The sequence below is a fragment of the Granulicella sp. L56 genome, assembly GCF_009765835.1.
Lineage (GTDB): Bacteria > Acidobacteriota > Terriglobia > Terriglobales > Acidobacteriaceae > Edaphobacter.
In genome coordinates, this window is record NZ_LMUS01000006.1 from 288358 (window position 1) to 346028 (window position 57671).

The following is a 57671-nucleotide window of genomic DNA, read 5'->3' on the forward strand; positions in this document are numbered from 1 at the left end:
TGCCCGAACTGATATAGGCCCAATCGCTTCCCGTCGCAGGAATTCCGGCAATCGCAGACGCCGTGTCATGACACGCCGGTGCAATCAGTACGGTATCTCGGAACGCAGGCAGTTCCGTCAGCGGTCCGCTCAGTTTGCCGACCTCTGTTCCCGGAGGAACGATCTTAGGTGCGCTGGCAAGATCGAGTTGCGCTGCACTGAAGATCTCGCGGCACCACTGCCTGCGGTACAGCTCTACCATGCCGGTATGCGTGGCGTTCGTATGTTCGGCCACACGCGCCCCGCCCCAGCGAGCGAGGATGTACTCCGGCAAATTCAGCCACTGGCTCCCCTCAGGAAGCCCCTGCAACGTATCCGCGTGGAGCTGATAGAGCGTGTTGATCCGCAGCAGTTGAACACCAGTCAGCTCGCGCAACTTCTCTGGGCTGATCCTGCGATGCAGGGATCGCTCCGCCTTCAAGGTGCGCTCATCGCGATAACAGAAAGGGTCAGCCAGCGGCTTTCCTTCGGCATCGAGCCGGACGTAATCAACCGCCCATCCATCAACGGCAATCGAGCGCACGCCTTCGGTTGCGATCGCGGCACACTTGCGCAGGCCTTCGTCGAGACCGGCTTCGATCATCGCGAAGTCCCAGTGCAGACCGCCGTCGACTTCGCGCGGAGCGTTCGCAAACCGGTGCACCAGCGAGATCGCAGCAGCGCCGTCAAGCCATCTCAGCAGCGAGACCCGGCAGCTCTCCGCTCCCAGATCTACTGCAATCGATGCCCGTGTGTCGGCGGGGCGCAATGCCATGTCACCTGTCCAGTGGCGGGCACGCTTCATCGCAAATAGGCCTCGGTCAAGCCTCCATCAACGGGAATAAGATGGCCCGTTGTGCAGCGTGCCAGTGGCCCGGCGAGGAACATGATCGCCTGCGCGCAGTCCTTCGGGTCGATGGGCTGATGCGTCAGAGTGCGCGTGGCATAGAACTTCGCCAGCTCATTGCGCAGACCGTCATCCGTATCCTTCTCGTCAAACGGCAGCTTGTACTTTTTGAGCGACGCAATCACTCGGTCGCGCGGGAACATGGTCGAGCCCTTGACTACCGTGGCAGGCGAAATCCCATTCACCCGCACCTTCGGCGAGAGCGAGACTGCAAGCTCCCGGATCAAGTGGCTCAATGCCGCCTTGCTGACGTCGTATGCCTCACTGCCACGTTTAGCGACGACCGCATTGGCCGAGCTTGTCAGCACCACACTGGCATCGATTCCCTGCTCTGCAAACAGCTTCGCCGCCTCATCAGTCAACAAATAGTTCGCCGTAACGTTAACCTCGAGCGTCAGCGCCCACTGCGCATCTGTGATGATTCCATCAGGTGACGACGGGAACAACGCGGCAGTATTGATGAGGATATCAACACCGCCAAACTGCTTGACCGCCGCATCCAGCGCGGCTTTGATGGCTTTGCGGTCGCGAATGTCGATACTCACCCAGCTCACAGCTTCCTTGCCAGCGATCGCCTTCGTCTCTTCAGCAACTGCTTCAGCGCCCTTCACATCACGGTCGGCGATCACGACATGCGCACCACGCTCCGCGGCCAGCAAAGCGACCTCGCGGCCAATGCCGCTGCCGCCGCCAACGATGAGAGCCACGCGGCGGCTCAGTTCCTTCTCCGCGGGCTGACGGCGAATCTTCGCCTCTTCGAGCTTCCAGTACTCAATGCGGAAGGCCTCGCTCGGCGGCAGCGCAACGTAGTTCGAGTATGTGGTGAACTGGTCCGCCGAAGCCGCTGGACCCGCCTGCGGAACATCCTTGCAATCAACTCCCACACCCAGCGCTCCTGCGCCCTGCATCACGCCAATCGCGTTAATGTAGAACTCGCCGGTAATGCGCGACTCGGTCTTGTTCTTGCCGAAGCTGAACATGCCCACGCCCGGCACCAGCACTACCGTTGGGCTGGCATCACGCAGCGCGGGAGAATCCTTCAGCGCGTGCTTCTTGTAATACTCCGCATACTCCGCGCGATAGGTCTCGAGCGCCGTCTCCACTAGCTCTTTGAGTTCTGCAGGATCACCCGCCGGATTCCACTTGATGAACATCGGGCGAATCTTTGTACGAATAAAGTGGTCAGGGCAGCTCGTACCTAGGTGCGCCAGCTTCTCTGCCTGCGCCGAGTTCGCGAACTCCAGCACCTGCGACAGATCCGAGTAGCTTCCAATCCAGCGCTGCTTGCGCGAGACAACGCCACGCAGATGAGGCATGATCTGCAGTGCAATCTCTGCCCGATCTTCGCGGCTCTTCACCTGGCCACCACCGAAGTGCTTGTGTCCCGCCGTCGCAGCGTGTCGCTCGATAAACTGGCCAAGCTGGTCGATGATCGTAATCGTATTCAGATAGCTTTCGCGCTGCGTATTGCCCCACGTAAACAGACCGTGCCCACCGAGCACCACGCCGTCGCACCCAGGCGTGTCTTCGACGATCTTGCGCAGCATCATTCCAAGCTCAAACCCGGGGCGCTGCCATGGCAGCCATGCCAGCTTATGTCCAAACTCCTTGTTGAACTCGTCCACCTTGATCTTCCCGTTCGCCGAGGCCGCCAGCGCGATCCCCCAGTCCGGGTGCAGATGGTCCACATGCGGAAACGGCAGAAAGCCATGCAGCGGCGTATCGATCGAAGCCGCAACAGGATTGTTGCCGAACGTACACAGCGGATACATGTCCACCATCTCGTCTTCCAAATCGACGCCGCGATAGGCTTTTTCCAACGCGAGCAGTCTATCGAGATACAGCGTCGCAAATCCGGTCCGCTTAATGCTTCCCAGATCGCCGCCGCTGCCCTTCACCCAAAGGACCTGCTTCGTCTTGCCGTCCAACGAATCAATCTGCTCCAGCTTCGAGCTGGTATTGCCCCCACCAAAGTTAGTAATCCGCAAGTCCGATCCCAGCAGGTTCGATCGATAACGCAGGAGCTCCGGCCCATCCAGCTTCGCCGCTATTGCATTATCCCAACGATCTTCAAGAAACCGCAGACCATTCTTTGCCGCCATTGTATTGACCTCTTTATTAGATCTAAATCCTCACTATCATTTCACACAAAACACCAATACAGCAACTATTTCATATGTGAAAAATTCAAATAGAATTTTCGTTGGCCTGTCGTTGCTGAAAATAAAATCGGCGCTGCTTAGGGCCTCTTATTCCAGCATCTTCTGCGTCACCATCTTGTGTGCGACGTAGTTGTAGGGGGGCACCGTCTGGCCTCGCAGCAGTTGTAGCCCCAGGTGAACCAGGCTTGGCCCATACGAGCTCGCCTCATGCGACACCGAGCCAATCAAGGGCGACTTGTCCTTGCGCATCTCCGCAATCGCCTCGGCGATGCAATCCTGACCGACCACCACAACGTGCTTGTCCCGCTTCAACTCCCTCACCGCATCGACTGCGCCCAACGCGCTTGAATCTGTCGCGGCCGCAACCAGAATGTGCTTGTCCTTGGGATGCCGCTGCAAAAAGTCGGTAACCAGCTTCCTGCTGCGCTCCCTCATTCCCCGCGCATCCATCCGAACAAATAGCTCTACGGGTAGATCGGAGATCCCATTGCGAACACCCTCGAAGGCGCCCGTAATTCTGCTCTGCACCAGCGGGCCGGCCTCTGCCAGGTCCAGCCCCAGCACCCACTCCACCTTGCCCTCCCAGTTCGCTACCGCATGGGCCGCCAGCGTCTCCCCGGCCTCAATACCGACGCGGTAGTTGTCCACACCGAAATACGTCGCATGAGGATGAGGAATATCGATGGCGATCAGCGGAATATTTGCTCCGGCGATCTTATCGCCGATCATAGGAGCAACCTCCTGCTCCACCTGGAACTCGATCACCAGATCGACCTTGCTGCGCACGAACTCCTCTGCATTCTTCAATGCGGTGGCCGCGTCGTAACAATTGTCCAGAATCATCAGGTCCACTCCCACCGAGGCGGCCGCATCCTTCAGGCTCTCCGTTACCTCGTTTGAGAACGGCATGTCCGCGCTCTGCCCGGCAAACCCGAACCGCATCTTTTTAGGCCGAGTCACCTGCCGGTACAGCCCGTCGGGAGACTGCGATAGATATCCGCGATGCACAAACGTCTTTAGAATCCGGTAGACCGTCGTCTTCGAGATTCGCGTCTTGCGATGAATCGCCTCCAGCGTCATCGGCTGGTTCTCTTCCTGTAAAAGCTCAAGTATGTCCAGCGCTTTCGACAGCACAGGAATCAGATAAAGTCTCTTCGTCGTTTTGCGCACAGGCATACTCTCCCTCTGAGGAGCGATCACTCAGCCGCTCCATTATGCGACAAACAGACGAAGTTTCGTTAATGAAATCAACAGCCTGCAAGGAATCCTCATCGCAAAATAAACTCTCCTCTTGACAATCTAGTGGAGCAGCAATATACCTCTAGACAATCAAGAGGAGCGATTGATGACCGGCAAACCCAGCGACCTTATCCAGGGAACCCTCGAAATGCTGATTCTCAAAACGCTTGCGCTGGAGCCGATGCACGGCTACGGCGTTGCCCTTCGCATCGAGCAGATCAGCAACGGGGTCTTCCGCGTCAATCCTGGCTCACTCTTTCCTGCCCTCAGCCGACTCGAGCGCGCAGCCCGCATCAAGGCAGAGTGGCGTGCCACTGAGAACAACCGCCGCGCCAAGTATTACCTGCTCACCGACCAGGGCCGCAAAGCGCTCAAGGAAGAGACTCAGCAATGGAGTCGCCAACTAGCCGCCATCACCAGCATCCTCGGAGCCTGACGGAGCCATCATGCCAATCATGCGAAGTCTCATCAGTGGAATCCAGGCGCTCTTTCACAAAGAACAGAGAAGCCACGACATGGATGAAGAGCTCCAGGCTTTTCAGGAAGCCTCCATGCAGGAAAAGATTCGCCAAGGCATGAGCGATCGGCAAGCCCGACGCGCTGCCCGCGTTGAGATGGGCAGCACAGAGGCCGTGAAACACAGGGTCAGAGCCTCCGGATGGGAGTCCACCGTCGAAAGCATCTGGCAGGACATCCGCTTCAGCCTGCGGATGATGACCAAAAGCCCCGGCTTCACTGCCGTTGCCGTCCTGTCGCTTGCGCTTGGCATTGGGGGTAACACCGCCATCTTTACGCTCATCCATCAGGTTCTCCTCCGCGATCTCCCCGTGCAAAATCCTCAGCAACTCGTCAGCTTCGGTAATTCCGAGGGCGGAGGCGTCCTCGGCGGCATCGATCTCGGCAGCCATGGCATGTTTCCCTGGTACTTTGCCCGCCAACTCCAGGCGAACCCCGGCCCCTTCCAGGGCATCGCCGCTTACCTAAGTTTTTCTCAAAGAGTAAGCGTGCATATCTCTGCGACTAGCAAAGATACCTCCAACAACGCCGCTATCTTCGCTCCCGCTAATCTAGTCTCCGGTAACTATTTCAGCATCATCGGAGCGCAACCATTCCTCGGCCGCGCCATCACTCCGGCAGACGATGCAACTCCCGGCAGCGGTGCCGTCGTCGTCCTTAGTTACCACTTCTGGCAACAGTCTCTCTCCGGCGATCCCGCCGTTCTCGGCAAAACAATCACTATCAACAGCACTCCCTTCACCGTCATCGGCGTCATGCCGGAAGCCTTCCACGGGATCAAGCTTGATCTTGAGCCAACCGAGCTCTGGACACCGATCACGATGCAAACGGTAATCCAGCAAGGTCCCTCTCTACTAACTCCGCAAAATGGTGCCTACTTTCTGCATCTCTTCGGCCGCCTCAGCCCTGAAGCCGCAACAAACAAAGCCGCCCTTGCGCAAAGCCAGGCTTGGCTCGACCAGCAGATCCGCACCGGCATCCGCGCGAATGAAGGCGCCCCCATCTCGCCTGCGCGTCAACAGGAGATCAACCGTGCCACCGTTCCCCTCGTGTCTGCTGCCAACGGAGTCTCCTCCATCCGCAGCCAATATGGAGACTCGCTGCGAATTCTCATGGCTGTGGTGGGCTTAGTCCTTCTCATCGCCTGCGCCAACCTCGCCAACTTTCTTCTCGCCCGCGGCGCCTCTCGTCAGCGTGAAATCGCTACGCGCCTCGCGCTCGGCTCCAGCCACGCACGCATCATCCGGCAATGCCTCATCGAAACAGTGCTTCTCGCCCTCTCAGGCGGTCTTCTTGGATTGGGCATCGCCTTCGCCACCACTCGCGCTCTTATCGTCTTTTTCAGCCAGGGCAATCCCTACATCGCAATGAGCTCAAAACCGGATCTGACGGTTCTGCTCTTCACCCTCACAGTCTCTCTTGCGACTGGACTTCTTTTCGGGCTCGCTCCGGCCCTCAACGCCGCACGCACTGGCTCTACAACCACACTTAGCTCCAACACACGCACCGCGCAAAGCAGCGGAGGCAAAGCATCACGCTTCTGGCCCAAGACTCTCGTCACCGCCCAGGTTACGCTGTCGCTGCTTTTACTCGTCGGCGCTGGCCTCTTTCTTCGTACCCTTCGCAATCTGCAAAATCAGGACTACGGCTTCGAGCGCACCCACCTTCTTCTGGCAAGCTTCAACACTCAGCTTGCCGGCTACAAGCCCAGCCAAACTCCCGCTCTTTATCAGACCCTCCTTGAGCACCTCTCCGCTATTCCCGGTGTCCGCTCTGCGGCTCTCTCCGCCACACCGCCAATCAGCAGCGGAGCATGGAGTTCGACCATCGAACTCTCCGGATACACTCCGGCACCAAAAGAAGATATGGGTTCTATCCTTAACCGCGTCTCAGGCCGCTACTTCGAAACCGCAAACATTCCCATCATCGCCGGACGCCCAATCACTCCGACCGACTCTGCCAGCAGCCTCAAAGTCGCTGTCATTAATCAGGCGATTGCCAACCATTTCTTCCCCAAAGGGAACGCTATTGGCCGCTCACTCACCATCGACATCGACACAGTCAAAGGACCCTGGCGCATCGTAGGCATCGCCCGCGATACCAAAGTTCGCGGTCCCAGAAACACAGATCCTACGAGGATGACCTACATCCCCTTAGCTCAAATCGAACCCTTCGTACCCGCTCCAGTCGCTTCCTCCGCAGCTTCATCTGTCAGATCCGGCGGCCCCACACCAACCCCTCCCGAAGAGAATCAAGATCGTTTCGCCGGTACCATCCTCGTCCGCACTACGGGCGATCCGGCCAAAACCATCGCGAATCTCCGCGCCGCCGTAACAGCAACCGACCCCAACCTCGCGCTGTTCAACATCACCACCATTCACGATCAGGTCTCCACCTTCATGACTGACGATGAACTCATCTCTTCGCTCACCGCTATCTTCTCGCTACTCGCTCTGGTGCTTGCCAGTATCGGCCTCTACGGCGTGATGAGCTACAACGTCGTTCGCCGCACCAACGAGATCGGCATCCGCATCGCGCTCGGCTCGCAGCTCGGCGGCGTGCTCTGGATGATCATGAAAGAGTCGCTTCTCCTGCTCGCCATAGGAATCGCCATCGGGGTCCCCGTCACACTTGCCGCTGGCCGTACCATTCAATCGCAGCTCTTCGGCCTGAACGCCACTGACCCGCAGACTATCCTCGCAGCCATTCTGACAATCTCTGCAGTAACACTCATCGCAGCGTGGCTCCCAGCCCATCGCGCAACCAAGGTTAACCCCGTCGTGGCCCTGCGCTACGAGTAGGCAAAGAAAATGCGCCGCCCCCCGAACGATAGGGCGGCGCAATCTTCAGATAAAAACTCAGTGCCCGTTACGCGTAGCTGGAGACGCTGCGCGCATTCTTGCTGCCACGCTCGCGCGTCACCTTCTCCACATAGCCGCTCTCGGCCAGCGCCTTCAAAGGATCGGCAGGCAGACCACGTGTAACCCGCCACTCTCGAACCATGGGACGTACATCCTGCCAGAACGCCGTGCGGAAGCACTCTTCCGCTTCCACCAGACGACACGAATCCTGCAGCTCTGCCAGCTTCTCCTGATCGATCAGCGAAGCCTTCGCATAAAGCTCCTGCGCCGTAAGCACCGACTGCACCATCGCTTCGATCTTGCCCTTCAGGTTGTGGCTCTGGTCGATCATGAAGGATATCTCCGCACGCTCCGCCGGGCTGGCGCTCACAATCTCATGGAAGATGCGGAACAACTGGTAAGGATCGATCGAGCCCAGCGTCAGGTCGTCATCGGCATACTTGCGGTCATTGAAGTGGAACCCGCCAAGCTGCCCCAGTTGCAGCAACCACGCCACAATCTGCTCGATGTTCGTGCCCTGATAGTGGTGGCCCGTATCCACCAGCACTTTGGCCTGCGGTCCCGCATCGCGCGCCAGTTCCAGAGCCATGCCCCAGTCCGCGATGTCCGTATGATAGAAAGCAGGCTCAAACGGCTTGTACTCCACCAGCATTCGCTGGTCAGGGCCGAGCGCCGCGTGAGTCTTACCCAATACCTCTTGCATCCACTCGATGCGCCGCCGTACGCTCTGCGTCCCCGGATAATTCGAGCCGTCCGCAATCCACAACGAGACGTCCTTCGAGCCCAGCACCTTGCCGATCTCCACCGAATCGAGCAAATGCTGCAGCGCAATTCCACGAATCTCCGCACTAGGATTCGCAATCGATCCGAACTTGTATTCGGCATCTTGGAAAAGGTTTGGATTGATGCCACCCGACTTCACGCCATACTTCTTTTCCAGCGCCTGAATCGCCGGAACATCAGCCTTCCCGCCCGGCAGGTCCCACAGCACATGCAGCGCAACCGTCGGGCTTGCTCCCGTCAGCGCATTCACTTGCGAGGCATCGGCAAACTTCTCTTCCGTCGTCGTGGCCGCTCCACCCTGCACAAACTTTCCAAACCGTGTGCCGGTATTGGCGAACCCCCATGAAGGCACTTCGATCCGAAAGCTATCCAGAGCGCTACAAATTTTCTCTGCGTCACGTCCTGCCGTCCCTGCACCGTTCGTCGTCATTGCAAATTCCCCTCAATCCAGCAGTTTCTAAAGATAGAAATATACTCCCTATTGAAACACACAAAGATTGAACCATCCCCGCACCATTTGTCAAAAAGATTTTCAAATCTTTGTATCTCGTTAAAAAGTGCATAGCCTATGGAAAGATCGATATGGGCAACCACCGCGAACTGGTACGACATCCCCGCTCGAACAGAATGACGATATGGCCATCTCATCCTGAGCGTAGCCGAAGGAGGTTCTCCCCTTAGTGCTCATTTGGTCTTGCCGTTCGTTGTCTCTCAAACGGTACCCTCACCCTCCTGAGATCTACCTGTGGACGGACCTCTTATACGATCAGGATCACATCCAGATGCCTCGGTCCATGCACGCCCTTAATCCGAGTCATCTCAATATCTGCCGTAGCCGAAGGCCCCGAAAAAAAAGTCGTCGTCAACTTCGCTGTCTCGTGTAGACGGTCCATCGCCTGTGGTATCGTTTCGACCACATCGGCGGCATTCACAATGCAGAGGTGATAATCCGGCACCAACGTCACCGCGCGCCGTCCCTGCCCCGGCACATTCTGCAGGATCACTGTCCCGGTTACGGCAATCGCGACGGTCGAGCCAGTCATCACCCCATCGAAAGCATCCAGCGCCGTCGAGCTCATGCCGTCGTCCCTCACAAACTCAAAGCCCGCAGGAAGCCACTCTGCTGCAAGCCCAGCCGGAACCACCAACCGCCGCTTCCCTCGCGCTGCAAGCATCTTCGCGACAGCATCGGCCACGTCGCAATACCCCACGCGGACCACATGCGCGTCATAGTCCCGTAACCGGTCTTCAAGCAGTTCCAACAGCGACTTCGGCTCCAACACTGCGCTGCGTCGATACTCTCGCGCCACACGGCTCCACGCAGTTCCTGCAGTCTCGGTATCCGAAGTCCCACCTTTAGCCACACGAATACGCCGCAAAACCTCAGCCCGCGCCGTACCGGAGTTAGTAGCAACCATCATCTCAGTTCCCATTCGTCCTCCGCTTCTCCCACCAATCGCGGAAGGTCTCTTCCGGCATCTCCTGCAGGTCCCTTACCTGCGTCCAGCCGCCCAGCATCCCTGGCAGCCAGCCTATCCAGCCCACACCTCGCCCGTCCTTGCGCACCAGCGGAGTCTCCGCAATGCGCCCCAGCCGCTGCGCCGCCCGAAAACGTCGCTCGCTCTTGAAGATCATCGCCATGGCCTTCATGGCCCCAGCTTCGACATCGAACAAGCCCGCAATCCCCGCCGTATTCTGCTTCACCACCTTGTTCCGCAGATGAATCAGCACCTCGGGAATATTGATCTTCACCGGACACACTTCGTAGCAGGCCCCGCACAGCGACGATGCAAACGGAAGGCTCTGCGCATAGTGCATCTCCTGCAACTGCGGCGTCAGAATCGCGCCAATCGGTCCGGCATACACGCTCCCGTAAGCCTGTCCGCCCGTCTGCCGATAGACAGGGCAGGCATTCTGGCAAGCTCCGCAGCGAATGCAGTTCAGCGTCTGCCGGCCTTCCTTGTCCGCCAGAATCTCCGTCCGCGCATTGTCCATCAGCACTACATGAAATGCGCGCGGCCCATCGCCTTCCTTCACTCCGGTCCAGATCGAGTTGTACGGATTCATCCGCTCGCCGGTGGCCGAGCGTGGCAATAACTGCAACACCACCTCAAGGTCCTGAAACCGCGGTAGCACTTTATCGATTCCCACAATCGTAATCAGCGTCTCCGGCAGCGTCAGGCACATGCGTCCATTGCCCTCGCTTTCGACGATGCAAACCCCTCCTGTCTCCGCGATCAGGAAATTAGCGCCGCTCACTCCCGTCTTCACCCGCAAAAATTTCTCTCGCAAAAACATACGAGCGGCATCGGCCAAATCCTGCGGGGTCTCACCCAACTCCGGCAGATTCATTTTCCTCTGAAAGATCTCGCGAATCTGCTGCCGGTTCTTATGCAGCGCCGGAACCACAATATGCGAAGGCTGGTCTTCCCCTAGCTGAATAATCAACTCAGCCAGGTCGGTCTCATAGGCGTGAATCCCCGCCGCCGCCAGCGCATCATTCAGATGAATCTCTTCCGTAGTCATCGACTTGATCTTGATGACCTCATCCGAGCCGCTCGCCTTCACCAGCGCAGTAACAATTCTCTTCGCCTCTTCCGCATCGCGAGCCCAGTGCACGACACCACCCGCTCGCGTGCAGTTCTCCTCAAACTGCTCCAGGTAGAAATCCAGATGCTCCATAGTGTGCTGGCGAATCTGCCTGCCTGCCTCGCGCAACTGCTGCCAATCCGGCATCTCGCCCACGACGCGCGCTCGCTTGGACTGAATCACGTCTGTGGCATGGCGAACGTTCTTCCGCATCTGCGTGTCACCCAGCGCAGCCTTCGCTGCCATCGGGAATACAGGCGACGTCTTCGGATCTAACGCAACTCCGCTCACCGTGTCACCCCTTCATCCCCGGCCAATATCTCCGCCAGATGCACCGTCTTCACTCCGGTCCGCTGTCGATGCAGCGCTCCCTGAATATGCATCAGGCAGCTATTATCGCAAGCCGTACAAGCTTCCGCGCCCGTATTCAACACCGCCGTCGTCTTCTCCGAAAGCATCGCGCTCGAAACATCCGCATTCTTTATGGCAAACGTTCCGCCAAAGCCGCAGCACTGTTCCAGTCCTTCCAGCGGAACCAGATCGATTCCCCGCACCGCCTTCAGCAGACGCAGCGGCCCGTCTCCCAGCTCAAGATTCCGCAACCCGTGACAGCTCGCGTGATAGGTCACCCGGTGCGGATAATAGGCTCCCACATCCTCCAGCCCCAACCCCCGCGTCAAGAACTCCGAGAACTCGAACACCCGAGGCAACAGCTCTTCGACATCCGCAATCAGCTTCGCATCGCCAATCTCCGCGGCCATCTTCGGATAGTGGTCCTTCATCATCGCCACGCAGCTCGAAGACGGCACCACCACCGCCTCGGCCCCGCGAAACTGGTCGACAAACCGCTGCACCAGCGGCATGGCTTCTGCCTGATAGCCGGTGTTATAGTGCATCTGCCCGCAGCAGGTCTGCCCGGCAGGAAACTCAACCGTATGCCCCAGCCGTTCCAGCACCTTCACCACGGATTTGCCCGTCTCAGGAAACAGCGTGTCGTTGTAGCAGGTAATGAATAAGGAAACTCGCAGAGCCAAACCTCCAGCCGCACCGGCCAGCGCATTAAATTCAATAGAGAGTATATTTCCCCAACGCAAATCGCGTCAGGTAGGATAGTACCCGGCACAGCACCATCACTATCATTGCACCATCAACGAGGCCTGCGTGGGAACCAATCCGTTTATCGGCGTCATTTATCACTGGATCGGCGGCTTCGCCTCCGCCACCAACTTCATCCCCTTCCGCGCCATCAAGCGCTGGTCGTGGGAGATCTACTGGCTCATCCAGGGCTTTGCCGCCTGGATCGTCGCGCCCGTCGTCCTCGCCTACATCTTCGTGCCCAACCTCGCGGGCATCCTGCACACCGCCTACGCGACTCATCCATCCGATTGCCGCTACGCCTTCCTCTTCGGCGCACTCTGGGGAATCGGCGGCCTCACCTTCGGGCTTGCCATCCGCTACCTCGGCATTGCCCTCGGCTACGCCATCGCACTTGGCCTTTGCACCGCCTTCGGCACACTGATCCCACCGATCTACACCGGCCAGATCACCACCATCATGCACGAAGGTTCCGGCCAGATCATCCTTCTCGGTGTCGCCATCTGCCTCATCGCCGTAGCCGTCAACGGAGCCGCAGGCTGGTCGAAAGAGCAGGAGACCACCCCTGAGGAGAAGGCCGAAGCGGGCGAGTCCGACTTCTCCTTCGGCAAGGGCATCGCCGTCGCCATCTTCGCCGGCATCATGAGCAGCTTCTTCGCCTTCGGCCTCGCCGCCGGCAAGCCTATCGGCGACATCGCCAAGGTTCAGCTCCTCGCCAACCATCGCCTCGACCTCTGGCAGAATCTTCCCATCCTCATCGTCGTTCTCTGGGGAGGCTTCCTCACCAACTTCATCTGGTCCGCCATCCTCATCATCAAGAACAGCTCCATCAAGCAGTTCGTCGGCGCCCCCGGCAACAATCCTATGCGCGCCTCGCACTCCTCCGGCGACACGCTCGTTGACTTCGATCCGCTCGACGCCTCCACCTACGACCGCCTCGCCCCCAAAACCCTGGTCGCCAACTACCTCTTCGCCGCCATGGCCGGAGTCATCTGGTACTTCCAGTTCTTCTTCTACTCCATGGGCCAGACCAAGATGGGCAAATACGATTTCTCCAGTTGGACCCTGCACATGGCCTCGATCATCATCTTCGCCACGCTATGGGGCCTGGCCCTCAAAGAATGGCGAGGCACCAGCAACCGCACGAAGTGGCTGGTAGCCATTGGCCTCTTTCTCCTCGTCGGCTCAACGGTAGTCGTAGGCTACGGCAACTATCTCAAAGCTACGCAGGATGCAGTGACAGCCGCCATGCTCCACTAACAATCGTCTTCTCTCAACCAAATCGCAAAAACTCGGGTGCCCCATCCTTTGCAGCTTCACCGCAAGGGTGGGAAGTAGGCTTTTACTGAACCTACCGCCCAATACCCATCCGTGATACCGTCGCAAAAAGCAGCCATGCCCAACTGGAAAGCCATCCTGAGCTACGACGGAACTCCCTACCACGGCTGGCAGATCCAGCCCAACCTGCCCACCGTTCAGGGAACCCTCGCCCAGGCCATCCACCACATCACCGGAGAAACCGTTCTCCCCCAGGGTTCAGGCCGCACCGACGCCGGAGTCCACGCTCTCGCGCAAGTAGCCTCCTTCTCCCTCGAATCCCCCATTCCACCCGCCAACTTTCGACGAGCCCTCAATCACGCTTTGCCCCCCAGCATCCGCGTCCTCTCTATTGACCACACCCCATCCGACTTCCACGCCCGCCACCGCGCCATCGGCAAAACCTACGAGTACCGCATCCACCCCGCCGGCAGCATCTGCTCGCCGATGCTCGCCCCCTACGTCTGGCCCTGTCCCATCCCTCTCGACTTCGAGCAACTCCAGCAAGCAGCCGCCTATATTCTTGGCACCCACGACTTTACCTCTTTCGCCGCCGCAGACCCCGACCTCGCTACCCGCACCGCCGACCTATCTTCCGACCAGCCACAACACGCAACTGCCATCCGTACTATCCACCACTCCCACTGGCGCCAGCAAGAAGGCATCTTCATCTACCGGGTCACCGGAACCGGCTTCCTTCACCACATGGTGCGCAACCTCGTAGGCACCTTCGCCGAAGCAGGCACAGGCCGCATCTCTGCTCACGCCATCCCCGAAATCCTCGCAGCCTCTAACCGCTCCGCCGCCGGTCCCACCGCCCCCGCCGCCGGCCTCTTCCTCGTCGAAGTTGAATACGAATGATCCCCACAATGCACTGTCCACACATCTCCATCCAGCCATCAATCTGGGTGCCCCATGTCCCGAGTTTGGGACATGGGTTTCTCGGCCGCAACATCGTGTACGAATCACCAGCCAACTTGCGGAACGGGGCAGAAAGCCCGACCCCTACCCTGCAAAACCTCTAAAGTAGAGGTTAAATATTAATGTCAGCCGCCGCCCAACATCGCATCACCCGCCTCGCCACCCTCACCGCGGTCCATCGGGCCTTCCATTGGCTGCACCTCCACCAGCCTCAACTCCACCAATGGCAACTGGAGATGGTCCGCATCCCCGCGCCTCCCTTCGCCGAATCCGCGCGCGCCGCCTGGTTCCTCGACCGCTTCCACCATCTCGGCCTGACGAATATCCATCTCGATGAAGAGGGCAACGCCCTCGCCGAACTAGCCTCACCAGAAACTCCCCCCAACACCCCCTGCATCCTTCTCTCCGCCCACCTCGACACCGTCTTCCCCGCCGGAACCTCCTGCGAGCCCCGTCAGGCTAATGACAGCCCTCGCATCTACGCTCCCGGTGTCTGCGACAACGCGGCTGGACTCACAGCTCTGCTCGGCATCGCCGCCGCCCTTCGCTACGCCAACATCACGCCGCCAATCCCCATCCTCTTCGCCGCCAACGTAGGCGAAGAGGGCGAGGGCGACCTCCGCGGCATGCGCTATCTCTTCGAGCAAGGCCCCTACCGCCACCGCATCGCCGCAGCCCTCGCCCTCGAAGGCGGAGGCACCAACACCACCGTCACTCGTGCACTCGGCAGCACCCGTCTCAGCATCACCGTCACTGGCCCCGGTGGCCACTCCTGGGCCGATGCCGGAGCGCCCAACCCCATCCTCATCCTCAGCCGCATCCTCACCGCTATCGCCGAAATTGATCTCCCCACCGAGCCGTTAACCACCCTCAACGCAGGTCACATCTCTGGCGGAACCTCCATCAACTCCATCCCCGAGTCCGCCACAGTCCTGCTCGATCTACGATCCATCGATCCCAACCATTTACGCGCCGCCGAAGCCGCCGTCCGCAGAATCTGCGACAGCTTCCTGCCCGCATTAGCCACTGAGAGATCCACATCCTCGGCGACAAACATCACGATTCAAAACATTGGCAACCGGCCAGCCGCAACCCTGCCCGACGATTCCCCATTGCTCGAAACTCTTCGCGCCGTAGACCGCCACCTCACCCTCCGCACCGAACTACGGCTAGGTTCGACCGACGCCAACCTACCGCTATCGCTGGGCATTCCCGCGATGGCGGTAGGCACGGGAGGCAGCGGAGGAGGCATCCACACCTTGCAGGAGTGGTACGACCCAACCGGCCGCGAAACCGCCCTGCGCCGCATCCTCCTCACACTCCTCGATACCACCCAAGTCACCGCGGGAAGTCACCAACCCTAAGGCTGAACCCCTGTCTGGAAGCGCAGATCAGACAGGGCAAAGCCATACTGTGACCGCGCGTTCGCATCGCTGATGGCTGCCTGCGTCTGCTGCAACTGCGCCTGGCTAAGCTCCACTATGGAACTCAACCCCAGCTTGTACCGGGTCTGCGCCAGATTGAGCGCAAGATTCGCCTGCCGCTGGAACTCCTCGGTAACCGTCACGCGTTGCAGCGCAGTGTTCGCATTCAGCCATGCCGTCCGAACATCACGAACCACTTGGTCGCGAAGATCGCGTGTACGCTCGGCAGCAGCCTTTGCCTCCAGCGAAGCCTGTGAAGCCTCGGCCGAGTAGCGAAAGCCATTGAAGATAGGAACGCTCATATTGACGCCCACAGCACCATACCAGCTCGTAGGAAAGTACTGGCTGGAACCGACTGGAGTCTTACCCACCGTTCCCAGTGCACTGATCGTAGGCAAAAGCTGTTCATGCTGTGCCCGGCTGTACTTCCGTGCCGCCTGTTCGTTCCACTGCAGCGACTGTAGGTCAGGCCGGTTCTGAATAGCCGACGCAATCAGTGGAGCAACATCCGGCGGCAAAGCTGCCAGCGAATCCGTCCCTGCCACCAATTTGTAATTCGTAGGCCGGTCATAACCCAACACCGCGTCCAATGAGGCTTTCGCCGCATCGAAATTATTCTGAGCGTCCAATTGCAACAGCTTCGCCTGCGACAAATTCACCTGAGCAAAACTAAGGTCGAGATCCGACTTCAGCTTGGCCGAAGTCAGCGCACTTACCTGATCGACCAGCGTCTGCCTCGCCGAAACAGTCTGTTCAGCCACCTTCAAAGTAGCTTGCGCCTCAATCGCCTGATAGAACACCTGATCTGTCGCAAGAACAATATCCTCGCGATTAGCCTCGGCATCCGCCAGTCGAGCCTTCTCGTTCAGCCTCGCCGAAGCCACCAGGTTTTGTGTATGCCCGAAATCGGTAATCAATTGGTTTACTTGAACACCCATTCCAGCATGTTGCAGCAACCTCGAAGCAGTGAGGCTCCCCGCGGAGATGCGACTCGCCTCCTCTGCCTGAACCGCGGTCAGGTTTCCGCTGAGGTCCGGCAACTCACCCGAGCGAGTCTCCCTCACCACCTGATGCTGCACCTTGGCAAGCAACTGCCCAATATGAATGCGAGGATTGTTCGCCAGCGCAATCGTCTCAGCCTGTTTACGAGTCAGTAGAACCGGAGCGTCAGAAGTAGAGGCTGTCTGTGCTGCCTCAAGTACAGCATGGGTAGCTGACGGCGCATTCGGTAACCGAAGAGAGGACTGCACCTGTCCCCAGGTAATACAAGGAGCGAGCAACAGCAAAGTAAAAGTATGTAGCTTCAGAACCATGTTAGATCTCCTCCGGAGCTGCAGATTCTTCTTTGTGATGAATCAATAGATAAGCCGCCGGAACGAGAAACACAGTAACCACAACCGAAACCACAAGGCCGCCTAAAATCGCACGAGCCAGCGGAGCATACTGTTCACTGCCCGGCTCCAGTGCCAATGCCATAGGGATCAGCCCCAGGACTGTAGCCAGGGTCGTCATAAGAATGGGCCGTAGACGAGCCTTGCTTGCTTCAACGAGTGCCTGCCTAAGTGCCATACCTTTTGCACGCAAGGTTCCAGTAAATTCCACGATCAAAATGCTGTTCGACACTGCAATGCCGGTCATCATCACAGCGCCCATCAACGACATCACATTAACCGTTGTACCCGTCATCCACAGAAACACAAGCACACCTGTAATACCCGGTGGCACCGCCAGCAAGATAACAAAGGGATCGGAAAACGAAGTAAATTGCGCCATCAAAATCAGATAGACAAGCACAATCGCCAGAATCAGACCAATGCCAAAACTGGAAAAAGAAGATTGCATATCCTTGATGGCGCCGACTTCCTTTACAATCACGCCGTCCGACACCCTTGTCTTCGACAGAATTTTATTCACATCGGCATTGGCAACACTTAGGTCTTCCGTCTTCGGCATAACGTATATATCGATCAAGCGTCGAAGCTGATAGTGATCTACCTCTGTAGGAGTATTGATCTGTTTGATATCCGCAAGCGACTCCAGCGGCGTGGTCTTAGTGCCATCCGGGGAACGCAAAGGAATCTGCATAAAATCAGTGAGCGTCTTGATCTGATCTTCCGGATATTGAACCGTCAACATATAGCTATTGCCGCTCTTCGGATCGACCCAGAAACTCGGTGCAATCATACCGTCTGAGGTAAGTGCAGTGATCACATTATCGACAACGTCCTTCGGCGACACGCCAAGCAAAGCGGCGTGCTCGCGATTAATATTAAGCTCCAGCCCTGGATAGTCAAGGTCCTGTGGAACCAGAACATCATTGATAGAGCTTAGCTTCCGTAGCTTCGCAGCAGTTTCTTGAGCTAGTTGATAGTCATCTTGAAGGTTGCTTCCCGTGATCTGAATGTCGATCGGGGCTGGTTTACCTTGATTTACAACGGAATCGACCAAGCCGCCAGCTTGAAAGTAAGTTCCAACATCTGGAAAGTCCTTAGCTAACTTAGCTCGAACTCGATCCATATAAGCATAGCTTCCAATCTTATGGTCTTCTTTGAGGCTCACCTGGATAAATGCGGTATTCATTCCCGAATTCGAGGTGTAGATAGCTGAAAGATCGGGAGTAATACCAATATTTGAAACGATGATATTCAGATCGTGCGGAGTTACGATACTGCGTATGTCCTGTTCCATCTTGGCAAGATATTCATTCGTCAACTCAATTCGTGTTCCTGCTGGAACTTTCACATTAATGACGAATTGCCCAGGATCGGTTCGCGGAAAAAATGCCTTTCCCATCAATGGATAGATCGCAAGGCTGACGATAAAAATCAGCGAGCAGGCTCCCACAACAAGGCCCGGCTTTTTGAGGCACTTCCATACAGCACCCTCATACCACGCAAGAAGAGCATAAAACGCCCGATTGAATTGGAAGACAATAACGCTGAATGGGTTTCGTTTTCTCGGATTGTTCAATGCACTGTTTGGATCTGCCGAGGACTCCACTTCTTCGTAATCATCATGTGATCCATGCGCACCGTCGATACGGATAAACCGTGCGCAAAATAAAGGGACAACCGTCATCGCAACAATAAAGGATGCGAAAAGAGCAATTACCACCGCTAAAGCTAATGCAGTGAACAGATATTTGCTGACCCCATAGAGAAGCACGACGGGAAAGAAGACAATACAGGTACAAACCGTTCCTGCCAGAACAGCAAGTTGCACTTCTTTTCCACCTGCTTCGGCAGCGACAACAGGAGACTCTCCCATCTCCATATGCCGAAAAATATTTTCCAGAACCACAACGGAATTATCGATAAGTCGGGAAAGTGCAAGCGCAAGGCCGCCCAGCACCATCGTATTGATGGAACTCCCTCCCATATTAAGGATCAAAAACGTTGCCAGGCAGGAGATAGGAATAGAGAGCAAAACGGCAATCGTTGCTCGGAAATTTCCTAGAAATAATAGAATCATCAGTGCCGTGAGGACGAGACCAATCATGCCTTCATTGATCACGTTCTTCACGGCAATCTTTACGAATACAGATTGGTCAAAAACAACATCTGTCTTCAACTCCTTCGGCACATCAAGCAAATGGGCAACAGCCTGCTTCACACCATTCACAATGGTAATGGTGTTGGAATTGCCTCCTTGCTTCAGAACTGGAATATAGACAGACTTTTGACCGTCGACACGAACGATATTGGTCTGTAACTGCCCTGCATCTTTTGCCTGCCCAATGTCTCCCACCATCACGGAAGAATTACCAACTGTCTTCAATGGCAGGTCATTAATTTGATCGACGATAGGGACCTGACTATTCGCATAGATGTTGTAATCCTTAGGTCCAATGCGAACATCTCCAGCAGGAAGAATTAGATTAGACGCATTTAGAGACTTAACTACGTCCATAACGCTCATCTGATGTGCTTCGAGCTTTACCGGATCGACATATACCTGAATCTGTCGATAACGACCCCCATATGGCTGTGGAACCGACGCTCCCGGAACATTGGCAACCTGATTTCTTACACTAAACTGCGCTAAATCTTTAAGCTGAGTTTCATTGAGTCCTTGCCCTTTCAATGTAATCAGGCAGACAGGCATATTCGATGCGTCGAACTTGAGCACGACAGGTGGAAGCGTTCCCGGCGGAAGACGACGCAGGTTTGCCATGGCAAGGTTTGAGATGTTACTTACCGCAGCATTACCATCAACACCGGGTTGAAAATAAATCTTGATGAGACTTACACCGGGAAGAGATCGAGATTCAATATGATCAATTCCACTTCCAAGAGTAAAAAATCGTTCATAGCTATTCGTAATATCGGATTCGATCTGCTGTGGTGGCATACCCGAATAGAAAGTGGCTACTACAACAACAGGAATATTGACCTGCGGAAATAGGTCGACCGGCATACCTATCACCGTCGTAACACCTACAACAACTACGATCAGGCATATCATTAGAACAAAAAATGGATATTTAATTGCGAAGGATGACATTACTTATCCCCCGCTTCGTTCGGCATAGACACGGACTCGAATCTCGGACTTACCGTCTGCCCCACTTGATAGTTTGCCTGCGCAGATACAATCACCAATTCGCCTTCCTTAAGGCCACTCGTAATTTCAGCCCGGTCAGCCCCTTGCACCCCTAGTGTGACAACCTTCTTTTGGACACGATTGTCGTTATCCAACACTAAAACGTAAGATTGCGAATCTCCTTGAACCACGGCTTGAATTGGAACCGTCAGAACATGATTTCGTTGCTGAAGAGAGATGGCCGATTCCGCATACATACCTGGGCTAAGCTCAAGCGTAGGATTTGTAACATCGACCTCCGTCACCATTGTTCTCGTTGAAGGATCCAGCTCACGGGCAAATCGCACAATCTTTCCCATAAAGGATTTTCCCGTTGCCTGAACCTTGACCTGTACAGTTCCACCATCCTGAATATAGGGAACATCCGCCTCCGGGACCGGCATACGCAGCCGAAGCACGTCACTCTGTGCAAGCTGTACAACCGGCATCGCCTGTGTATTGGAGGCTGTTCCAGCCTGAATTAAAGACCCCGTATCGGCATACCGCTTTGTAACAACACCACTAAAGGGAGCGGTAACAACGGAGTAATCCGCCAGCGCCTGAACTCGCTGCTTGTCCGCGTTCGACACACCTAATTGCTCTTCTGTAGCCTCAAGCGCAGCCTTCGCAACATCGATGCTTGCCTCTGAATTCTGGTCTTTCGCAAGTGCATCGTCTAGCTCCTGTTCCGCAATCAGGCCGGGACGCTGATGCGATGCTTGAGCGAGCCGCATATAAGCATCGTGCAACGCAGCATGGCTTGATTCAGCGCCTGTAACCTCGCTCTTGGCCCGGGCAATCTCCGATTGACTATGCCTTACTTCGGCCTGAGCGCCCACCAACTGAGCATTGAGCTCAGGAACCTCTAATGTTGCAATTACCTGTCCAGTTCGTACACGGTCGCCGATATCTACATTGATGCGGCGGATATAGCCCGATACTTTTGCATGAAGATCTACTTGTTGATACGGCTGAAACTGCCCGGCAACCGTAAGAGTACTGGCCAGGTCTCTCCGTGTAACCCGAGCCACGGAGGCTCCGGCTATGGCCGGGGACGTTGTCTGAGAGCTTTTGCTTTTGCAACCAGTAGAGATGAAACACGCCAAAGTAATCAGCACGGAGGTCCCTGCCAAAGTCAGGGAAGTTCGCTTGCACATGTTGTAAACACCTGTATTAAAAGGAAAGCCGGCATAGGGAACATACAGTCCGCAGATTATCCGGTCAGAAATCTGCAACTGTGCTCTGAGCAACTTTGCTCAGACAGGCACTATTCGCTTGAAATTACTTGGAGGCCGAAAGAACAGGAGGGGGACGGAAGAAAAAGAAGGTTTGACTGGGAGGTTTAGGAAGCTGCGTTGGATGCTCGACGCTCTTTGGCAAGAACATTGGCTTCAAAGACCACAAGGCCGCCAGCATAACGCCCATCGCTATGGCAAACAGAGTTCGTACGCCAGGATGCACGATAGGATCGGCAGCCAGTTTTGCACTTTCAAACGTGGCTGGCCTCTCCCTTTGCGAGAGCAACTTTGCTGCAGACATGTGATTTGCAGAATTGTAGAGGGATACCTTATACCGAACACCCCACGAAAAGACAGCGAGGGCCAGCATCGCGATAGTGACTATCATCCAATGCGAACCGCGCCGTCTTGTCTGCTCAGCATTCATCGATTCGTATGATCGCGCAAATCTACGCAACTATCCATATCCTTATCCTTGGACTTACAAACAGAACTTTAGTATGGTGCAAAATTGCTTATTTCGCAAAAAAACGGATCTTTCCATACAGAAGAATCTAAGGTTATTAGCAGATCGTTCCCTCGACAATAATATTCGCTCATTGCATCGCCGCCGCTACTCCCATACACTCATTAAGTAATCCTTATAACTGGAACGGGCGGTTAGCTCAGTTGGTTAGAGCATCTCGTTTACACCGAGAGGGTCTGGGGTTCGAATCCCTAACCGCCCACCAATCCTTCCGTCTGCGATCAATCTCCCATGGCTTCCCGCCTTATCATCAACGCGGACGACTTCGGCCTGACGCTCGGCGTCAATCGCGCAATCGCAGAACTTCACCAGGCACACGTACTTACATCAGCCACACTGATGGCCACCGGCGCAGCTTTCGACGATGCTATCGCCATTGCCCGTGCCAATCCATCCCTTGGCGTCGGCTGTCACGTCGTTCTCACCGACGGCGAGCCCGTCTCTCCTCCCGACAGCATTCCCACTCTGCTGGGCGCGGACGGCAAAAACTTCAGGCCTTCCCTATTCGACTTCATGCAAGCACTCATACGCGGTAATATCCGCGAAGAGGAGATCGAACGCGAAGCCGTTGCCCAGATCCAGAAGCTGCAACGCGCCGGCATTGCGGTCACTCACCTCGACACCCATAAACATACCCACCTCTTCCCTGCGGTGGCGCGCCCGCTGTTGCGCGTAGCCCAACGCTGCTCCATCGGGGCCGTCCGCAATCCCTTCGAGCCTGCCTGGAGCTCGCGCCTCGCGCCCAATGCCTTTGTCCGGCGGCTTCAGTTCCACATCCTTAGCATCCTCGGCAAAAGGTCCTTTGAATCGCTGCCGCAACTCAAGGACGGGCACATGCTTACTGCCGACGGCACCATCGGCATCTCTGCCACTGGCCAGCTTGATGCAATCTCTCTCCACAAAATTCTTCGCGCCATGCCCGAAGGCACATGGGAGCTTGTCTGCCACCCTGGCTATAACGATGCGGCACTGAACGCCATCACCACCCGCCTCCGTGCAACACGCGAGATCGAGCGCGACGCTCTGCTCCAGGAGATTCCGCAGGCAATCCGCACCGTTTCCGGCCTGGAACTCATCCATTATGGACAGATAGGCCAGCCACACCTCGACTACGAGAGACCCCTATGAAGATCGGCATCACCTGTTATCCCACCTACGGCGGCAGCGGCGTCGTCGCCACCGAGCTGGGCATCGAACTTGCCGCGCGCGGCCATGACATCCACTTCATCACATACTCGCAGCCCTTCCGGCTGACTGGCCGCGAGGCCAACATCCACTTCCACGAAGTGGCCGTCTCCAACTATCCACTCTTCGAGCATCCGCCTTACGACCTTGCTCTAGCTACGCGCATGGCCGAGGTCGCAGAGTTCTACTCGCTTGACCTTCTGCACGTCCACTATGCGATCCCCCACTCGGTAAGTGCCCTGCTCGCCAAGCAGATGCTCGCCGCAAACGGTCGAAAGCTGCCCTTCATCACGACGCTGCACGGCACCGACATTACGCTGGTCGGCCTCGACGCCTCCTATCTTCCGATTACGCGATTTGGAATCGTAAAGTCCGATGGAGTGACGGCGATCTCAAGCTATCTCCGCGACCGCACTCGCGAAGCCTTCGGCATCACCTCCGAGATTGAAGTCATCCCCAACTTCGTCAACTGTGACGTGTACGTTCGCAATCCAGAACTGGTCGCCACCATGCGGCCCCGTTTCGCCGCTGCCAATGAACGGTTACTCGTCCACCTCTCCAACTTCCGTCCGGTCAAGCGCGTTCAGGATGTCGTCAAAGTCTTTGCCCGTGTTGCCGCAGCCATGCCTGCGCGGCTGTTGCTGATTGGCGATGGCCCGGACCGCAGCGCTGCAGAACATCTGGCGTTGCAACTCAAGGTGCAGGACCGCATCCACTTCGTGGGCAAGCAGGACAACGTCAACGAGCTTCTGCCGCTGGCCGACCTGATGGTTATGCCAAGCGAGATGGAGTCCTTTGGACTGGCCGCGCTCGAGGCTATGGCGTGTAGCGTTCCCAGCATCGCGACCCGCGTCGGCGGCGTTCCCGAACTGATCGAGGACGGACGCAACGGTCTGCTCTTCAACGTGGGAGACGTCGATTCTATGGCCAAAGCTGCAATCGCACTGCTTAGCGACGACTCGCGCTTGGCCCTCATGGCCAAAGCTGCTCGGCAAACGGCACAAGACGAGTTCTGTGCCTCACGCATCATCCCGCTTTACGAGCGGTACTATGACCGCGTAATCGCCCGGACCACAATCTAGGATTAGCCCCGAGTTACAGCTCTCACTGCGTCCCCCACCAGACGCAGAGCCTGCTCAGCAGCATCCCCGACTGGCCCCCAGACCTCCGCCCCGTCGTCGAGAATAGGCATTCGCAAGCTTACCTTCGTCCCTCTTCCCGGTCTGCTATTGATCTCGACACCTGCCAGATTGCCGTAGAGAACGCCCATCCGCTCGCGCACATTGCGCATACCGATTCCGGAGCCGGGACGAATCAGACCGCTAACCGGCGAGGCGCAGTCCCACTCCGGGTCCATGCCCACACCGTCGTCCTCTACCTCCACCAGCAGCATTCCATCCTCGGTGATCCGGCTCCGCAGCGTCACCGTGCCGCCGCTGATGCGCGGCTCCAGACCATGCTTGATGCTGTTCTCGATCAGCGGCTGCAGCAGCATTCCCGGAACCACGATGTGCAGCGTCTCCTCGGCGATCTCCTTGACCACCTTCAGCTTCTCGCCAAAGCGCACGACCTCGATATCGAGATAGTCATCGGTGAACATCAGCTCTTCGCTGAAGGGCACAAATGCCTCGCGGTCCTTGAGCAGCACACGCAGAATATTGCCCAGCTTGACGATCATCTCCCGCGCCAACTCGGGGCGCGAACGCACCAGCGACGTGATGGAGTTAAGCGTATTGAACAGGAAGTGAGGATTGATCTGCCGTTGCAGCGCATCGAGCCTTGCCTCCAGCAACAGTCTTCCCTGTTCCTCCAGCTTGCGCTCGATACGAACTGAGTTCCATATCTTCAACGGGATGCCGACCACAACCGGCGAGCTGGCGCAGATCAACAGCTCGACCCACCACGAGTTCGAATGCAGCTCGAAGAACCGCCGTGGATAGAGCCGCGAGAGCATACTCAGCCCAAACTCGCCAGTCGCGATCGAGAGCAGAAGCAGTACCTGTCGGTCTAAACTGGGACGGCGCAGATTGCGCGTCACCCAGCGGTAGATACTGAGGTCGATCATCGGCGAAAAAGACCAGACATCCTCGGCATTCGCAAAACGGCGAAAGGCCCCGGCTCCAGCAGCCACCAGCAGATTGACCGGAAGCGCCAGATACTCGTGATGCAGAACGGCAGGAAGCGCAAGCGCGGCACCACCGGCCATCGCCGCCAACGGACCGACCAGAATGCCAAGCAAAATCGTCGTCTCGTAAGAGAGGTCCGCCGCCAGAAAGTTTGGTACCAGCACGCGTACCCAGACGCCCAGCGTAAGCGGCACGCAGATCATTGCCACCAGCGCAGCAGTCTGGCGCCGGGTCCGCCGCGACGTAAATAATAGCTCTTTGAACGTCTTCGCCCGCGCCAGCGAGGAAGAGACAGCCGCGGCCACACCCAACTCAATGAGCAGGGTAATCAGGATCAGCTTTGGATCGGTCTGCGTCACAAACCTACTTTACGCCTTCGCCGCTGCATCAAATCGCCTCCCTCGGCAATCCAATCGCTATGCAGCCCGAAACGTATAATCACGCCATGCCCTTCGCATCCGTCACCAAAATAGCCGACGCCGACTTCCCCACCCGCTGGGGACACTTCCGTATTCTCGGCTTCGAGGGCGTAGTCACCAATCCGCAGCCGTGCAACGAAGCCATCCCTGCTCCGGCAACGCGCACCGAGGCTGCGGTAGCTCTGGTGATGGGCGATATTCACGCTGCACCGCCAATCGTCCGCATCCATTCGCAGTGCCTCACAGGAGACGTCTTCCACTCGCTGCGCTGCGATTGCCGCCAGCAGCTTGAACTTGCACTCGCCACGATTGCCGAGGCAGGCACAGGCATTCTCCTCTACGAGCAGCAGGAGGGCCGCGGCATCGGCCTGATGGCCAAGCTGCGCGCCTATGAGTTGCAGGACCAGGGCCGCGACACCATCGAGGCCAACCTTGAATTAGGCTACGCCGCCGATTGCCGCGCCTACGAACTCCCCGCCGAGATACTCAAGTCGCTCGGCGTGAAGGCGGTTCGGCTGATCACCAACAATCCGGAAAAAGTTGAAGCACTCGTCTCCGCCGGCATCGAAGTGACCGAGCGCATCTCCGCCGTTGTGCCCACCGAGCCAACCTTCGACCGCTACATCCAGACCAAGCGCGACAAGATGGGGCATCTGGTTAGCTAGACCCCTATCTGCCAAGCTCACGGTCGAAGAACTTCGCCATAATCCCGTCAGCCTCCTTCGACTCCGGCAGTTCAGGGTTGTTCCAGAAGGCATGAGGCAGCGCCTCAAACACCACCAATCGAGCGTCGACACCATCCCGCAAAAATGCGCGATGCAGGATGGTCGTCCCGCTCAAAAGAATGTCGCGGCCGCTGGTGATGAACAGCGTAGGCGGCATCCCATGCAGATCCGCATAGAGTGGAGATAGCACAGGATTTCGAGGATTCGTATCTCGGACATACTCCTTATCCATCGGTGGCGGCGCAGGAGGTTCCAGATGCCCCGACAAGCCAGCCAGCGCGTACATTGCCTGCGAATCACCCACGTGGTCGAAATCACCGAAGCCCGAGAAGATACCCAGCGCACCCGGTAACGGCAGTCCCAACTGCTTGATCTTCACCGCAACCTCACCGGTAAGAATCGCCCCGGCTGAGGTCCCATAGATGGCGATCTTTTGAGGTTTATACGTCTTCAGCGCCTCGCGATAGACCGCAACCGCATCGTCCACCGCCCCCGGAAATGGATGTTCCGGGGCAAGTCTGTACAGCACGGCAATCACCTTGGTCTGCGTAAGGTTCGCAATCGGCACAGTCTCGGTGAGCGAGCCCGAGTCCGAGTTGAACCCTCCCCCATGCAGATTGATGAGAACACGGTCACGATGGTCCGCAGGAATCTCGAGAGGAGTGATCACACGCACCGGCACACCCGCAATCGAATCGCTCGCAACATGCACCGGATACATCGTCTCCGACAACTTGCCTGCGCGAGCCTGCCACGTATCTGTCCCGCTCCGACGGGCTTCGAGCGTCTCCGGTTTCGCCGCGTCAGACTGAGGACGCGCAAGACTTCGCTGGGCCTCCGGACTTACCGTCTTCGGCACAGGAATAACGCGGGTGATGTGCGCCGTGCCCTGGCCGTCGATCACGCTTGAATCGCTTTGAGCTCCTGTGGCTGCCTGTTGCGACCAGCAGGTAACGGTGCAGGCAGAGAGTGCGATGCAGAAGATCACGCGCAAAGATAGGCAGGCGCTCAGATTCGATCCCCGGCCCGCAAGTGGATTACGCCGCATGGACGGCTCCTTTCAAACCTCTTCAGCGATAGGCGACATCGAATCATCGCTCATCTCACTGGCCAACCATCATACAAAGTGCGCGGCCCGTACGAGGAGCCATCTAGCTTCGCAAAGCCACGATAACCTTAGCCGTCGTCACCAACTGTCCTGCGTGACGCTGCGTGTGGTCCGCGCAATGCACCAACAACCCACCCAGAGTCGTCGGCAGCATCTTCCTGCCGACACCGCGCGCATCCCCATAACTCTCCGGACGAAACGCCCTGACCCGCTCCATCGCGGAAGAGATCCCTTCTTCGAATTCCGCGAACAGAGCCCTCCGCGAAGCACTCTCGTCAGCTTCCGTATTCAACGCTTCCAGTTGAGCCGCAGACAACTGCCGCCCCTCCGCATAGGTCAGCAATCGGTCAAGGCTGCGTACGATATGCCGCATCTGACGTCCAACAGAAGGCAATCCCAGCGGTGCAACCTCCAACTCCGCATCGCTCAAATCAGCGCTCCAACGCTCGATATCCTCGCGAGCCAGCTCCAGCGCATGAAGCACGCCGCGCCGAACCGCATCCACCTCAATCAAAGTCCCACGCAACCAAGGCTCAACCATCTGCTGCCTCCTTTTCCATAGCCACAACTTTGGGTGCCCCATATCTCGATTTTGAGATGTGGGCATCGTACGGTAGCACCACCGCTTTACTCTCCCAGCCCAAACTCGTACACCTCACAACCCTTCCCTCTTCCGAAATGCCCTTACGACTTCGCCAACGTCTCTATGTTGCGAATCCACCGCGAAATTCATCTCGCGAATCTCCTCGGCGCTGACCTTCCCTGCCAGCCTGTCCATCGCCACCTGAATCCCCGGATGCCTCCGCAACGAGTCTTCCCGAATCAAGGGCACGGCTTCATACGGAGGGAAATAATGTCGGTCATCCTGCAACACCGTAAGTCCCAGCGCCTGTATCGGCCCGTCGGTCGAGTTGCCCGCCACCATATCTACCTGCCCTATCCCCAGTGCCCGATACAACAAACCAAGATCCATCACCCGCGGCGCATCGCGAAAGTGAAGCCCATACGTCTCCTCCAACCCACGCAGGCCATCGGGCCGCTCCTCAAACTCATAGCCCACACCAAGCCTCCACCCGGGCGCAACCTTCACCGCGTCAGAGATCGTCTTCAGCCCCAACCTCTGCGCATCCGCACCGCGCACCACCATCGCAAAGGTGTCCTCGAACCCCAGACCGCGCTCTACCTTTACGGCAAAACGCTTCGCATACAAACGCTGAACAGTATCGAACACACTGGCCGCATCGCGCTGGCCAACCGGCGGAAGCGGCTGCTTCAGAATCGCCGTCAGCGCAGTCCCGGTGTACTCCACATAGCCGTCGATGCGCCCATTCACCAAAGCTTGCTGACAGATATAGCTTCCGGCCAGATAAAACTTGCGGTCGACCTTCTCGCCGGTGACTGCCTCAATCTCCTGCGCCACCAACTCACCCAAAACCACCTGCTCGGTAAAGTTCTTCGCGCCAATCACAATCCGTGAAGAGCGTGGCGGAGCGCAACCAATCCCACAGAGAACCACAACGCTAGCCAGCACTCCCACCAAAGCCCGGGTGCCCCATCCTTCGCGCTTTTGCGAAGGGTGGGATCGACAAAGCTGAACTCTCCTCACGCCCGCCTCACAGCCAGCCGTTTTTCCAGCCACCCTAACCCGGCATCCGCGATCAGAGCGAGCAACGCCGCCGGAATAGCTCCCGCCAGCACCAGCCGATTGTCCACACTCGCCACGCCGCGAAAGATCAACTCACCCAGCCCGCCAGCGCCAATCGCCGCCGCAATGGTCGCCACTCCCACGCAGGTCACGGTGGCCGTCCGCAGTCCGGCCAGAATGACGCTGGCCGACAGCGGCAGCTCCACCTTCCACAACCGCTGCCACGAGGTCATCCCCATGGCCTCGGCCACATCTCGAAGCGCGGAGTCGACACTCCCAATTCCCGCGTAGGTGTTCCGCAGAATGGGCAGCAGAGCATAACCCGTCAGTGCCAGAATCGCCAGCCGAGCCGCGTTCTCCCCCAGCCACGGAACGGGCAGCAACAGCCCAAAAAGCGCCAGACTAGGAATCGTCTGCACCACATTGGCGAACCCGATCACCGGCTTCGCCAACCACGGCTTCCGAGTCAGCAAAATCCCCAACGGCAACCCGATCACCGCCGCCAATAACATGGCGAAGAGAGTCAGCCACAGATGCTCGAACGTCAGCCGGGCGATCTCCCACGCATGCGATTGAATAAACGCTATCAAGCTGGCACCACTCGATGTACCGCCGAAACATAATCCTTTACATGAGAATTTCCCGAAGCCAAAACCTCACCGGCAGGCAGGTCCGCCACTACCTTACCCTCAGCTAAAAACACCACTCTCTGCGCCAGATAAAGTGCTTCATCCAGATCATGCGTCACCAGCAAAACCGTCTTGCCGACACGCTGCAAAAGCTCCCGCAACATGGTCTGCATCTCCGCCCGTGTCAATGGGTCGAGCGCCCCAAACGGCTCGTCCATCAGCAATATATCCGGATCCATCGCCAGCGCCCGCGCCAGCCCCACGCGCTGCCGCTGACCACCGGAGAGCTGCCATGGATAACGCTCTCGAAACTCGGCAAAGTCCAAACCCGCCAGCGAGAGAACCTCTTCCGCACGCTTTGAGATCTCCACCCGAGACCGCCCTGCCAACTCCAGAGCCATTCCCGCGTTCCGCTCAACGGTCATGTGCGGAAACAGCCCCGTCTCCTGGATCACGTACCCAATGCTTCGGCGCAGAGCCACCACGTCATAAGTCCCGACAGGACGATCCCCAACATGCACTTCTCCCAAGGTAGGCGTGACCAGCCCATTGACCATCCGCAGCAGCGTCGTCTTTCCCGACCCGCTTCGCCCTAATAAAGCCGTCGTCGTCCCCGCTTCGAGGCGCAAGGAGATATCGCGCAGCAGAAAATGGCTGCCAGCCAGCGTATAGCTCACCTTCGCGAACTCAACGCCAACTGCAGCCATCGTCTCTACCTATCTGATTTTGACTACTGAGCCGCCTCTGGAGCCGACTCGGCCCCGTCCTGCAGACCCGTCCCGGGATGCCCCTTTACGCGGACTACCGTAATTTTCTCAAAGCCTTCCTTGAAGGTCGGCGGACGCAGGCGCTCTGCCATCTTCTGCATCACCTCGTCGGTCACGACGCGTTCGCGCTTGCTGTTACGCTCCATGCACACCGCCAGCGGCACATCAAAGAAGACCGCCTGAACCTCGTAGCCGAAGCTCTTGGCCATCTTGATCCACTGCTTGCGCTCGTGCGGAGAGAGGTTCGTGGCATCGACATAGTTCCACGGCATCTTGGCGATCAAGCGTGCCCGCAGCAGGCTGCGCAGCGTCGAGAACACCAGCCCCTGATAGCGCTGCTCGGTAATATCGTCAAAAAGCAGCGTCCGCAGCAGATCGCTCGAAAGCGGGGTTACGCCCCGGCGCTTGTACCAGGTTGTCTTGCCTGATCCAGGAAGTCCGATCGCGAGCACCACATAGCCCTTGGGGGACTTCGCGGCAGCCAGTTCGGCTGGCGGCGTAGCCAGGTTCTCGGGCTGCGTCTCCATCACCATCTTGGGCTCAGGCGCCACAGCCTCCACGCCAGCATCGCTGTGCGCAGGCTCATGGATGGGCTCAGAAACCGGCTCCGCTATAGCGGCGGCGTGGTGTAGCTCATGCTCGTGCACCGGCAGCGGCTCGGGGTAGGCCGGACGCAAGGGTGCAGGTTGATTTGCGGGCAGTTCCTGCCCGCTCTTGCCCGTGGACTCCGAATCATTCGGTCCACGTCTAGGGCGTCGTCTCATTTTTTCGCGCATCCAATCGCGCAGTTCGCGCATGTCACGCTTGTAACACACCGTGAAAGCCACCCGCAAATTTTGCCGCATTTGGCGGCACTTTAGAGAGCCTCAAATCCTCTGTTCTCAACCGCGTATCCCACCTTTGCTGGTCGGACCTTCCATTTGCGAATGCCCTGCTCCGGTGCTAGCATCGGTTGTGATGGGGCGTACGCCGTCCAGCCGCGCTCTCAACTCTCACCAACGCAAAGCCAACGAACGATAGGAGCAACCGCAACCATGGCAGTAAAGGTAGGCATCAACGGCTTCGGCCGCATTGGACGCAACGTATTCCGCACCGCTCTCAGCAACCCGGAGATTGAGTTCGTCGCCGTGAACGACCTCACCACCCCGGCGACCCTGGCTCATCTGCTCAAGTACGACTCCATTCTTGGCAATCTCAAGAACGAGATCTCCCACGGCGAGGACTTCATCTCCGTCGATGGTAAGAAGATCAAGGTCTTCGCGGAGCGTGACCCCTCCAAGCTCGACTGGGCCAGCGTAGGCGCGCAGGTCGTCGTCGAATCGACCGGTTTCTTCACCGATGCCACCAAGGCCAAGGCGCACCTCGGAACCACAGTCAAAAAGGTGATCATCTCCGCTCCGGCGACCAACGAGGACATCACCATCGTCCTCGGCGTCAACGAGAACAAGTACGACGCGGCGAAGCATAACGTCATCTCCAATGCCTCCTGCACCACCAACTGCCTCGCTCCCGTCGTCAAGGTCCTCAACGACACCTTCGGCATCGCCAGCGGCATTATGACCACGATCCACAGCTACACCAACGACCAGGTCATCCTCGACACGCCGCACAAGGACCTGCGCCGCGCCCGCGCCGCTGCCCTCAGCATGATCCCGAGCAGCACCGGTGCCGCCAAGGCCCTCAAGCTCGTCATCCCCGAGATGGACGGCAAGCTCGACGGCTTCGCCATCCGCGTCCCGACCCCCAACGTCTCGGTCGTGGACCTCACCTTCGTCTCCGAGAAGCCGATCAGCGTGGCCAGCATCAACGAAGCCCTCAAGAAGGCAGCCGACGGCGAGTTGAAGCCGTACCTCGGCTACACCGACGAAGAACTGGTCTCCTCGGACTTCAAGGGGAACCCCCTCTCCTCCTTCGTCGATTCCAAGCTGACCAAGGTCGTTGGCGGCAACACGGGCAAGGTCATCAGTTGGTACGACAACGAGTGGGGCTACTCCAACCGCGTCAAGGACCTCATCCTCTTCCTCGTGAAGAAGGGCCTCTAAAAGCATCTCTCATCACCAAAACGGCAGTGCCAGTCTTCATTTCGAACTGGCACTGCCGTTTTCTTTGCTTCCCATCCGCCGATTGCCGATAACTCCACGTCAACCGATAGTTATCCCCCGTCCGTGTTATGGCAGTTCTCGTCCCATGCAACTTACGATAAATGAAGCATTTTCAAACTTAGGTTGGTTCAGCAGTTCAAAGGATCGGGGATATGGCAATAAAACGGTCTGAACTGAAATCTGAGCTAAAAAAAGCACTCAAACACGCAGAGATCGTTCCCTTCTTCCAGCCAATGGTCGGAATTCGGACCGGCAAACTGGTAGGTTTCGAAGTTCTCGCAAGATGGCTGCATCCGCAGCGAGGCACCATCCGCCCCGATGAGTTCATCCCCGTGGCCGAAGAGACAGGGCTTATCGGAGAATTGACGGAGACCATTCTTCTCCAAGCCTTCGCGGCAACCACCGCACTCCAAAAAGACCTCAATATCTCTGTCAACATCTCTCCCATTCAACTGCGCGACCCTTCCCTTCCCGACGAGATTCGCCGGGCCGCTGAAATGGCTGCCTTCCCGCTCCACCGGCTGACGGTTGAAATTACGGAAAGCGCTCTGGTAGACAACCTGGAGTTGGCAGCCTCTATCGCAAGCCGATTGAAGAGCCTTGGCGTCAAGCTTGCCCTAGATGATTTCGGAACCGGCTACTCCAGCCTGCGAAATCTTCAGGCGCTCCCATTCGATGAGTTGAAGGTCGACCGCAGCTTTGTCAGCTCCATGATCCAGAGCCGCGACAGCCGCAAGATTGTGGCTGCTGTCATCGGCCTGGGTCAAAGCCTCAAACTGACGACAGTTGCTGAAGGCATCGAAAATGAGACGCAGGCCGACATCCTGCGCTGGCTCGGCTGCGATGTCGGCCAGGGCTGGCTCTACGGCCCTCCTGTCGCGGAGCGAGACCTCCCCAAAGTCATCGCCGCCCCCATGTCGACGGCTACGCATACGCTCCACGACTCACCAGCATCGGACCTCATCACCTGCATCGAGCCGCTCCCCTCGCAGCGGCTGGCCCAATTACAGGCCATCTACGATGGCGCACCCGTTGCCCTTGCCTTCGTCGATGCAGACCTGAGATATGTCAGCGTCAATCAACGCCTTGCCAGCCTGAGTGGCATCTCCGTCGAAGAACATCTCGGGCAAAAACTGTCCGAAGTGATGCCCCCGGCGATCTATTCACAGATAGAGCCCTACCTTCTCCGCGCCCTTAAAGGTGAAGCCATCACGGGGCTGGAGGTCACGCAGCCTGCCATATTTGGAGAATCGAAGTCTGTGACCTATTTAATCTCCCACCAGCCGGCATGGGACGAGGGCGGAGAAGTCATCGGGGTCTCTGTCGCAATCGTGGATATCACGGATCGCATGCGCGTCATTCAGGCCCTTCGCGCCAGCAAGGAGCACTACCGCCACATGGTCGAGCTGAATCCCCATATGCCGTGGATCATGGAGCCCAGCGGCAAAGTCATTGAAGTCAGCCCGCATTGGGAAGAATTCACCGGCCAAACGACGGACCAGACGCTTAGTTCAGGCTGGAGGAACGCCGTCCATCCACAGGACCTGGAACGCATGTTGCCGATACTGCTCGCCTCGCTTCAAAGCGGTGATCCCTTTGACATCGAACATCGCATAGGCACAAGAGACGGAAGCTGGCGATGGGTCCGTGCGCGCGGCAATGCCCTGCGTTCTGAAGACGGCACGATCCTGCGTTGGTACGGATCTACCGAAGATGTCGAAGATTACATGAAGTTGAAGCAGAAACTCAGCGAGACGGAAGCAAAACTGGCAGCGCTGCTCGAAGAAAAAAAGCAGCGCTCCTAAATTCGCCTTCCCCTCGCAGTCCATTGCTCATGCATTGCTGGGCATCGGACGTTCATGAATAATCATCCACGATGTGCCGAACTTGTCCCTCAGCATACTGAAGCGCAGAGCGAAAAAGGTCTCCTCCATCGGCATGAAAATCTGACCTCCATCGGAGAGCAGGGCGTGAATACGCTCAGCTTCCTCTGTGCTGTCGACGGTGAGCGAAAGATAAACGCTGCGCATGGGCTGAAAGTGCTCCGGTGGAACATCGCTTCCCATCACATCTGTCTCCCCAATCGTCATACGGGCATAAAGAATGGCCTTTCGCCAATCAGAAGCCACGTTGCTCGCATCGGGCTGATCTTCATGTCTCATCATCATGATGATCTTTCCGCCCAGGTGTTGTTCATAGAAGCGGAAGGCCTCTTCACAGTTGCCGCCATAATTTAGGTAAGTATGTAGCTTCATGGTGCAGAATTTCCTTTCTCGAATTTTCGTGTGAATAAACGTGGTTGCTTCAGCAACATTGATTTCAGCGAATGCAACCCACGAAAGAACGCTACTCATATCACTTGTCTTTTGCAAGCGATATATGTTTACAATACCCAACCAGTCCGCGGCCTTATTTAACATCCCGTTGCGGAAAGCTTTAAATTGCCTTGAAAAACTACTCCAGAGAGAAGAAGGTCAGGTGATTCGATGAGTGCATTCGAGAACTTCCCCCGCATTACGCCATTTCTATGGTTCGACTCGAACGCTGAAGAGGCGGCTGAGTTTTACCTTACTGTCTTCAAAAACTCTCGCCGTCTCGATGAATTCCGCCATCCGGACAACAGTGTCGGGCCAAAGGGCAGCGTTCTGACCATTGCATTCGAACTCGACGGCCAGAAGTTTACCGCGCTCAACGGTGGTCCCATGTTTAAATTCGCCGAGGCCATCTCGTTCGCCGTTCGCTGCGACTCGCAGCAGGAAGTCGATGAATACTGGTCGAAGCTCTCTGCAGGAGGCAGCGAAAGTCAGTGTGGCTGGCTCAAAGACAAGTTCGGCCTCTCCTGGCAGATCGTACCCTCCCGCATCGACGACCTCATCAAAAATCCAAAGGCAATGCATGCCATGCTTAAGATGAACAAGCTGGACATCGCAGAACTAGAGCGCGCCGCGCAATCCTGATTTTGAAAATTCCAGTTCTGTCTAGGACACGCATCCACCGTGCCCTGCAGACCCATTAGACTGATTCCATGACCCGCACCAACATCCCCGGCACTTCCCCCTATGAACCCATCATCGGCTTCTCCCGGGCCGTCCGCCTTGGAAACCACATCTACGTCTCCGGCACTGGTCCCGTTGGCGCAGAAGACGCCTCCCCTGCCGAGCAGACCCGTGTTGCCCTCAATATCATCAAGGCCGCTCTCGAAAAAGCTGGAGCCAGCTTCGAGCACGTCTACCGCACCCGCATGTTCCTCTCCCGCGTCGAGAATTGGGAAGAGATAGGTCGCGCCCACGGCGAAGTCTTCGGAAAGATCCTACCCGCCGCCACCATGGTCGTCGCTCCTCTGCTCAACCCCAAATGGCACGTCGAGATTGAGGCAGATGCCTATATCCCCGAAGTCTGTGCCACCGCGGATTTTCTTACCGCACTTGACAAACATCGCCTTCCGATTCGGTATCATTGGGGTGGAACAAGCAGATGTCTTCCGAAAACATGGTTTCAGCGGTAAGAGAAGCTACTTACAATCAAGACTTTACAAGCCCTGATGATTAAAAATCAGGATTTTGCAGAGTTAGTCCAAACATATCTCTATTGTTTTGAAAATTTTGCAATAAAACACCCAGGGTGGGGTAGCGTGATATACCCCGGAGAAGAATAGAAAATGAGCAAGTTGTCCATCCGCGATCTAGACCTTACGAACAAGCGCGTCCTTATTCGTGTCGACTTCAACGTGCCGCTCTCCAAAGACGGTCAGACGATCACCGACGACACTCGCATCCGCGAGACGCTGCCCACAATCGAATACGCTCTGCGCCGCAAAGCCAAAGTCATCCTCTGCTCTCACCTCGGCCGTCCCAAAGGCAAACCAGTTGCAACAATGAGTTTGCGCCCCGTCGTCGATCGCCTGCGCGAGCTGCTTGATGCTGTGCTTGGTGAGAACGAAAATGTGGCCTTCGCCCCTGACTGCGTCGGCGAAGTCGCCACTGAAATGGCCACGCAGCTCGAATCCGGCCAGACACTCCTGCTCGAAAACCTCCGCTTCCACGCCGAAGAAGAGGCAAACGATCCCGCCTTCGCGAAGAAGCTTGCCGCCCTCTGCGACATCTACGTCAACGACGCGTTTGGCAGCGCTCACCGCGCCCACGCTTCCACCGAGGGAATCACCCACTTCGTCAAGCAGTCCGCTGCCGGACTGTTGATGGAGCGTGAACTAACCTATCTTGGCAAAGCGCTCGACCAGCCCGACAAGCCCTTCGTCGCCATCATCGGCGGAGCCAAGGTCTCCGACAAGATCCAGGTCATCGACAATCTCCTCGAGCTGGCCGACGCCATCATCATCGGCGGCGGAATGGCTTATACCTTTCTCAATGCGCAGGGCCAGACGACCGGAAAGTCGCTCGTCGAAACCGACAAGATCGACGTGGCCAAAGCTGCGCTCGACAAGGCCAAGGCCAAAGGCGTGCGCTTCCTGTTACCCATCGACCATGTCCTTGCCGACAAGTTCGCCCACGACGCCAAGACTGTCATTCACGAAGGCCCCGACCACTTCCACGTCGATCTGATGGCCCTCGACATTGGTCCCAAATCGATCGCGCTCTTTGAAGCCGAGATCTCCGATGCCCGCACCATCATCTGGAATGGTCCGATGGGTGTCTTTGAGATGCCGGCCTTTGCCAAAGGCACTCACGCTATCGCCCATTGTGTAGCGGGTAACCATGATGCCACCACCATCGTAGGCGGCGGAGATTCGGTAGCAGCGGTCAAGCAATCCGGTGTCTCCCAGAAGATCAGCCACATCTCCACCGGCGGCGGCGCGAGCCTTGAATTTCTCGAAGGGAAGATTCTCCCCGGGGTCGCCGCATTAACAGAGAAATAGCAGCACCGCCGTCGAAACGCCTTCCACTTAAGCCAAAGATATCTCTTTTGCTCAAGCCATTTTGAATCGCGTCTGGACAAAATCCGCGCACAACCCAAGGGAAGACTGATTCTTACAATGCGCAAACCACTGATCGCCGCTAACTGGAAGATGTACAAGATCCCTGCCGAAGCCACCGCGTTCATCGGTGCCTTCCTTCCGCTGGTCGCCAGCCAAGAGAAGACCGAGATTGTCCTTTGTCCCTCGATGACCTCGCTGGCGGTATCGCTTGAGGCCACCAAAGGCACTCAAGTACACATCGGGGCCCAGACCATGGACTGGCACGATAACGGAGCCTTCACCGGCGAGACCTCGCCCGTCATGCTGAATGCGATTGACGTTACGCACGTCCTGATTGGCCACAGCGAGCGCCGCCAGTACTTCAACGAGACCGACGAGACCGTTAACCACAAACTCAAAGCCGCTCTGGCGCACAAGCTCGTCCCCATCGTCTGCGTAGGCGAGCATAAGGCTGACCGTGAATCGGGCCGCACCAACGATGTGCTCAAGAAGCAGTTGACGGTCGGGCTTCAGGGCATCGACCCCGCAGCAGCCGCACCACTGGTCATCGCCTACGAGCCTGTCTGGGCCATCGGTACCGGCCTGACTGCTACCCCCCAGATCGCGGAAGACGCCCACAAATTCATTCGTGCCCAGATCGCCGAGATTCTAAGTCCGGCCATTGCCGCGAGCACTCGCATCCTCTACGGCGGCTCGGTCAAGCCGGACAATGCAGCCAGCCTTTGCTGTCTTGAAAATATCGACGGCGCCTTGGTTGGCGGAGCCAGCCTCGATCCCACCAGCTTCGCCCAGATCATCGCGAACTCATCCATTTAGCGCATTAGCAACAAAGATGCCGCGCTGACCTCTCAGTCGACGCGGCATCTTTTTGCGCAAATAGGCTGGCAGCGCTTACCGTACCACTCCAGCCTGATCCATAGGCCAGTACACAAACGCGGCCTTGCCATAGATCAAATTTCGAGCCACCGGACCGAAATCCCGGCTGTCGCTCGAGATCGAACGATGGTCTCCCATCACGAAATACTCGTGCGGTGGTATCACCGTCTCCGGCTCTGAGCGTTCATCCTCAAACCGAACAGGCACATATGTTTCCATCACGCGCTTGTGATTCACGTAGACTTCGCCATGGTCAATTCGCAGGTCATCGCCAGGCAACGCGATGACTCGCTTGATGTAGCTCTTCGAGTGGTCGTGAGGATAAAGAAAAACGACGACGTCGCCGCGCCGAATATCTTCCACTCGATAGACCATCTTGTTGATGAAGAGCCGATCCTGGTCCTTCAGCATAGGCAACATGCTGGTCCCCTCGACCCGCACCGGCTGATAGAGGAAGATGATGATGAAAGCCGACACTGCGACGGAAACCACCAAATCTCGCAGCCATGACCGCAAGCCCCCTTTGCCGGATCGTTCTAAATTCTTTCCTTCTTCAATCCCTTCCGGCTTCCGTTCGTCACTCTGCACGATATTTCCGCTCCCTCCAATTATTTAGACGCGGCAAAGGCCTCGCCGGTACCTGGCCCAACCAACTGACTCATAGCACACGTCTTCATTGCACTGCAAGGCAAACAAATTGCGATGCTTTGCATCTTATGTAGTTGATCATAAAATCATTACAACAGCAGCCCACACAACCTTTCTGTCACATCGAAGGGCGATGGGGCTAGAATTGAAATTGAGAAGCGCAGCGACACACTTATGGCTACCCTTACCATGCTCGAGCAGCCCCCAACACCAAAACCCGGAAATCGCGCTCCCTTGGAATTTCACGATCTCACGACGGAGACTGCGAATGTAGCTTCTGAAGGCCTGGATACAAAATCCGCCCTTGAGATCGCACGCATCATCAATCACGAAGACGCCAAGATCGCCGCAGCCGTCAAAAAGGCGCTGCCCGAGATTGCCATTGTCATTGATACCGTGGCCAGATCTCTCCGGGATGGTGGTCGCCTCATCTATGTCGGGGCCGGTTCCAGTGGCCGCATCGCCTCCCTCGATGCCTCGGAGTGCCCACCAACCTACTCCACCTCTCCTTCGCAAGTCCAGTACATTATGGCGGGAGGTCCGAAGGCCCTTGCCTCTGCTTCTGATGTCAACGAAGACTCTCCTGAGATCGGCCAGCGCGACATCGCCCGTCGGCGGCCAACCCGCAAGGACATCGTCATCGGCGTCTCCGCCAGCGGCCGTACCCCTTATGTCGTTGGTGCGGTGGAGTATGCCCGTGCCCGTGGCGCTAAAACCGCAGCCGTCACATGTAATCTCAACACCCCGCTCTCCGACGCAGCAGACACCACGATCATCGCTGAGGTAGGGCCAGAAGTCCTCTCTGGCAGCACCCGCATGAAGTCGGCGAGCGCCCAGAAGATGATCCTCAACATGATCACGACCGGCGCTATGACTCGCCTCGGCTACGTCTACGACAATCTCATGGTCAATGTACACATGAAGAATGCGAAGCTGGTCGAACGCGGCATTCGTGTGCTGATGAAAGTCTGCGAGATCGACCGCGACACAGCAATCCGCACCATCAAGTCCGCAGGAAAATCCATTCCCATTGCGGTCGTCATGCTCAAAGCCAATGTGGACAAGATGGAAGCCGTACGCCGACTGACCAAGTCCGACGGCAATGTCAGGCTCGCCATCGACGACTCAAAGCTGGAACTCTAGAACCTTCGTCCCCTAACTAGCTTCGCCGCACAGGAATATCTCACGCCCTTCGGAGATCGGAGAGGCGACATCAAAGATGTCGCTATACATCGCATAGGTTGACTGCCTGTCGCAGCGATGTGAATGGATCGCGTGTTGGCAGAAATTCATGGGCAACATACCCTTGGAATCCTGTGGCGAGAATTCCGCGCATCACTCCGTCCCACTGCACTTCCTGTGTATCGTCAAGCTCATGCCGCCCGGGAACGCCGCCAGTGTGGAAATGGCCGATCCACTGAATGTTCTCCTGTATGGTTCGGATCAGATCGCCTTCCATAATCTGCATGTGATAGATGTCATACAGCAGCTTCACATGGGGGGAGTTGACCTGCTGCATGACATTCGCGCCCCACGCGGTATGGTCACACATGTAGTCCTTATGGTTCACCTTGCTATTGAGCAACTCCACACAGATCGTGACGTTATTGTCCTCGGCAATCTTCTTCAGGCGATTCAGCCCGATCACCGTATTGCGAGCACCTTCTTCATCTGACATACCCTTGCGATTGCCGGAAAAGGTAATAACGTTCGGCACGCCAGCCTTCGCAGCCAAAGGAATATTCTGGCGAAATGCCGCTTCTATTTTTTCGTGGTTCTCTATTCGATTGAGGCCATTTGGAATGTCGCCGCCGCCCGCGTATCCCGTACTGCAGATAAGGCCATATCGCCGAGGAATCTCGTACTCGTCCGGATTCAGCAGATCGATAGCTTTCAAACCAATATGTGCAGCGTAGGCGCAGAGATCTTCAATCGAAGTCTTCTGATAGCACCAGCGGCAGACCGATTGATGGATGCGCCCTTTTCGTTGAATAGGCGCATCGCTTTGCGAAAAGGCAGTTTGCGAAGCATACGCGGCAACTGTTCCTGCAACGGTACCTTGAATCAAGCGACGACGAGAGAGGATAGCCATAGATAATCCTGTAAATGAAGGTAGAAAATGTCAGCGAAGTTGCATCATGCCCACCATGGGGCAGTCGGCTTTTCTTTCAGCACAATCTCGTCGAGAAAGCGCGCAGCTTTTGTGAGTCCTTCTTCTGATGAAAGAAGGCTATCCTCGTGCTCGATCGAGAGCACATTGTCGTATCCGTACATCCTGAGCGTAGAGACGAACTCTTTCCACCACTCCGCTCCGTGACCAAAACCGCAGGTGCGGAAGATCCATCCTCGGTTCAGTTCGTCGGTGTAAGGCTTGGTATCGAGGACACCGGTCTTTGGCAGATTCGTTGAATACATCTGCGTATCTTTGGCATGTACGTGGAAGATGGCATCGCCAAGAACGCGGATTGCCGCAATGGGGTCAATCGACTGCCAGAACATATGGCTGGGGTCATAGTTGCATCCGATAGAGGGCCCTGCAATCGAGCGCAGCCGCAACATCGTCTCCGGGCTATAGACAACAAACCCCGGGTGCATCTCAATTGCGATCTTCACTCCATGCTGCTCGGCAAACGCTGCATGTTTGACCCAGTACGGCTCAACAACTTCCTTCCATTGCCAGTCAAGAATCTGGAGATACTCCGGTGGCCACGGGCAGGTGACCCAGTTGGGCGCTGTCGCCTCATGAGAGTTTCCAGGGCACCCTGAAAAATCGACAACCGTCGATACACCAAGTTTTTCAGCTAAAAGAATCGTCTTCCGACTAACCTCTTGCGCTTGTTTTGCAAGCGCCTTATCGGGATGCAGCGCATTTCCGTGGCAGCTCAGTGCACTGATGCTGAATCCGTTGTCCTCCAGCTTTCGCTGAAACTCCTTCAGCGCTGAAGCATCTTCCAACATCGAGAGCTTGCAATGAGCATCGCCCGGGTAGTTCCCTGTTCCCAGCTCTACGGTGCTGATGCCGAGAGACTTCAACTTGCTGAGAACGGCTTCGAGGGGGAGTTGAGCCAATAGCGGCGTGAAGACTCCAAGTTTCATTCTGTTGCTCCTAAATTATGCAGATAAGGTTCGAAAGGCCAGTTTATTAGCCCGACATCTGAGCTATTTTTCTCCAGCGGCGATGTAGTGGACCTTCTGCCATACCCCACCGGCTGCATGGCTCTTGAGCATCGCATCAATGACGCACGCCGATCTGTACCCATCCTCAAAGGTCGGCAGCATCTCCGGCTTCGCCGCCGGAGCCGCGCCCTCGCGAATCCAGTGGTATGCATCGCGAATGAGATTCCAGAATGCGTCTGTCCATGATTCCTGATGCCCGCCAGGCAGATGAACGTAGCGGCGAACATCTGGTGAGACGAGCGAAGGATCTTTTGCCATCATCTCATTCGGCCGGTCATGCCGCCCGATCCAAAGCTCGTTTTGCTCTTCCTGCCGCCACTTCAAAGATAACTTTCGTCCGTTCACTTCAAGTTGCAAATCGTTTTTATGTCCCGGAAGTACCTGGCCAACTGAAAGGACACCTTTGGCTCCATTACTGAATCGAAGCAGCACGCTTGCCAGATCTTCGCTCTGCACATTGATGGGGGTGCGATCGCCGGATTGATTCAGGGAGAACGCCTCAGCAGATGCTCCCGCGGAGAAGCGGATCGGAACGACGGTGGTCAGATCGGCGAGAACGGAATCTATCTTGACCCCGGACATATGCTCGGCAAGATCGCACCAATGGGAGCCTATATCTCCAAGCGCCGAACTTGCTCCACCTTTCGCCGGATCGGATCTCCAGGAGTAGACATTTGGATCGGTCATCCAGTCCTGAAGATAGTAGCCATGGACAAAGTTGACGCCCCCCGACTCGCCGCTTGCGACCATGGATCGCGCCTGTTGGACGAGAGGGTTTCCCCGATAGTTGAAGGTGACCACATGCGCCACCCCGGCGGCCAGGGCAGCATCACGCAATCTAAGCGCTTCGTCAACATTCAGTGCTAACGGCTTGTCGGAGATAACGTGCTTGCCCGCTTCCAGCGCCGCCATCGTCACAGGAAAGTGCAGGTGATTGGGCGTGGTGTTATGGACGACGGCGATCTCCGGGTCGGCGATCAGTGCCTTGTAATCTCCATAGGCGCGGTCAACTTTATATTCCTGTGCCTTGCGCTTTGCCGACTGCTCCGATGAGCCGGCAATGGCGACCACCTCAACGTCTCCCAGTCTTCTCACCGCATCGATGTGGTGCGCCGCTATAAATCCGGGCCCAACCAGGCCCATTCCAATTGTTCTCATAACACTTCCCTCACGCCTGAGCGAGCAAGACCGCTACGCTCAGGCGCGCGTTGTCCTTCTAAAATAGTACCCAGTTGCGTTAGTGCTGCGGCGCCGGACGTGGATGAGAAGCCGTGCTGCCGTCAGTCATGCCCAAGGCCCACTTGATTGCTTCAAAATACATCTTCTGAATGTCAGGATCGTCCCAAGACTCTTCGGTGTGCCCCAGGGTCGAATAGAAGACCCTTCCCTTCCCGTACATCTTTGACCAGGCAACCGGGAAATCATGGTCTGCCCTGTGAATACGAGGATTGTTCGAGTAGTCCAACTTCGAAGAATCGAGGCTAAGAAGAACGTTTACCTTGTCGCGCGACCAAGCCTTGGGTTGGTAGATCTCGTCATATTTCACGAACGCAGCCGGAAAGTGGCGCACCGCAGGGAAAGAAGGATCCTCATTGATGATGGGCGCATTGAACGTAAACCACGGATGCTGATCGAACCAGCCGCCGATCATCTCCCCGTATTCAGGCCAGGTGTAGTTTGTGTCCAGTGCTGCATGGATGCCGACAAAGCCCTTTCCATCCTCTTTAATGAAGGACATCATGTCCTGTTTCTGGCTCGCGTCCATATCCAGTTCGCCAGTCGTGCTGGCGAAGATCAAGACGTCGAAATAATTAAGGTTCTTCGTATTTCTACCGAGGTCTTTCTTAGTCAGCAGTTCGGTGTCCGTTCGCATCGTGGTGTCCCACAAACCGCTGTCATGCCCCATCTTGTAGATGGCAGCCATCGCATCGGAGACGGAATCGTGCTCAAAACCCTTGGTTTGGCCGATGACCAGAACATGCTTCAGGTGAATCTGCTTTGCGTGAGGAGGGGGAGGCGTCAAGTTTGATGCTATCTGAGCCTTTGCCGAAGCCAGAAAAACCGAGCAAACAACTAATAGAGAGGTAGAGAGCGATACAAGCTTCCAGGAACGGCGCACATAATCTCCTTCAATAGCAAAAAAATCATTCAATCTCATTTGCTCGACACTTCATTCAGACCGTATCCGTCGAATCGATGCTTCTCCTGCCAGCGATTCATTTGCGTGTAGCTGCCGCGCTCTGATGCCTGCCACAAACACCCTATGGAATAAGCCGGGACGTGTCAATCTGTCCCGTTTTATAAAGACATCAGCATGGCTCCGCACGCTATCGATGTCTCCCTATGAAATCTACAGAGCATCTATGCGCTGGACAACACACTTCAAGATTCCGTTGGCCGGTACTTCAATCCGAGATTGAGAAACATCTCGAACTTTGATCTTAGCCAACTTTCCCTCTGACCGGAACACGATGCGTGAACCTTAATTCGTCCGACGTTATTCGAAGCGCCTTGATCCAATACACCGTCTACAGAAAATCATTGAGGTAGTAAAGCATGGCTATCTGATCTTTCGATATCAGCGCCCGATCGTATCTCTCTCTCGATATATTCATTTTCATTGAAACAGCGGCGCGCTCCCACCCCTTTTGGAAATGCAGTACTCTCACTGATAGCCACGACGATGGCATTTTCTGGTCTGACCTCGTTTTGACTCCTGCTCTCCCTATCGCAACTCACTTCGACAGCAACTCCAGCAATCGCATACCTCCCTCTTTGTTGACCCCGCGACGCCCGCATCTCCAATCCGACACATGGCAATAGCGCCTTCGCTTTCTGTACGCCATCTCCATAAGCTATTGATCTTATTGACTATCCGGCATCCACTGCATCCATCCTGACGAATTGCACTCAATAATTTTCAGCAAAAGCGATTTCTATTGACACTCGCTCTTCAGCAACCTATATTCCTTCCCGCATCTGGTACTACCACTTTAAGGTTGTCAACGAGTATTTAGAAACTATTTCTTCCTAATTTGTATTGCGAGGACAGATCGATGCCAAGTCATAAGTTTCAAAGCCTGGTTTTTCGGGGAACCGCTTCACTGATCATTTTTGCTGCATTTTTCCTATGCAACCTGCCATCTGCGCACGCCCAGAACGCCGGAACGGCGAGCTTGCAGGGCACAGTCGCCGACGCAACGGGCGCCGTCATTGCCAATGCGGCGGTTACGCTCACCGATAACGCGACCCATATTCAGCGCACAGCGAATAGTGCCAGCAGTGGTCTGTACACCTTTCCTAATATTCCTATCGGCACCTACACCCTCGGGGTCACAGAGGCCGGTTTCCAGAGCTACACCCAGACCCACATCGTCCTCGAAGTCGGCAGCAGCATCTCCGTCAGTGTAAAGATGACGGTCGGCGCTGCGGACGAAAAGGTCGAGGTCAGGTCCAACGGCCTCGCTCTCCAGACAGAAGACACCACCTTCAAGCAGACGATCGACAGCCAGACAATGACGGAGATGCCTCTCAATGGACGCCAGATGACTGGCCTCATTACTCTCTCGGGAGGCTCAACCGCAGCTCCAGCCGGCGACTTCACCGGTAGCAAATATTCATACCAGACCATATCCATCTCCATCGCGGGCGGCATGGGCAATACCACCATGTGGCGGCTCGACGGCGGCGACAACAACGATTACATGGCTAACGGCAACCTACCGTTCCCCTTCCCCGACGCTGTCAGCCAGTTCAGCGTCGAAGCCGCGGGGCTCGGTGCTCAGGATGGCATGCACACCGGCGGAATGGTCAACGTGGTTACACACTCGGGAACAAATACCTTCCACGGCTCTGCCTTTGAGTTCATCCGCAACAACTACCTCGATGCCACCAACTTCTTCTCCACCTCGAAAGATACTCTGCATCAAAACCAGTACGGGGGCACCTTCGGCGGTCCAATCATCAAGAACAAGCTCTTTGCCTTCGCCGCATATCAGCGCACCTCCGCCTCCCAATCGCAGGCGGCAACCAAAGCCATTATTCCGACGGCTGCCAATCTCGCGGGAGATTTTTCTACTACCGATCCCGTCGCCACCGCAGCTCACCCTGTAGGCAGCAAAACACCTGCCGGCTCCTGCAATACGGTCTATACCCAACTGGTAGACCCTCTCACCGGCGCGGCTCTTCCGGGCAACAAATATGCGAGCGCGCCAGCCTATAACGCACAGGCGCTCGCGCTTGAGAAATATCTGCCCGCAATCGATCCTTCTTACGACACCGACAATTGCGGTGATGTCTCCTACGCCATTCCCTCTCAAACCTCTGACAACCAGTTCGTCACCCGCGTCGATTACACCATCAACCAGAGGAACAACTTCTACGCCCGCTATTTCATCGACGGGTATCAGGCCCCGGCCTTCTTCTCTCCAACCAACATCCTCATTACCACCCAATCTGGAAACCTCCAGCGCGTTCAGACCTTCACGATGGGTGAGGCCTATACCATCAGCAGCAACACTGTGAATACTGCTCACCTCACCATCCTGCGTCGCCGCAACAACCGTGGATACAATACCAGCGACATCAATGCCACTACACTGGGCATCAATCTCTATCAATACCAGCCCAACGGTCTGCAACTGACGACGACCAACAAATTTACGATCGGCGGCGGCACCAACTCTGTATCCCACTTCAACGACAACACCCTCGCCGTCGATGATGACGTCACGATGGTGCGCGGCAAGCACCAGTTTGTCTTCGGAGGCCAGTGGGTCCAGAACCAACTCAATATCGCCAACGTCTATGAGGGCAACGGAGTCTTCACCTTCCAGGGCGTCTATAGCTCGAACGGGCCCAACGGCGGATCGTCGGTCGGTGACGCCAATCTCGACTTCCTCCAGGGAGCCATGTACTCCTTCCAACAAAGCAAAGAGCAGCAGAATGCCCTGCGCGGTCCCATCCCCAGCCTCTATGCGCAGGACACCTTTCACGCCACCAGCCGTCTGACCGTCATTGCCGGGCTCCGCTGGAGCCCATCCTTTATGCCTGTCGATTACTTCAACCGCGGCATCGTCTTCAACATGGCTTCCTTTCTCGGCGGCCAAACCAGCTCCGTCTATCCCAACGCTCCGGCTGGAGCATTTTTCTACGGAGATAAGGGTGTTTCGCGGCAGTTCACCAAGAACGCGCCCTGGCAGTTCTCACCCAACTTCGGCGCGTCGTACGATCCCACTGGCAACGGCAGTACGGTCCTGCGAGCCGGTTTTGAAATGGCCTACGACCAGGTCAACTTCTTCACCGCACAGCGAAATCAACAGAATCCTCCCTATGCCACAGCAATCAGCCAGACCCAGACGAGTACCTCTGGCCCTATGAGCTTCACCAGCCCCTGGTCTGTCGGCCAGACCACAACCAGCCCGTTCCCCCAACCCGTCATCCCCAATCCGGCTACCGCTCAGTTCTTTGCCCAGTCGCAGTACATCGTGCTACCCACACAGTTCCGCCCCTCCTACACCGAACAATGGACTGCCAGCGTACAGCACCAGTTTGGCCGCGGATGGCAAGCTCAGCTCCAGTACATCGGTAGCCACACCGTACACGCTCCCATGGGCACCCCCCTTAGTCCGGCCGTCTTCGTCCCGGGCGTCTGGGGCGCAAGCGGTACCGGTTGCTCGAGCGTCGTCCTGACCGGCCCTGCCGGCAAACCAGCCGGCAAGGTCAACACGCCCTGCTCCACAACCGCTAACCAGGCCCAGCGTTTCTACCTCACGATGCAGAATCCCTCTCAGGGTAACCAGTATCAGGGCGGGGGCGCCGGTTCAAACCTCGTCAACGACACTGGCATGTCCAACTACAACGGCCTCATCTCCTCTGTTCAGCATCGCCTCTCCTCTACCTTCAGCTTCATGGCCAACTACACGTGGTCCAAGTGCATGAACATCAACGATGCCGCAGGCGACTACGCTGGCGGAAGCGTGGAAAACCCAAACAACCCCGGATTGGACTACGGCCCATGCGGCTCCGACTACCGTAACGTAGAAAATATCGTTCTGGTTACCAAGAGCGACTTTCACCTCACCAATCGTCTTACCAGGCTTGCGGCGAATGGCTGGGAGTTCGCACCGCTGGTCCATATCACCAGCGGTGCGCCATTCAACGTCACGTCCGGTGTGGACAACTCCTACACCGACGTCGGCAATGATCGCCCCAACCTTGTATCCGGAACTTCGATCTATACTCACCAGTCTCTCCGCTCCGGAACCGGCTCGGGGAATCGCGGTTATCTGAACTCGGCAGCCTTTGCTCAGGTCTGCCCATCGGGCGCTACACCGCTGACCTGTGCCGGATATGGCACATACGGAACCATCAGCAGAAACGCCTTCCAGGGACCCAGAACCTTCCAATTCGACGCACAGGTCTCCCGTATCTTCCCCATTTACTCGAGACTGAACGCAACCTTCCGACTGGAAGCCTTCAATGTGTTGAACCACCCAATCTTCGCTACTCCAACCGCAGGTCTCTCGTCATCCACCTTCGGCCAGATCTCAGCTTTGGCAGCAAATACCAACGCCAGGCTCTTCCAGGGATCGGTCAAGTTCAACTTCTAACCAGCGGCTTCCATCATCACCGCTGGAAGCTGTCGCACCCTTCATCAATGCAGCAAAGGGAGATGAGATTCTCGATCCCTTTGCTGCATATCACGAAATACCTTCGCCGCCTTGATCGTCGCTTCGATCTTTGCATGGTGTGAAGGATGTCTGGTTGTCCATCCCCTTCATAATTTCGTTCTCACCGAAGCGCGCCCCCTTGCAGAATCAGACTGGTGGAGGCTGGCTCAGAAGGCTTCGCGTTTATGAAGCTTTAGCGCATCAGCTCAATCAGGTGTCTTTCTGGCTTCAGAAAGATACGGGAGCAATGAGATCGGAGACACCATCGAAGTTCCGTCGATGCAATCAAAAGTTATAGTGTATTCATTGAGAGCTAGCGAATATCCCTTCAGCCCTGAGGGGATTTTCGTTATCCATCTATTCCATGTTTGAAAGCAGATCAATGCAGACTCCGGCCGTTGAAGGTTCTAAACCAAAGATTCAAATTCGCTCTGGAGAGTCGCGAGCCGTCGAGGTTGCGTGGTTTTCCGCTATCTGTTCGGAAGACTATGAGCTTCTTGGCGTACCAGATGGAACTCTTCGCAGCAGCTTTAAACATTGTTCCGACATTGCACGCATCGCGGATCGGCTGGGCTATCAAAACATTCTGCTGCCAAGTGGATACGAAGTTGGGCAAGATCCGCTGACCTTTGCTGCGGCAGTTGGGCCAAGCCTCGATCAGATCTCCCAACTGGTTGCCATCCGCTGTGGCGAAGTTCATCCGCCAATGCTGGCGCGCGCCATTTCGACGCTCGATCACATATTGCAGGGTCGATTGACCATTAACATCATCTCTTCAGATTTGGCTGGGACTCGGGTTGACTCCGCAACCCGTTATCAGCGAAGCCGTGAAGTAATCGAAATCCTTAAGCAGGCATGGACTGGAGATCGTATTCAATATAAAGGTCAGTTCTACAACTTTGACCTTGAGAGTCTTCCTGTAAAGCCTTATCAGCAGAACGGGGGACCCCTGCTTTATTTTGGCGGAATATCTCCAGACGCACGAACTCTTGCTGCTGAACATTCCGATGTCTACCTGATGTGGCCTGAAACCGAAGAAAGGATGGCAGCAACGATCCAGTCGGTTTCGGACGAAGCAGCTTCTTTCGGACGGCAAGTCGACTTCGGCCTGCGCATTCATGTCATCGTTCGCGAAACTGAAGCGCAGGCGCACGCAGCCGCTGAACGGCTCATCTCTCAGCTCGATCTTGAAAAAGGAAAAGAGATCAAGGCACGATCGCTGGACTCGACATCTGTCGGCGTCGCGCGTCAAGAGGAGATGCGCGCCCAATCGACTGATCTATATCTCGAACCGAATCTGTGGGCAGGAATTGGACTGGCCCGTTCGGGGTGCGGTAGCGCAATCGTAGGAGACCCGGATCAAGTCTACGCAAAGCTGCAACGCTACATTGATATGGGGTTCAGAGCTTTCATCTTGTCGGGCTATCCGCATATCGACGAATGCGAGCGATTTGCAAAATGGGTTCTGCCGCGACTGGAAACTACCCGGCTGGCGCGCGTTCAGAATCGACTTACGGAACAGCTTCCCGTTACGCCATTAACTACTGGTGAGAGACGCTAAGCGAGCAGCAAAAAATCTTGCTCCATGGTAACTAAAACAGGATGTCTGGCTAAATTAGGCCACGATCCCTGTTTTAGCTTCTTCCTGCTCCGCTGCACCTTTCATCTTGACCACTTTACCCAAAACATCTAATCTCAGACCATGGGATTGACGCACACCACAGCCTGCTCTTGTTACCTATGTTGTAGGGGTAACTATCGCTGTTGCGTCGGAGCCTTTCTCATCTAAACAGATCAAAGTAGATCGACCTTAGATATTCTCAGGACCCACGTATCAGCGCATGGCGCGATTCGTGGGTTTTTCTTTTGTTTGAAATTTCAAAAAAAATGAATAGACGCCAAGCATGACTGGCTCCGCAAGGCTGTTCAAGCAAAACAGAATTGCAGCACTCAGAGGCCAACGTTCCACACATTTTGCAGTTATTTTTTGCCCAGGTTATCGATTTAGAGAGGAAGACATGAAATCCACGCTCCACAAACTTCTGCTTGCCGGGATTGTTGTACTTCTATCCGTACATCCGGCAGCTCTCCTGTTTTCCCAATCAACGGGAAGTATCCGCGGAACGGTCAGTGACCCGACAGCATCCATTGTCCCTGAAGCCTCCGTAGTTGTCGTAAATACCGCCACTGGTCTAAGTAGAACGGGAGAGACCAACGGGGAGGGATTATTTGTCTTTCCTGATCTGCCAATCGGCTCCTACACTCTTCAGATTGCCAAATCAGGATTTCAGACCGAAAAGCGCGAAGCAATCAACCTTCTCACAGGCCAGATTCTAGGGCTGAATATCACGCTTACAATCGGCTCTCAGAGTCAGTCCGTAACGGTAAGCGCCGACACGCAACAAATCCAGACAACGACCTCAACTGTCTCCACCTCGGTTGACCAAAAGCAGATGCAGGATCTGCCCTTGAATGGGCGCAATCCCTTGCAGCTTACCTCGCTCACGCCCGGTGCCGTGCTCACCAATACTGGAACTGAATCCGGCCAGCAGGACAACACCGGACTTGCAGTGAATGGCCTTCGGGCCACACAGAACAACTATCAACTCGATGGCGCGCTCTACGTCAATCGCTTCTTCGATTCCGTGCCTATCCTGCCCGATCCAGATGCTCTGCAAGAGTTCACCATTCAGGCCGCCAACTTCAGCGCGGAATATGCAGGTGCAGGCGCCCTGGTGCAACTCTCAACACGCTCTGGCGGCAATAAGATCCACGGCTCCGCGTTCGAATTTCTTCGCAATACGTCGTTGAATGCCCGCAACTATTTCCAGCAGACGGTTCCTCCATTCAAACTCAATCAATTTGGCGGCACAGTTGGCGGCCCAATCATCAAGGACCGCACCTTCTTCTTCTTCTCTGCTGAAGATATGCAGCAGCGCTCATCGCCGAATCCCATCTCCATTCAGGTTCCAACCGCAGCAGAGTTGAAGGGAGATTTTTCCGCGCTGCTGGCCCAGGGCATCGCCATCTACAATCCAACGACAAGTACGCCTTACGCGGGCAACATTATCCCAACTGCCATTGATCCGCTCTCTGGAGCAGTCGCGAAGAACTATCTCACGCCTTTGGCCTCGAACCCGACGACCGGTATCTTCAACTCGACCTCGAACTCAAACATCGACAGAACACAGTATCTGGTCAAGGTTGATCATGCGGTCAGTAGTAACAATCACTTCAGTACGCGCTACTTTTATGTGCAAGACAATTTTCAACGACCTTTTAATGCTCCCCTCGGCTTCTTCGCGGCGAATTTATTTCGCAACCAGTCCCTGACACTGAGCGACACGCATATCTTCAGCAACACGCTCACGGCAACGGTCTACGCCAGCGCAGGGCGTTTTGCACGCACACAGATTCCCGAGGCTCCGGGGCTGCAATCCTTGCAGGACCTTGGACAGAATGTACCGCTCGGCACTAACGTTCCCATCTTTCCCGGCATCCGGGCTAACATCTCCGGCTTCGTCGATGTCTTTTCCGGCGGCGCGCTAACGCAGGACCCGACTAGCTTCGAGTACAAGGCGCAGATCGTCAAAGTGCTTGGCGCACACACTTTCAGCTTCGGCGGTAGCTTCGAGCGCACGCGCATCAACGCGAACGACTACTCCTACGTTCCCGGAGACAACACCTTCAACGGACAGCGTACGGCGGCTCCCGCTGGCGCAACGCTACCTACTGGAACCACCAAGAGCGGCTCAGCACTTGCCGACTTCTACCTTGGCCTCGACTCTCAGTTCTTTCAGGACAATGGGCGCAAGTTCTATCTTCGCGAGAACAGGCCGGCGCTTTATGTACAGGATGACTGGAAGTGGACGAAGAACCTGACCGTCAACGGCGGTCTGCGCTGGGACCCATGGCTTCCGCCCATTGACCTCAACGAGACTCTCGTCGGCTTTGAGCCGGGCGTGCAGTCTACGATAGCGCCGGGCGCGCCTCTTGGCCTGGTATTCAACGGCGACGCGGGCATTCAGCCTTCCATCTTCCGCAAAAACTATACAGACTTCGCTCCGCGCATCGGCTTTGCCTACAATGTCGCAGGCGAGGGCAAGACCGTGGTCCGCGGAGCTTATGGGCTCTTCTACGGTTTCCCCGAAGGGCTGCTCTATCAGCGAACCGATGCCGCGCAACCCATCAACCTCTATCTCAATATCGTCAATCCTCCGGCATGGGACGATATCTACGCCGGTTATCCCGGTGGCGATCCCTTCCCACGCGCTCACGTCTCAACGGACCAGTTTGCTACATACAAATTCCTGCTTCCCTTTTCGGGCGGCGTTCTTAATCCCAAGTCAAAGGTCGGCTATACGCAGGACTACAATCTCACCGTCGAGCAGCAGTTTGGCAGCAACTTAGCTATGTCGCTAGCCTATGTCGGCAATCACGCCCTGCATATCATGGGATCGCGGCAGTTCAACCCTTCGATCTATGCCCCCGGTGCAACCGCAGGGAACGAGACCGCGCGCAAGCTTTATCCCGGACTGGGAGCAGTCGAGATTGCAGATTCGTATGAGTATGCAATCTTCAACTCTCTGCAATTGAATGTGACCCGCCGCGTCTCTCACGGCCTGACCCTGCTCTCGAATGTTGTCTGGTCGAAGACCATCGACAACACGTCGAGCGCGACTGAAGGCAACACTGGCCCCCCAAATCCTTTGAACCTCAACAGCGCGCGCGGTCCAGCGGACTTCGACCAGAATGTACGCTTCAATGCTTCCGCCAACTACCAGTTGCCTAAATTCAACGTAAACAAATTTACCGGAGCGATCGTGAATGGTTGGCAGGCCAACGCTATCATCAGCCTTCAAACCGGCTTGCCATTCACCGTCTTAAGCGGTACAGACCGGTCGCTCTCCGGCATCGGCAACGATTATGCCGATGTAGTTCCTGGCGTCAATCCCAGCCGGCCCGCAGGCTACACCCGCATCCAGAAGTATTTCAACACAGCCGCTTTTACGTCCGCCGCCTTAGGTACCTTCGGTGACGTTCACCGCAATTCGCTGCGAGGCCCAGGGTACGAAGATGTCGACGCGTCTCTGTTCAAGGACGTCTTCAACCAAAGCCGCATCCACGGGCAGTTCCGGGCAGAGGTATTCAATGCTTTGAACCATACCAATCTCTCCAACCCCGTGTCCACGGTCTCTTCGGGAACCTACGGGCAGATCACCAGTTCCGGCTCTCCGCGAGTCTTCCAGTTCGGAGCTAAGATTCTCTTCTAAGGCTACACGGAATACGCGTACAGCCTTCAACAAAGCAAGAAACATGGCGATGTTCCTCCTCCGTAAATGAGGGCAGAAACATCGCCGTGTTTTTGAAATTCTAACGGGGAGTGACTGGGTGCTGCAAATGCTCCCACAGTCTCACTTCGCGATGTTCCAATTAGGCATTAGAAGACCCATTGCTCTCTCGAGCATAGCCCTGCCGTCCAAAAATAAAGAGCGCCACCGTTCCAAGCAAAGGCATCAACGCGACGAGAAAGAACACTGGCGCATAAGAAAAGCGATCGACCAGCGCGCCTGTCAACAACGGAAAGAGAAGTCCGCTCAATCCTGCCGCAACGCCGGAGAATCCGGTTACTCGGCCGAGTTCATGCTCCTGAAAAAGGTCGGTCATGCTGCCAAACATATTTGCAGACAGAAAGTTATCTGCGAACATCGCGACACCAATCAACAGAAAAGCCATGGCAATACTTGCCGCATGAGGTACCAACAAGCTTGCGATACATAGAATGCTGCTGGAATACATCGTCAATTGACGCACTCTGTATGTGCTTACATTCCGCCTCTGCAACCATCCTGCAGACCACCCACCAGCAAAACCGCCAACATCACCCAACAGAAATGGAATCCATCCTAAAAATCCAAGCTGGGTCATGGTGAGGTGACGCACACTGAAGAGATAACTTGGAATCCAATACCAGTAAAACTGCATTACTGGTCCGATAAAGAAGCGGCAGAGCATGACCGCCCACAAAGATCGATTCGCAATTAGATCGCGTAGCGGAACACTTGATGATGATGTGTTTCGTGCGAGTTCGGAGGTAGCAGCTTTCTGCCCTGCCCCGGCCGGATCACGATAGATGAACCACCATAGAGGGATCCAAAGCAGGCCTAACGACGCCGATAGCAGGAATGCTGCACGGAACCCATAGTGCCGCATCAAGTAGACAATCAAGGGCGTGGCAATCGTTGCCCCAATCATGCTACCGCTGTTGAAGATGCCGATTGCGAGAGTGCGCTCCTTCTTTGTAAAGAGGCGGGCGACTACCTTCATTCCGCCGGAGTAATTTCCGCACTCGCCGGTACCCATCCAGAAGCGAGTCAAACCGAGTTGAGTGCCCGTGCGTGTCAGGCTCTGCATTCCTGTTGCTCCGGACCACCAAAGCACAGCGCCCATTAAACCCAGGCGAACGCCCCATCGATCCATCAGCGCGCCCATCGGCAATTCACCCGTCATCATGCCGAATTGGAAAGCCGCCACTACACGGCCATACTGCTCGTTACTGAGATGAAGCACCTCGCGTAAAACCGGGGCAAGCACAGATACTGTCTGTCGGTCGATAAAATTGATGACAGTAATGGCGAAGAGAAGAGCCAGAACAAACCATCGACGCTTGCTCCCAGCATGAATGACGGCGTCGTGCTGCGTTTCAGATATGGCCTGAGGCATCATCTCTCTAGCTGCTCTTTCGAATTGGGATTCTTTCGTCGGGCGATGTTACAGCAGTCTTCAACCAATATGACTTTACCGCCATCAGGACTGGGAGGGAGGCAGCTACACCCGCCTCAAGTGGAGCGTTCAGAGTTTCTCCTTGTGTAATGGCGTCCAGGAAATTCTTTGTGTGGGCTCGCTCCAGACTCTCCGTCGTGTCAACACGAACTACTTCACCCTTTATTGGAGTGAACGTATATCCGTCGCGTGCGAGCTCCAACAAGCCATTCGTGCCCTCAAACAGCACAGAAGGCCGGTCGTCACGTAGCGGCAACACAGAACTCTCAAAGTTCAAGTTCCAATTTTGATATTTGATAACCGCACTAACCGTATCGGGGTTGTCACGTTGATCGTGCAGGCTATAAATACCGCCCGTAGCATATGCGGACTGCGGAGACACGTCGTTCAACATCCATTGGGCCACATCTGCCCAGTGGGTCAGAATGTCTGCGAGTAGACCGTTTCCGTAATCGTGAAAATAGCGCCACGAGTCATAGCGAACGGTCTCATAGGGAACATGAGGCGCCGGTCCCAAGAAACGTTTCCAATCCAATCCCGGTGGTTTGGGAGCATCAGGAATATTGCGGCGCTGCCATGAGAAGTCATGCCACACCGCACGCGCCAGAACAACTTGACCCAACTTGCCGCTGTCAAAAAATTCCTGCTTCGCCTTTTTGTAATGCGCTCCACTGCGTTGCTGCATACCGCATTGCAGCAAACGCTTCTGCTGCTGAGCAGCCCTGATCAACTCATCCTTTTCGTGCCAGCGATGAAGTGTCGGCTTTTCCAGATAGACGTGCTTCTTCGCAGCGAGCGCCGCCTGCGCGACGGTAACATGTAGATGGTCGGGAGTGGAAATGAGCACTGCATCGACATCTTCGCGCGCCAGTAGATCCTCATATGCGTTATAAGCCGCTGGCTTCGGCAACTCCGGCGGAAGCTCGGCCAGTACTTTCAGGCGGGTCACATCATATGTGTCCGCAATCGAAGTCAACCGGGTTCGCTTATCGGCAAGAAATGCTCCGCCAACGATGCGACCTCGGCGTCCAACGCCGATGATGCCTAATCCAACTTTGTTGTTTGCACCGAGGATCTGTCCATACGATCTTGCCGTCATCGCCACGGCCACGCCAGCAGCTAAAAATCTTCTTCTATCCATACGGGGAATGCCTCTTTCATTGCTGGGAATGCGGTGAGCGAATAGAGCATCTTGCGACCGGTACAAGAGTAAATCTTCATGAAACTCTGAATGACCCTGCACGCATAGAGCTGCACCAATGGAAAATAAGAGAAAGGTTGAAAGGAATAAGTGCGCAGCAGCGGCAGTCTTCAGGCGCAACAACAACACAGGCTACGGAGGGCAGCCTGAGAGCACGGGAGATAATTCGTTTCGACCGTGAACATAGATCAAACGATAGAGGATAGGAGGGTCACCGTCAACTTACTCTACCTATTTTGCAAAGAGTTGCGGACCTACTTGGAATCAATACTGACCGAGCTACTACCTAAAGCCATATGGCTGGCGTTAAGCGTGATCCGTCCCGGATTGTCAGGCACACCCTTGACCCAGATAGCACCTACTCCTCCGCTATCGTCAAGGGAAAAGGGATTATCTCCGATAATTACGCCAGGGCCGGTCAGGTGCAGGTATATCTCCCCTTTTGCAAAAGCCCGAGCAGTACCAAACTTATCGACAGCCGCGAATGCCACGCGAGTCG

At 56.1% G+C, this 57671-nt stretch carries 44 protein-coding genes and 1 tRNA gene (2 of these 45 only partly in view); 19 read left to right on the forward strand and 26 right to left on the reverse strand.

What is annotated here, in order from left to right; translation table 11 throughout:
• The 3 genes from GSQ81_RS09070 to GSQ81_RS09080 form a co-directional block, all read right to left on the reverse strand.
• Positions 1 to 823, reverse strand: the 5' portion of a protein-coding gene (locus GSQ81_RS09070) for a rhamnulokinase family protein (RefSeq protein ID WP_254060094.1). It extends 662 nt beyond the left edge of the window; the window shows 823 of its 1485 coding nt (coding positions 1-823); the start codon lies at positions 821 to 823; its stop codon lies off the left edge, out of view.
• The gene (locus GSQ81_RS09075; protein WP_158910461.1) at positions 820 to 3027 is read right to left on the reverse strand and encodes a bifunctional rhamnulose-1-phosphate aldolase/short-chain dehydrogenase; all 2208 of its coding nucleotides are present in this window, start codon (positions 3025 to 3027) and stop codon (positions 820 to 822) included. The genes GSQ81_RS09070 and GSQ81_RS09075 overlap by 4 nt, the downstream gene beginning before the upstream one ends.
• Before the next feature lie 147 nt (positions 3028 to 3174).
• The gene (locus tag GSQ81_RS09080) at positions 3175 to 4263 is read right to left on the reverse strand and encodes a substrate-binding domain-containing protein (protein WP_158910462.1); all 1089 of its coding nucleotides are present in this window, start codon (positions 4261 to 4263) and stop codon (positions 3175 to 3177) included.
• A gap of 169 nt (positions 4264 to 4432) precedes the next feature.
• On the opposite strand from GSQ81_RS09080, the gene GSQ81_RS09085 reads away from it, so the two are divergent.
• Complete coding sequence (locus tag GSQ81_RS09085) at positions 4433 to 4762, forward strand: PadR family transcriptional regulator (RefSeq protein WP_158910463.1); 330 nt, start codon at positions 4433 to 4435, stop codon at positions 4760 to 4762.
• 10 nt (positions 4763 to 4772) lie between these two features.
• Complete coding sequence (locus GSQ81_RS09090; protein ID WP_158910464.1) at positions 4773 to 7643, forward strand: ABC transporter permease; 2871 nt, start codon at positions 4773 to 4775, stop codon at positions 7641 to 7643.
• A gap of 67 nt (positions 7644 to 7710) precedes the next feature.
• Here GSQ81_RS09090 and GSQ81_RS09095 read toward each other — a convergent pair whose 3' ends face one another.
• The 4 genes from GSQ81_RS09095 to GSQ81_RS09110 form a co-directional block, all read right to left on the reverse strand.
• Positions 7711 to 8916 (reverse strand): TIM barrel protein, encoded by a 1206-nt coding sequence (locus GSQ81_RS09095; protein WP_158910465.1) that lies wholly within the window; start codon positions 8914 to 8916, stop codon positions 7711 to 7713.
• A 328-nt stretch (positions 8917 to 9244) separates the two neighbouring features.
• Positions 9245 to 9919 (reverse strand): LUD domain-containing protein, encoded by a 675-nt coding sequence (locus tag GSQ81_RS09100; protein ID WP_158910466.1) that lies wholly within the window; start codon positions 9917 to 9919, stop codon positions 9245 to 9247.
• Complete coding sequence (locus GSQ81_RS09105) at positions 9909 to 11366, reverse strand: LutB/LldF family L-lactate oxidation iron-sulfur protein (RefSeq protein ID WP_158910467.1); 1458 nt, start codon at positions 11364 to 11366, stop codon at positions 9909 to 9911. The genes GSQ81_RS09100 and GSQ81_RS09105 overlap by 11 nt, the downstream gene beginning before the upstream one ends.
• On the reverse strand, positions 11363 to 12103 hold the full coding sequence (locus GSQ81_RS09110) for a (Fe-S)-binding protein (RefSeq protein ID WP_158912138.1): 741 nt from the start codon (positions 12101 to 12103) through the stop codon (positions 11363 to 11365). Before GSQ81_RS09110 ends, GSQ81_RS09105 begins: the two co-directional genes overlap by 4 nt.
• A 133-nt stretch (positions 12104 to 12236) precedes the next feature.
• On the opposite strand from GSQ81_RS09110, the gene GSQ81_RS09115 reads away from it, so the two are divergent.
• The 3 genes from GSQ81_RS09115 (at position 12237) to GSQ81_RS09125 (ending at position 15772) form a co-directional block, all read left to right on the forward strand.
• On the forward strand, positions 12237 to 13430 hold the full coding sequence (locus GSQ81_RS09115; protein ID WP_158910468.1) for an L-rhamnose/proton symporter RhaT: 1194 nt from the start codon (positions 12237 to 12239) through the stop codon (positions 13428 to 13430).
• Between the two features lie 135 nt (positions 13431 to 13565).
• Positions 13566 to 14348, forward strand: coding sequence for a tRNA pseudouridine(38-40) synthase TruA (truA, locus tag GSQ81_RS09120; protein WP_158910469.1), 783 nt, complete (start codon positions 13566 to 13568; stop codon positions 14346 to 14348).
• Between the two features lie 182 nt (positions 14349 to 14530).
• Positions 14531 to 15772: a M20/M25/M40 family metallo-hydrolase gene (locus GSQ81_RS09125; RefSeq protein ID WP_158910470.1), complete on the forward strand. Its 1242-nt coding sequence runs from the start codon at positions 14531 to 14533 to the stop codon at positions 15770 to 15772.
• On the opposite strand, the gene GSQ81_RS09130 is transcribed toward GSQ81_RS09125, so the two are convergent.
• From GSQ81_RS09130 to GSQ81_RS09140, 3 genes are read right to left on the reverse strand one after another with little or no spacing between them, the layout of a single operon-like run.
• A complete protein-coding gene (locus tag GSQ81_RS09130) occupies positions 15769 to 17145 on the reverse strand; it encodes a TolC family protein (protein WP_158910471.1) in 1377 nt (458 codons plus the stop codon). The two genes, GSQ81_RS09125 and GSQ81_RS09130, sit on opposite strands and share 4 nt — an antisense overlap.
• Position 17146: 1 nt before the next feature.
• Positions 17147 to 20335 carry an efflux RND transporter permease subunit gene (locus GSQ81_RS09135; protein WP_158910472.1) on the reverse strand — a complete coding sequence of 1063 codons (3189 nt, stop codon included), beginning with the start codon at positions 20333 to 20335 and terminating at the stop codon, positions 17147 to 17149.
• Positions 20335 to 21444 (reverse strand): efflux RND transporter periplasmic adaptor subunit, encoded by a 1110-nt coding sequence (locus GSQ81_RS09140; RefSeq protein WP_158910473.1) that lies wholly within the window; start codon positions 21442 to 21444, stop codon positions 20335 to 20337. The genes GSQ81_RS09135 and GSQ81_RS09140 overlap by 1 nt, the downstream gene beginning before the upstream one ends.
• Positions 21445 to 22305: 861 nt before the next feature.
• On the opposite strand from GSQ81_RS09140, the gene GSQ81_RS09145 reads away from it, so the two are divergent.
• From GSQ81_RS09145 to bshA, 3 genes are all read left to right on the forward strand, one after another.
• Positions 22306 to 22382 (forward strand) — tRNA-Val (locus GSQ81_RS09145).
• A 26-nt stretch (positions 22383 to 22408) separates the two neighbouring features.
• Positions 22409 to 23305, forward strand: a complete 897-nt coding sequence (locus GSQ81_RS09150) for a ChbG/HpnK family deacetylase (RefSeq protein WP_158910474.1) — start codon at positions 22409 to 22411, stop codon at positions 23303 to 23305.
• Positions 23302 to 24444 carry an N-acetyl-alpha-D-glucosaminyl L-malate synthase BshA gene (gene bshA / locus GSQ81_RS09155; RefSeq protein WP_158910475.1) on the forward strand — a complete coding sequence of 381 codons (1143 nt, stop codon included), beginning with the start codon at positions 23302 to 23304 and terminating at the stop codon, positions 24442 to 24444. The genes GSQ81_RS09150 and bshA overlap by 4 nt, the downstream gene beginning before the upstream one ends.
• Positions 24445 to 24446: 2 nt before the next feature.
• Here the strand turns inward: bshA and GSQ81_RS09160 are convergent, their stop codons facing one another.
• Positions 24447 to 25847 (reverse strand): sensor histidine kinase, encoded by a 1401-nt coding sequence (locus GSQ81_RS09160; protein WP_158910476.1) that lies wholly within the window; start codon positions 25845 to 25847, stop codon positions 24447 to 24449.
• An 86-nt stretch (positions 25848 to 25933) separates the two neighbouring features.
• Between GSQ81_RS09160 and ribA the strand changes: the two genes are divergently transcribed.
• Complete coding sequence (gene ribA, locus GSQ81_RS09165; RefSeq protein ID WP_158912139.1) at positions 25934 to 26572, forward strand: GTP cyclohydrolase II; 639 nt, start codon at positions 25934 to 25936, stop codon at positions 26570 to 26572.
• 4 nt (positions 26573 to 26576) lie between these two features.
• On the opposite strand, the gene GSQ81_RS09170 is transcribed toward ribA, so the two are convergent.
• From GSQ81_RS09170 to GSQ81_RS09195, 6 genes are all read right to left on the reverse strand, one after another.
• Positions 26577 to 27680: an alpha/beta hydrolase fold domain-containing protein gene (locus tag GSQ81_RS09170; protein ID WP_158910477.1), complete on the reverse strand. Its 1104-nt coding sequence runs from the start codon at positions 27678 to 27680 to the stop codon at positions 26577 to 26579.
• A 103-nt stretch (positions 27681 to 27783) separates the two neighbouring features.
• Complete coding sequence (locus tag GSQ81_RS09175) at positions 27784 to 28281, reverse strand: DinB family protein (protein WP_158910478.1); 498 nt, start codon at positions 28279 to 28281, stop codon at positions 27784 to 27786.
• 114 nt (positions 28282 to 28395) lie between these two features.
• Positions 28396 to 29346: a glycine betaine ABC transporter substrate-binding protein gene (locus tag GSQ81_RS09180; protein ID WP_371715230.1), complete on the reverse strand. Its 951-nt coding sequence runs from the start codon at positions 29344 to 29346 to the stop codon at positions 28396 to 28398.
• Complete coding sequence (locus GSQ81_RS09185) at positions 29343 to 29975, reverse strand: ABC transporter permease (protein WP_371715232.1); 633 nt, start codon at positions 29973 to 29975, stop codon at positions 29343 to 29345. Before GSQ81_RS09185 ends, GSQ81_RS09180 begins: the two co-directional genes overlap by 4 nt.
• Positions 29972 to 30721 (reverse strand): ATP-binding cassette domain-containing protein, encoded by a 750-nt coding sequence (locus GSQ81_RS09190; RefSeq protein WP_158910479.1) that lies wholly within the window; start codon positions 30719 to 30721, stop codon positions 29972 to 29974. The genes GSQ81_RS09185 and GSQ81_RS09190 overlap by 4 nt, the downstream gene beginning before the upstream one ends.
• Before the next feature lie 23 nt (positions 30722 to 30744).
• On the reverse strand, positions 30745 to 31545 hold the full coding sequence (locus GSQ81_RS09195; RefSeq protein ID WP_158910480.1) for an ATP-binding protein: 801 nt from the start codon (positions 31543 to 31545) through the stop codon (positions 30745 to 30747).
• 270 nt (positions 31546 to 31815) lie between these two features.
• Between GSQ81_RS09195 and gap the strand changes: the two genes are divergently transcribed.
• Together gap and GSQ81_RS09205 are read left to right on the forward strand one after the other, a co-directional pair.
• Positions 31816 to 32823 (forward strand): type I glyceraldehyde-3-phosphate dehydrogenase, encoded by a 1008-nt coding sequence (gap, locus tag GSQ81_RS09200; protein ID WP_158910481.1) that lies wholly within the window; start codon positions 31816 to 31818, stop codon positions 32821 to 32823.
• 212 nt (positions 32824 to 33035) lie between these two features.
• Positions 33036 to 34688, forward strand: a complete 1653-nt coding sequence (locus tag GSQ81_RS09205) for an EAL domain-containing protein (protein ID WP_158910482.1) — start codon at positions 33036 to 33038, stop codon at positions 34686 to 34688.
• Positions 34689 to 34715: 27 nt separating this feature from the next.
• Here the strand turns inward: GSQ81_RS09205 and GSQ81_RS09210 are convergent, their stop codons facing one another.
• The gene (locus GSQ81_RS09210; protein ID WP_158910483.1) at positions 34716 to 35237 is read right to left on the reverse strand and encodes a VOC family protein; all 522 of its coding nucleotides are present in this window, start codon (positions 35235 to 35237) and stop codon (positions 34716 to 34718) included.
• Between the two features lie 132 nt (positions 35238 to 35369).
• Here GSQ81_RS09210 and GSQ81_RS09215 point away from each other — a divergent pair, with 132 nt between their 5' ends.
• The 4 genes from GSQ81_RS09215 to tpiA all read left to right on the forward strand — a co-directional run bounded on the left by GSQ81_RS09215 (position 35370) and on the right by tpiA (position 38632).
• On the forward strand, positions 35370 to 35840 hold the full coding sequence (locus tag GSQ81_RS09215; RefSeq protein WP_158910484.1) for a VOC family protein: 471 nt from the start codon (positions 35370 to 35372) through the stop codon (positions 35838 to 35840).
• A gap of 68 nt (positions 35841 to 35908) precedes the next feature.
• Positions 35909 to 36388, forward strand: a complete 480-nt coding sequence (locus tag GSQ81_RS09220; RefSeq protein WP_158910485.1) for a RidA family protein — start codon at positions 35909 to 35911, stop codon at positions 36386 to 36388.
• Positions 36389 to 36541: 153 nt separating this feature from the next.
• The gene (gene pgk, locus GSQ81_RS09225) at positions 36542 to 37756 is read left to right on the forward strand and encodes a phosphoglycerate kinase (RefSeq protein ID WP_158910486.1); all 1215 of its coding nucleotides are present in this window, start codon (positions 36542 to 36544) and stop codon (positions 37754 to 37756) included.
• Positions 37757 to 37873: 117 nt separating this feature from the next.
• Positions 37874 to 38632 carry a triose-phosphate isomerase gene (tpiA, locus tag GSQ81_RS09230; RefSeq protein WP_158910487.1) on the forward strand — a complete coding sequence of 253 codons (759 nt, stop codon included), beginning with the start codon at positions 37874 to 37876 and terminating at the stop codon, positions 38630 to 38632.
• A gap of 75 nt (positions 38633 to 38707) precedes the next feature.
• On the opposite strand, the gene lepB is transcribed toward tpiA, so the two are convergent.
• Complete coding sequence (lepB, locus tag GSQ81_RS09235; RefSeq protein WP_254060294.1) at positions 38708 to 39250, reverse strand: signal peptidase I; 543 nt, start codon at positions 39248 to 39250, stop codon at positions 38708 to 38710.
• A 264-nt stretch (positions 39251 to 39514) separates the two neighbouring features.
• On the opposite strand from lepB, the gene murQ reads away from it, so the two are divergent.
• Positions 39515 to 40483 carry an N-acetylmuramic acid 6-phosphate etherase gene (gene murQ, locus GSQ81_RS09240; protein WP_158910489.1) on the forward strand — a complete coding sequence of 323 codons (969 nt, stop codon included), beginning with the start codon at positions 39515 to 39517 and terminating at the stop codon, positions 40481 to 40483.
• Between the two features lie 82 nt (positions 40484 to 40565).
• On the opposite strand, the gene GSQ81_RS09245 is transcribed toward murQ, so the two are convergent.
• The 4 genes from GSQ81_RS09245 to GSQ81_RS09260 all read right to left on the reverse strand — a co-directional run bounded on the left by GSQ81_RS09245 (position 40566) and on the right by GSQ81_RS09260 (position 44540).
• Positions 40566 to 41432 carry a hydroxypyruvate isomerase family protein gene (locus GSQ81_RS09245; protein WP_158910490.1) on the reverse strand — a complete coding sequence of 289 codons (867 nt, stop codon included), beginning with the start codon at positions 41430 to 41432 and terminating at the stop codon, positions 40566 to 40568.
• A gap of 44 nt (positions 41433 to 41476) precedes the next feature.
• Positions 41477 to 42436 carry a sugar phosphate isomerase/epimerase gene (locus GSQ81_RS09250; protein WP_158910491.1) on the reverse strand — a complete coding sequence of 320 codons (960 nt, stop codon included), beginning with the start codon at positions 42434 to 42436 and terminating at the stop codon, positions 41477 to 41479.
• 63 nt (positions 42437 to 42499) lie between these two features.
• Positions 42500 to 43675, reverse strand: a complete 1176-nt coding sequence (locus GSQ81_RS09255; RefSeq protein WP_158910492.1) for a Gfo/Idh/MocA family protein — start codon at positions 43673 to 43675, stop codon at positions 42500 to 42502.
• Between the two features lie 79 nt (positions 43676 to 43754).
• Complete coding sequence (locus tag GSQ81_RS09260; protein WP_254060095.1) at positions 43755 to 44540, reverse strand: ThuA domain-containing protein; 786 nt, start codon at positions 44538 to 44540, stop codon at positions 43755 to 43757.
• 1153 nt (positions 44541 to 45693) lie between these two features.
• On the opposite strand from GSQ81_RS09260, the gene GSQ81_RS09265 reads away from it, so the two are divergent.
• The 3 genes from GSQ81_RS09265 (at position 45694) to GSQ81_RS09275 (ending at position 54461) form a co-directional block, all read left to right on the forward strand.
• On the forward strand, positions 45694 to 49128 hold the full coding sequence (locus GSQ81_RS09265; RefSeq protein WP_254060096.1) for a carboxypeptidase-like regulatory domain-containing protein: 3435 nt from the start codon (positions 45694 to 45696) through the stop codon (positions 49126 to 49128).
• Between the two features lie 442 nt (positions 49129 to 49570).
• Entirely contained in the window at positions 49571 to 50749 is a 1179-nt protein-coding gene (locus tag GSQ81_RS09270; RefSeq protein ID WP_158910495.1) for an LLM class flavin-dependent oxidoreductase, read from the forward strand.
• A 457-nt stretch (positions 50750 to 51206) separates the two neighbouring features.
• Positions 51207 to 54461, forward strand: a complete 3255-nt coding sequence (locus GSQ81_RS09275) for a carboxypeptidase-like regulatory domain-containing protein (RefSeq protein WP_158910496.1) — start codon at positions 51207 to 51209, stop codon at positions 54459 to 54461.
• 160 nt (positions 54462 to 54621) lie between these two features.
• Here the strand turns inward: GSQ81_RS09275 and GSQ81_RS09280 are convergent, their stop codons facing one another.
• The 3 genes from GSQ81_RS09280 to GSQ81_RS09290 all read right to left on the reverse strand — a co-directional run.
• Positions 54622 to 55914: an MFS transporter gene (locus GSQ81_RS09280; protein ID WP_158910497.1), complete on the reverse strand. Its 1293-nt coding sequence runs from the start codon at positions 55912 to 55914 to the stop codon at positions 54622 to 54624.
• Positions 55915 to 55918: 4 nt separating this feature from the next.
• Positions 55919 to 57295 (reverse strand): Gfo/Idh/MocA family protein, encoded by a 1377-nt coding sequence (locus GSQ81_RS09285; protein WP_158910498.1) that lies wholly within the window; start codon positions 57293 to 57295, stop codon positions 55919 to 55921.
• Between the two features lie 131 nt (positions 57296 to 57426).
• Positions 57427 to 57671: the end of a glycoside hydrolase family 2 TIM barrel-domain containing protein gene (locus GSQ81_RS09290; RefSeq protein WP_371715236.1), read on the reverse strand. The gene runs 2158 nt beyond the window's last position; the window shows 245 of its 2403 coding nt (coding positions 2159-2403); its start codon lies beyond the right edge, outside the window; it ends in the stop codon at positions 57427 to 57429.

What these genes read in the sequence shown, in the direction of transcription:
- GSQ81_RS09075 (WP_158910461.1), bottom strand. Translation starts at nt 3,027, where the DNA reads ATGGCGGCAAAGAATGGTCTGCGGTTTCTTGAAGATCGTTGGGATAAT.
- GSQ81_RS09080 (WP_158910462.1), bottom strand. Translation starts at nt 4,263, where the DNA reads ATGCCTGTGCGCAAAACGACGAAGAGACTTTATCTGATTCCTGTGCTG.
- GSQ81_RS09085 (WP_158910463.1), top strand. Translation starts at nt 4,433, where the DNA reads ATGACCGGCAAACCCAGCGACCTTATCCAGGGAACCCTCGAAATGCTG.
- GSQ81_RS09090 (WP_158910464.1), top strand. Translation starts at nt 4,773, where the DNA reads ATGCCAATCATGCGAAGTCTCATCAGTGGAATCCAGGCGCTCTTTCAC.
- GSQ81_RS09095 (WP_158910465.1), bottom strand. Translation starts at nt 8,916, where the DNA reads ATGACGACGAACGGTGCAGGGACGGCAGGACGTGACGCAGAGAAAATT.
- GSQ81_RS09100 (WP_158910466.1), bottom strand. Translation starts at nt 9,919, where the DNA reads ATGGGAACTGAGATGATGGTTGCTACTAACTCCGGTACGGCGCGGGCT.
- truA (WP_158910469.1), top strand. Translation starts at nt 13,566, where the DNA reads ATGCCCAACTGGAAAGCCATCCTGAGCTACGACGGAACTCCCTACCAC.
- GSQ81_RS09125 (WP_158910470.1), top strand. Translation starts at nt 14,531, where the DNA reads ATGTCAGCCGCCGCCCAACATCGCATCACCCGCCTCGCCACCCTCACC.
- GSQ81_RS09130 (WP_158910471.1), bottom strand. Translation starts at nt 17,145, where the DNA reads ATGGTTCTGAAGCTACATACTTTTACTTTGCTGTTGCTCGCTCCTTGT.
- GSQ81_RS09135 (WP_158910472.1), bottom strand. Translation starts at nt 20,335, where the DNA reads ATGTCATCCTTCGCAATTAAATATCCATTTTTTGTTCTAATGATATGC.
- GSQ81_RS09150 (WP_158910474.1), top strand. Translation starts at nt 22,409, where the DNA reads ATGGCTTCCCGCCTTATCATCAACGCGGACGACTTCGGCCTGACGCTC.
- bshA (WP_158910475.1), top strand. Translation starts at nt 23,302, where the DNA reads ATGAAGATCGGCATCACCTGTTATCCCACCTACGGCGGCAGCGGCGTC.
- ribA (WP_158912139.1), top strand. Translation starts at nt 25,934, where the DNA reads ATGCCCTTCGCATCCGTCACCAAAATAGCCGACGCCGACTTCCCCACC.
- GSQ81_RS09170 (WP_158910477.1), bottom strand. Translation starts at nt 27,680, where the DNA reads ATGCGGCGTAATCCACTTGCGGGCCGGGGATCGAATCTGAGCGCCTGC.
- GSQ81_RS09175 (WP_158910478.1), bottom strand. Translation starts at nt 28,281, where the DNA reads ATGGTTGAGCCTTGGTTGCGTGGGACTTTGATTGAGGTGGATGCGGTT.
- GSQ81_RS09190 (WP_158910479.1), bottom strand. Translation starts at nt 30,721, where the DNA reads ATGGCTGCAGTTGGCGTTGAGTTCGCGAAGGTGAGCTATACGCTGGCT.
- GSQ81_RS09195 (WP_158910480.1), bottom strand. Translation starts at nt 31,545, where the DNA reads ATGAGACGACGCCCTAGACGTGGACCGAATGATTCGGAGTCCACGGGC.
- gap (WP_158910481.1), top strand. Translation starts at nt 31,816, where the DNA reads ATGGCAGTAAAGGTAGGCATCAACGGCTTCGGCCGCATTGGACGCAAC.
- GSQ81_RS09205 (WP_158910482.1), top strand. Translation starts at nt 33,036, where the DNA reads ATGGCAATAAAACGGTCTGAACTGAAATCTGAGCTAAAAAAAGCACTC.
- GSQ81_RS09210 (WP_158910483.1), bottom strand. Translation starts at nt 35,237, where the DNA reads ATGAGTAGCGTTCTTTCGTGGGTTGCATTCGCTGAAATCAATGTTGCT.
- GSQ81_RS09215 (WP_158910484.1), top strand. Translation starts at nt 35,370, where the DNA reads ATGAGTGCATTCGAGAACTTCCCCCGCATTACGCCATTTCTATGGTTC.
- GSQ81_RS09220 (WP_158910485.1), top strand. Translation starts at nt 35,909, where the DNA reads ATGACCCGCACCAACATCCCCGGCACTTCCCCCTATGAACCCATCATC.
- pgk (WP_158910486.1), top strand. Translation starts at nt 36,542, where the DNA reads ATGAGCAAGTTGTCCATCCGCGATCTAGACCTTACGAACAAGCGCGTC.
- tpiA (WP_158910487.1), top strand. Translation starts at nt 37,874, where the DNA reads ATGCGCAAACCACTGATCGCCGCTAACTGGAAGATGTACAAGATCCCT.
- murQ (WP_158910489.1), top strand. Translation starts at nt 39,515, where the DNA reads ATGGCTACCCTTACCATGCTCGAGCAGCCCCCAACACCAAAACCCGGA.
- GSQ81_RS09245 (WP_158910490.1), bottom strand. Translation starts at nt 41,432, where the DNA reads ATGGCTATCCTCTCTCGTCGTCGCTTGATTCAAGGTACCGTTGCAGGA.
- GSQ81_RS09250 (WP_158910491.1), bottom strand. Translation starts at nt 42,436, where the DNA reads ATGAAACTTGGAGTCTTCACGCCGCTATTGGCTCAACTCCCCCTCGAA.
- GSQ81_RS09255 (WP_158910492.1), bottom strand. Translation starts at nt 43,675, where the DNA reads ATGAGAACAATTGGAATGGGCCTGGTTGGGCCCGGATTTATAGCGGCG.
- GSQ81_RS09270 (WP_158910495.1), top strand. Translation starts at nt 49,571, where the DNA reads ATGCAGACTCCGGCCGTTGAAGGTTCTAAACCAAAGATTCAAATTCGC.
- GSQ81_RS09275 (WP_158910496.1), top strand. Translation starts at nt 51,207, where the DNA reads ATGAAATCCACGCTCCACAAACTTCTGCTTGCCGGGATTGTTGTACTT.
- GSQ81_RS09280 (WP_158910497.1), bottom strand. Translation starts at nt 55,914, where the DNA reads ATGATGCCTCAGGCCATATCTGAAACGCAGCACGACGCCGTCATTCAT.